Source organism: Streptomyces hokutonensis (genome assembly GCF_000376565.1).
Taxonomy (GTDB): domain Bacteria; phylum Actinomycetota; class Actinomycetes; order Streptomycetales; family Streptomycetaceae; genus Streptomyces; species Streptomyces hokutonensis.
In genome coordinates this window covers 57546-103062 of record NZ_BARG01000065.1, presented here as the reverse complement: position 1 = coordinate 103062, position 45517 = coordinate 57546, and the positions used below count along the sequence as shown (strand labels likewise).

Below are 45517 nucleotides of genomic sequence, written 5' to 3'. Positions count from 1 at the left end.
CTCCAGGCCCTCGACACGGTCGCTGACGTCGCCGGACGCCGTGAGCATCAGCACGCGGGTGGGCATGCCGAGCTCGACGATCTTGCGGCAGACGTCGTCGCCGTGCACGAGCGGGAGGTCGCGGTCGAGGACGACCACGTCGTAGTCGTTGACGCCGATGCGCTCCAAGGCGGCCGCACCGTCGTACACGACGTCGACGGCCATGGCCTCCCGGCGCAGTCCGGTGGCCACCGCATCGGCGAGCAGCTGCTCGTCCTCGACGACGAGTACGCGCACGTCGCTTGTCCTTCCTCTGTCCACCCGCGTAGCGCGTTTCGGCGCACGCGGGCAGGGTCTTCGTGGCTGTGTGACCTCCATCCTGCCCTTTTCGGCCATAAGTCGGCTGTAAGGCGGCGGGGCGCAAGATGAAGGTCGGGTATGAGGCCCGGGAATGCGGGATTTTCTCGATGGGTTGAGGTTTCCACCGGAGGGACTGCGGGGAGGACGGCTTTACACCCCGCGATCACGCTCTGCATGTGGCAAGCCACCTTGTGGTACGTCCAACGCTTCCGCAGAGCGGGCGTGGGTGTCCGGCACCGTCGCCGCCCAGCCAGGGCAGCGCTGGGCACCCGCATCCGCAGACGTGATCGCCCCTTCCGAACGGCACACCCCCGTGCCACCCGACCCACGACCCAGGACGAGGGGGCGCAGCATGGACGCATTCACCGCAGGACTTCTGCAGCGCATAAGGGCGACCGAGACCGACCTGACGCGGGCTCGCGACGAGGGCGACGACTTCCTCGTCGAGGTGGAACAGGCCGAGTTGGACGACCTGCGCCGCCTCGCCGCCGACCACGGTGTGGAGGTCAGCGCGACGAGCGTCTGATCAGCGCAAACAGCAGAAAAGCGGAACCCTGGCGAATCCAGCGCCGGGGTTCTGCTGCTTTTTGTCTTTCGGGTAGCCGGGCCGGTGTTGGGCAGGCGCCGTGCGCGCGCACCTCTTTTGGTTCGGTCGCCTTCGGGGCGCCTCAAGCCGGTGTCGAGAGCCCCACCGTGCTCGGCGCTGCGCGCCTCCGCGCGCTGGGCCTCTCGACACCGGCGCGCCCCTACGGCTCCCTCTCGGCCGACGCGTGGGGACAGTGGGAGTGGGTGGGCCCTCGCCGTTGGGTGAGGGCTCGCGCCGTTGGTCTTGTGAGCGTCAGTCGTGCCAGGCGCCGAAGTCCTCCAGGAGGCGCTGGAGGGGTTCGAAGACTCCCGGGCTTCCCGCCACCGCCAGATCACGCCCGGGCCGCTCTCCGGGCCGTCCACCGGTCAGGGCGCCCGCCTCACGGGCGATCAGGTCCCCCGCGCCGAGGTCCCACGGGTTCAGCCCCCGCTCGTAGAAACCGTCCAGCCGGCCCGCGGCCACATCGCACAGGTCGACGGCCGCCGAGCCGCCCCGCCGGATGTCCCGCAGCAACGGGATCAACTTCTGCGCCACATCGGCCTGATGGACCCGCACCTCGGTGACGTAGTTGAAGCCGGTCGACACCAAAGCCTGCTCCAGGGGCGGCGCGGGCCTGCACGCGAGCCTGCGTTCGCCCTCCCACGCGCCCGTGGCCCACGCCCCGCCGCCGAGCACCGCGTGGAACGTCTCGCCGCGCATCGGGACCGCGACGACCCCGGCGACGGTCTCGCCGTCCAGCTCGGCCGCGATGGAGACGGACCAAGTGGGCAGTCCGTAGAGGTAGTTGACCGTGCCGTCGAGCGGATCGATGACCCAGCGGACACCGCTGGTGCCGGTGACGGAGGCACCCTCCTCGCCCAGGAAACCGTCGTCGGGCCGCTGTTCGGAAATCAGGTCTGTGATCAACTTCTCGGCCGCGATGTCCATCTCGGTGACGACGTCGATCGGGCTGGACTTGGTGGCGGCGACCGCGAGGTCGGCCGGGCGGCCGTCCCGCAGCAGCGCGCCGGCCTTGTGGGCGGCCTCCTGGGCGAGTGCCAGCAGTTCCTGGTGGAGGGGGTCGGTCACGGCGCTCCTCATGCGTAGGGGCTGTCGGCGCCCGCGGCGGCGGGACGCGGGGCGCGGGCCGGGCAGCAGCCCACCGGGCAGAGGTTGTGGCTCGCGCCGAGGGCGCCCAGGGCGCAGGGCGTGACCTGCTGCCCGCGCTCCGCTGCGGAGCGCTCCAGGACGAGTTCACGGACGGCGGCGGCGAAGCGCGGGTCGGCTCCCACGGTGGCCGAACGGCGGACCGGCAGGCCCAGTTCCCCGGCCTTGGCCGTGGCCTCCGTGTCGAGGTCGTAGAGGACCTCCATGTGGTCGGAGACGAAGCCGATGGGCGCCATCACGACCGCGGGGACGCCGGCCTTGTGGCGCTCCTCCAGGTGGTCGCAGATGTCGGGCTCCAGCCACGGGATCTGCGGGGCGCCGGAGCGGGACTGGTAGACGAGCTGCCAGGGGTGGTCGATCCCGGTGCGTTCGCTGACCGCGTCGGCGATCAGCCGGGCCACGTCCAGGTGCTCCTCGACGTACGCCCCGCCGTCGCCGTGGCCCTCGACCGGCCCGGAGCTGTCGGCGGCGGCTGTCGGGATGGAGTGGGTCGAGAAGGCGAGATGGGCGCCGGAACGGACGTCCTCGGGGAGGTCGGCGAGGGATTCGAGCACCCCGTCGATCATCGGCTCCAGGAAGCCGGGGTGGTTGAAGTAGTGGCGCAGCTTGTCGACCTTCGGCACCTCGAGCCCCTCGGCCTCCAGGGTCGCCAGGGACTCGGCGAGGTTCTCGCGGTACTGGCGGCAGCCCGAGTACGAGGCGTAGGCGCTGGTGGCCAGGACGAGGATGCGGCGGCGGCCGTCGGCGACCATCTCGCGCAGGGTGTCCGTCAGGTACGGGGCCCAGTTTCGGTTGCCCCAGTAGACCGGCAGGTCCAGGCCGTGATCCGCGAAGTCCTTGCGGAGGGCGTCCAGGAGGGCGCGGTTCTGGTCGTTGATGGGGCTGACCCCGCCGAACAGGAAGTAGTGCTGCCCCACTTCCTTGAGGCGTTCCTTGGGGATGCCTCGCCCGCGCGTCACGTTCTCCAGGAACGGAACCACGTCGTCCGGGCCCTCGGGGCCGCCGAACGAGAGCAGGAGCAGGGCGTCGTAGGGAGTGGCATCGAGCACGTCTGGCATGTCTCCGATCCTGCCACCCGCCACTGACAGCCGGGAAACGCAGGGGTGCCGGGCCGCGAACCCGGGGCTTCCGGGGAGGTGCGCCGGGGGCAGCACGGGCGGGTGCATCGAGCGCGGTACGGGCGGGTGCATCGAGCGCGGTACGGGCGGGTGCAACGGGCCCCACCTGCTCGTAAGCTGTATCAGCCGCATTTGCACCTTACTGAGCCGTCATCACATCGCCGCCCCCGCACCACCGAGCCGCCACCGCGCCCTTTCGACCGGAGTCACCAGTGCCCAGCCCCTACCGCGCCCTGTTCGCCGCCCCCGGCTCCAAGGGCTTCTCCGCCGCGGGGTTCCTCGGCCGGATGCCCCTGTCGATGATGGGCATCGGCGTGGTCACGATGGTCTCCCAGATCAACGGGCGCTACGGCCTCGCGGGCGCGCTGTCGGCCACCATCGCACTGGCCGCCGCCGTGATCGGGCCGCGGATCTCACGGTGGGTGGACCAGTACGGGCAGCGGCGGGTGCTGCGCCCGGCGACGCTCGTCGCGCTGACGGCGGCGGCCGGACTGCTGCTGGCCGCCCGCTTCGGGTGGCCGGACTGGGTGCTGTTCGTGTGTGCCGCCGGGATCGGCTCGGTGCCGAGTCTGGGCGCGATGGTCCGCGCGCGCTGGGCGGCCGTCTACCGGGGCACCCCGCAGCTGCACACGGCGTACTCCTTCGAGTCCGTGGTGGACGAGGTGTGCTTCATCTTCGGGCCGATCATCTCGATCGGGCTGTCCACGGCGTGGTTCCCGGAGGCGGGGCCCCTGCTGGCCGCCTGCTTCCTGGCGGTGGGCGTCTTCTGGCTGACGGCTCAGCGCGCCACCGAGCCAGCCCCGCACCCGCGTGTGAAGGGCGCAGAGGGAGGCGGCTCGGCGCTGCGGGCGGCCGGTCTCCAGGTGCTGGTGGCCACCTTCGTGGCGACCGGGGCGATCTTCGGGGCGGTCGACGTGGTCACCGTCGCGTTCGCCGACGAGCGGGGTCACAAGGGCGGCGCCAGTGTGGTGCTCGCCCTGTACGCGGCGGGGTCCTGTGTGGCCGGGGTCGTGTTCGGGCTGCTGCGCTTCCGGGGAGCGCCCGAACGCCGGTGGCTGCTGGGCATATGCACGATGGCCGTGAGTATGATCCCCCTCCTACTGGTCGGAAACTTGCCGCTTCTGGCCGTGGCGCTGTTCCTTGCGGGACTGTCCATCGCACCCACGATGATCACGACTATGTCCCTCATAGAAGAGCACGTACCTCGCGCGAAGCTCACCGAAGGCATGACCTGGGTGAGCACCGGCCTGGCGGTCGGGGTCGCGCTCGGTTCCTCGGTCGCCGGCTGGGTGATCGACGCAGCCGGAGCGCGGGCCGGGTACGGGGTTCCGGTGGTCGCCGGAGCCGTCGCGGTCGCGGTCGGTTTCCTCGGGTTCCGCCGGCTCAGCAGACCGGCACCGGGTCGGGGAGGCACCGTTGTTGGGCACCACAGCGAGCGCGAAGAACGGCACGTGGCGTAACTGGGGCGGGACGGTCGCGTCCCGGCCCGCGCGGGAGGTCACGCCCGCCTCCGTCGAGGAACTGGCCGCGGCCGTCCGGAGGGCCGGCGAGGACGGTCTGACGGTGAAGGCCGTCGGCAGCGGGCACTCCTTCACATCGATCGCCGCCACGGACGGCGTGTTGATCCGTCCTCAACTGTTGACCGGCATCCGCAACATTGATCGCGATGCATTGACGGTCACGGTCGAGGCGGGCACCCCGCTCAAGAGACTCAACATGGCTCTCGCGCGCGAGGGTCTGTCTCTCACGAACATGGGCGACATCATGGAGCAGACGGTCTCCGGGGCGACCAGCACCGGCACCCACGGCACCGGACGCGAATCGGCCTCCATAGCCGCCCAGATCAGGGGACTCGAGCTGGTGACGGCCGACGGCTCGGTGCTCACCTGCTCCGAGAAGGAGAACCCGGACGTCTTCGCGGCGGCCCGGATCGGCCTCGGCGCCCTGGGCGTCGTCACCGCGATCACCTTCGCCGTGGAGCCCGTCTTCCTGCTCACGGCCCGCGAGGAGCCGATGACCTTCGACGAGGTCACCGGACGCTTCGACGAACTCTGGGCCGAGAACGAGCACTTCGAGTTCTACTGGTTCCCGCACACCGGCAGCACCAACACCAAGCGCAACAACCGCAGCGCGGGCCCGGAGCAGCCGGTGGGCAAGGTGGCCGGCTGGATCGAGGACGAGTTCGTCTCCAACGGCCTCTGGCAGGTGGCCAACTGGGTCGGCCGCGCGGCGCCCGCGAGCATCCCGACCATCGCGCAGATCTCCACCCGGGCCTGGTCCACGCGGACGTACACGGACATCCCCTACAAGGTCTTCACCTCGCCCCGCCGGGTCCGGTTCGTCGAGATGGAGTACGCCGTCCCGCGCGCGGCCCTGGTGGACACGCTGCGGGAACTCAAGGCGATGGTCGACCAGTCCGACTTCAGGGTGAGCTACCCGGTAGAGGTCCGCACCGCGCCCGCGGACGACATCGCCCTGTCCACCGCCTCCGGCCGGGACAGCGCCTACATCGCCGTACACATGTACAAAGGCACGCCGTATCAGGCGTACTTCACCGCCGCCGAGCGCATCCTCACCGCGCACGAGGGCCGGCCGCACTGGGGCAAGGTGCACACCCGGGACGCCGAGTACTTCGCCGGGGTCTATCCGCGCTTCGGCGAGTTCACGGCGCTGCGCGACCGGCTGGATCCTGAACGGCGGTTCCAGAACGACTACTTGCGAAGGGTGCTGGGTCAGTAGCCGTCGGGCGACTCGGGCGGGGAATCGGCCGGACCCGGTTCCCCGCGACGAGCGGGAGGCTCAGATGGTTCCGTTTCGGGCTATTGCGTGAAGTACGCCACTTCCAAGATCGCCCGAACCCCGCTCCGGACCGTCAAGTCCCGTCCCCCACAAGAAGTTGGGTGGCGTGCCAATCCACGCACGTGGTCCAAATGGAGTACTGTTGCGAGCCCTGGGTGCGGTCTCCTGCCAGGGCGTCCGCGGCCTTTTGGACCGCCCAGAGGGGGCCAGTTGCACAGGGTGACGTAGTTGGTCACTTAGCGTTGCGAATAGGTAACCGTGCCATAACGGCGAGTCCGGGCCCGTGCCCGACACGCCGGGCAACTCGGCAAGGTTGTGGCAGGCTGCACCCGGGCAGGCCACACTCGACTAGCGGAAGCAGCGACGCACGTGACGTCGGCAGGCACCACCCGGGAGGTCCCCATGCCCGAACTGCGTGTCGTGGCCGTCTCTAACGACGGCACACGGCTGGTGCTGAAGGCTGCGGACAGCACGGAGTACACGCTTCCGATTGATGAGCGTCTGCGCGCCGCCGTACGCGGCGACCGTCCCCGCCTCGGCCAGATCGAGATCGAGGTGGAGAGCCATCTCCGCCCCCGAGACATCCAGGCACGTATACGTGCCGGCGCCTCAGCGGAGGAAGTCGCGCAACTCGCCGGCATCCCCGTGGACCGGGTGCGCCGCTTCGAGGGTCCCGTGCTCGCCGAGCGTGCCTTCATGGCCGAGCGTGCCCGGAAGACCCCTGTCCGCCGCCCCGGTGAGAACGCCGGACCCCAGCTCGGCGAGGCCGTGCAGGAACGTCTGACGCTGCGCGGCGCCGAGAAGGACACCGTCCAGTGGGACTCCTGGCGCCGCGACGACGGCACCTGGGAGGTCCTGCTGGTCTACCGGGTCGCGGGCGAACCGCACTCGGCGAGCTGGACGTACGACCCGCCCCGGCGGCTCGTCCAGGCCGTCGACGACGAGGCGCGCTCGCTGATCGGCGAGTCCGACGACCTCTCCGCCACCCCCGAGCCCAGCTTCCCGTTCGTGCCGAGGATCGCCCGGCTGCCCCGCGACCGCCCGCTCGACCGTGCCCTGGAGCGCCCGGAGCGTCCCGCGCTGCCGTCGCCCGAGGTGGTCGAGGAGAGCGAGCGCGACTCGCTCACCAGCCTCCTGGAGGCGGTACCGAGCTTCCGCGGCGACATGGTGGTCCCCGAGCGCCCCTCGGAGACCCCGGAGGAGCCCGTCGAGGAACCGGAGGCGGAGGAGCCCCCGGCACCCGCCGCCTCGGCCGGTTCGGCCTATGCGGACGTCCTCATGCCCCGCTCCGTCGGCGCCCACCGCGACCGGCTCATCGGCTCCACCGACCGCCAGGCCGAGGCGGACGGCGTCCGCCCGGGCCGCAGAGCGGCGGTCCCGAGCTGGGACGAGATCGTCTTCGGGACGCGGAGGAAGAAGCAGGAATAGCAGGACAGTTGCTCGTAGGCGAGGGCCCGCTGCAGGTTCGGCAGCGGGCCCTCGCCGTCGTACGGGCGGTTACTGGGGATCAGGACCCACGGCGACCGGTCGCTCCGGGTCCGAGGACCACTCCGACCAGGAACCGACGTAGAGCGCGGCCGGAATGCCGGCGACCGCCAGCGCGAGTACCTCATGGGCGCCCGAGACACCCGAGCCGCAGTACACGCCGACGCCCGCGGCTTCCGTGGCGCCCAACGACTTGAAGCGGGCGGCCAGTTCCTCCGCCGGGAGGAAGCGGCCGTCGGTGCCGACGTTCTCGTTGGTCGGCGCGGACACGGCGCCCGGGATGTGGCCGCCGACCCGGTCGATCGGTTCCACCTCGCCCCGGTAACGCTCTCCCGCGCGGGCGTCGAACAGGACCCCGCTGCGGGCCAGTGCGGCGGCTCCGTCCGCGTCCAGGAGCTGCACGGCCCCCGGCTCCGGCGCGAAGTCGCCCTCGGCCGGCGTCGGCGTATCCGTCTCCAAAGGACCCTCCCAAGAGGGAAGGCCCCCGTCGAGGACCCGCACGTCCGGGTGACCCGCCCAGCGCAGCAGCCACCACGCGCGGGCCGCCGCCCAGCCCTGACCGCCGTCGTACACGACGACCGCGCGGTCGGCCGATACGCCCGCCCGGCGCATCGCGGCGCCGAAGCTCGCGGTGCCGGGGAGGGGGTGCCGGCCGCGGGCGCCGGGGGCCGAGGCCAGCTCCTGGTCGAGGTCTACGTAGACGGCGCCCGGGATGTGCCCGGCCGTGTACTCGGCGCGTCCGTCGAAGGGCGGTTCACCTGCGGCCTTCGCGACGCTGAGCTGCCAGCGGATGTCGAGGAGGACCGGCGGGGTCGTCCCTGCCAGAGCGCTCGCCAGTTCGGGTGCGGAGATGATGGCGTTCATGGCCACCATCCTCGCGCAAGGGGTGGCCGACACGGCCGGGTCCGACTACTCTGCCCGCCGGACAGTCTCGATCACGAGGCGTACGGGATCGAGCACATGGTGTACAACCGATGGACACCCCACGGCAATCAACCAGAAACGGACGAGGGGCCACAGACCGGGCATCCTCCGTACGTGGGCCGCCCGTCGACGGCGCGGCCGGGGCGCGCGGCGCCGCAGGGGGTGCGAGCATCGGCTCGGGGCGTGACGCGGTTGCGGCACGCGGATCCGCAGTGCGGAAGAAACGGCCACCGCGAGGGGCCGAGGAGAAGGTGACGATGACCGAGGCACGGGGGTCGGCCGGCCTGAACGGCGACACGCACACTCGGCGTACGCAGGGCACACCCTGCTGGGTGAGTCTGATGGTGCACGGCATGACGACGACTCAGGAGTTCTACGGGGAGCTGTTCGGTTGGGAATTCCAACCCGGTCCCCATCAGCTCGGCCCCTACGTGCGGGCCCTGCTCGACGGGCAGGAGGTGGCCGGCATCGGCCAGCTGCCGCCGGACCGGCATCTGCCCATCGCCTGGACGCCGTATCTCGCCTCGGACGACGTGGACCAGACGGCCGAGACGGTACGGATGTGCGGCGGCACGGTAGGGGTGGGCCCGCTGGACGCGGCCGAGGCCGGCCGCCTGGCCATCGGCTCCGACCCGTCGGGGGCGGTGTTCGGCATCTGGCAGGTCGCGGAACACCTCGGCACGTCCATCACGGGCGTCCCCGGCACCCCCGCCTGGAACGAGCTGCTGACCTTCGAGACCGCGAGCGTCGCCAAGTTCTACGAGGCGGTCTTCGGCTACGAGGAGGTCCCCGTCGAGTCCGCCGACCTCGACTACGTCACCCTGCACCTGGACGGCACCCCGGTGGCCGGCATCCACGGCGTCGGCACCGCCCTCCCCCGCGACCGGGGCCCGCACTGGATGACGTACTTCGAGGTCGCCGACACGGACGAGGCCCTTCGCCGCGTCACAGCCCTCGGCGGCCACACCCTCGAACCACCTCACAACAGCCCCCACGGCCGCGTGGCCACGGTCGCCGACCCCGAGGGCGCGATGTTCTCGGTGATCCAGGGGCCGCGGTAGCTCTTCGGGTCGCTTCCAGGGTGGTGCGGGCGGATCATGGGGCTCATCAGCCGCTCCGCACACCTGGAGGAGCGATGCTTCGTCGTACGGCACCGCTGTTGACTTGCCTACTGGCAGTTCCGGCGCTGGCTCTGGCGCCGGTGTCCGACACCAAGGTTGGAGACACGCTGAGTCTCACCGGCATCAACACCGGTGAGAAGCTCGACGTGACGGTCGTGAAGGTCGTCGATCCGGCCGGCGCCGGGCCGTACGACCATCCTGCCTCCGGGGACCGTTTCGTATCCGTGCAGGTCAAGCTCAAGAACACGGGCACCGCTGTCTACAAGGACTCGCCGTCCAACGGGGCGACCGTGATCGACAAGGACGGACAGCGGTTCACCGCATCGTTGAACAATTCAACGGCCGGTCCGCCGTTCCCGGGCGCTATCACGATCGGCACCGGGAAGACAGCCCTCGGCTTCATCACGTTCGAGGTGCCGAAAACCTCCCGTGTCGTCACCGTCCAGTTCGCCATGAACAGCGGTTTCTCCGACGACGTCGGCGAGTGGCAGGTGCACTAGGCCGACGTCATCGGCAGTACATCCGGTGACAGCGCCGCCGCCCGTGCCGTGGCCGACGTCATGCGGCGGCGGTGGTGGCGGCGGCACAGGACCTCGTAGCCGACGGCTTCGGACTGGTTGACGTCGCCGACGACGACCTGGGCGCCCTCGACGACCATCTCGCCGCCTATCGTGCGGGCGTTGTGGGTGGCGCGGGCGCCGCACCAGCAGAGGGCCTCCACCTGGAGGACCTCGACTCGGTCGGCGAGTTCGACGAGGCGTTGGGAGCCGGGGAAGAGCTTGGAGCGGAAGTCGGTGGTGATGCCGAAGGCGTAGACGTCCAGGCCCAGGTCGTCGACCACGCGGGCGAGTTGGTCGATCTGGACGGGTGCCAGGAACTGCGCCTCGTCGGCGATGACGTAGTCCGCGCGGCCCCCCTGGGAGAGGTGGTCGACGAGATACGCGTACAGGTCCTGCTCGTCCTCGACCTCCACCGCGTCGGTGACCAGGCCGAGGCGTGAGGAAAGCTTTCCCTCGCCCGCGCGGTCGTCCCGCGTGAAGATCACCCCTGCCAGGCCGCGCGCCGAGCGGTTGTGCTCGATCTGGAGCGCCAGGGTCGACTTCCCGCAGTCCATCGTTCCGGAGAAGAACACCAGCTCGGGCATGGGAAGTTGAGCACCTTTCGGCAAACAGGAGGACGGTGGGGCTTCAGGAGCGTACTTCGAGGAGGGGGACCAGCTGTTCGGCAGGGGTCATGGAACCGTGGTTGCCGACCATCGCCGACTCCTTCGGCTCCCGCTCGGATGCGATGACCAGGACGTCGTCCCGGGCCGCCACGATCACGTCGCCGAGGCGGTCGTGGACGCGCCGGTCGATCGTCGGGCCGAACCAGCCCGCCGTGATCGCCTCGTCCCTTGAGGCCACCCAGAACTGTTCGCCGAGGACCTCGCGCCAGCAGGTCAGTACGTCGTTCTCGGCGCCGCGGACCGCGTAGACATGGCGGGCGCGGCCCTCGCCGCCGAGGAGGGCGACCCCGGCGCGCAGCTCCCAGTCCGCGTCGAAGTCGATGCGGTGCTCCTCGTCGAAGGGTACGTCGATCATGCCGTGGTCGGCGGTGACGTAGAGGGCGCTGCGCGGCGGCAGTTGCTCGGCGAGGCGCTGGACGAGCCGGTCGACGTACATGAGTTGGCCGCGCCAGGTGTCGGAGGCGACGCCGTAGCGGTGGCCCGCGCCGTCGAGTTCGGCGTAGTACGTGTAGACCAGGGAGCGGTCCCCTGCGGCCAGTTGTTCGGCCGCGAGGTCCATGCGCTCCTCGCCGGTCAGCCGCCCGAGGAACGTTCCGCCGCTGAGCGCGACCTTCGTCAGCGGGGTGTTCTGGAAGGTGGGGGACGACACCTGGGCGGCGTGCACGCCCGCGTCCTGGGCGAGTTGGAAGACCGTGGGGTACGGCTGCCAGGACTTCGGCTCGGTCCACGGCTGCCAGCGCAGCTGGTTCATCAGCGCGCCGGTGTCCGGGTTGCGCACGGTGTAGCCGGGCAGACCGTGCGCGCCGGGCGGCAGGCCGGTGCCGACGGAGGCGAGGGAGGTCGCGGTGGTCGCCGGGTAGCCGGCGGTCAGCGGGCGTCCCGTGCCGCCGCGCGAGCTGCCCAGGAGCGCGTGCAGGTAGGGCGCCTCGTCGGCGTGGTCCTTGATCTGCTCCCAGCCGAGGCCGTCGACCAGGAAGACGCAGTTGCGGTCGGCCGCGGTCAGTTCCGGGATCGCCGCGGTCGTACCGGGTACGCCCATGCCGGCGGCCAGCGTGGGCAGCAGGTCGGCGAGGGAGCCGGAGCCGTACTCGGGGACGGGCGCGGAGGTGACGGCGAGGGGTTCGGGGTGGTCCCAGGTTGCGGGCTGCGCCATCAGCGGGGTACGTCCGCGGTCGCCTCGGAGAGCGACTGCGCGAAGGCGAGAGTCTGCTGCACCGTCTCCGGGCCGTCCCCGGCCTCGCTGACGCGCAGGCTCAGGTCGTCCGCCGTCGAGTTGCCCGTGTAGCCGTGGTCGGCCTCGCAGTTGGGGTCACCACAGGCCGCCGGCTCCAGGTCGATCCGGGAGACGGCGCCCCAGCCGATGGTCAGCACGACCTCGCGGGGCGGTGTGCCCGGCTTGTACGACTCCGGGTTGGCGACCACGCGGCTGAGCACCACCGACGAGATCCGGCCGATCTTCACGGACTCCGTGGACGTCGTGGCGTACGGCGTCGGGGACGTGCTGTCGGCGGCCTGCTCGTCGGTGTGGCTGACGATGAAGCGGTTGCCGGTGAGGACCAGCACGGTCACATGCCGGCGCACCTCGTTCTGGTCGAACGTGGTCTCCTGGTGGACCAGGAACGACCGGATCGGCTCGCCGCCGACGGCGGCCTCCACCGCCTCGGCCACGAGGGCCGGGTAGTAGCCGCTGCGCTCGATCGCCGCACGCAGCCCCTGGGTCGTCGTACTGGTCTTGGCCATGACGTCCATCCTACGGTGGCCCACTGACTGCGAGGCACCGCCGAGCACGGTCTTGTCACAGCCGTCTCAGTACACAGGACCAGCACCCGGAAGCGCCGATCCGCGCGCGGGAGGTCCGTCAGTACACGGGAAGCGTCCTCGGGCCGAGGTCGTCGCGGACCGGCGGCGGTGCCAGGCGGACGGAGGCGCCGAGCACGCTCAGACCGTGCGCGGCGACGACGACCGGCTCCAGGGTCACCGCGACCACCTCGGGGTGGTCGTCGACCAGCCGCGACACCCGCAGCAGCAGCTCCTCCAGGGCAGGCGTGTCGACGGGGGTCGAACCGCGCCAGCCGAAGAGGAGGGGTGCCGTCCGGATCGACCGGATCAGCGAGGCGGCCTCCCGGTCCGTGACCGGAACCAGCCGGTGCGCGGTGTCCCCGAGCAGCTGCGAGGCGGCTCCGGCGAGCCCGAACGACAGCACGGCCCCCGCCGCCGGGTCGATGACGGCCCGTACGACGGTGTCGACCCCGCGGGGCGCCATCCGCTGCACCACCGGCCGCAGCTCCTCCGGCCTGCCGAACAGCTCGCCCAACTCGGCGTACGCCCGCCGCAGTTGCTCCTCGTCCGCGAGATCCAGGCGTACGCCGCCCAGGTCGGCGCGGTGGCGCAGGTGCGGGGCGGTGGCCTTGAGGGCGACCGGGTAGCCGAGGGCGCGGGCTGCCTCGGCGGCGGCATCGGGGGTGGGCGCGGGCAGCGCGCGGTGCACGTCGACGCCGTACATGCCGAGCAGTTCGCAGGTCTCGTCGACGCCGAGCGTGAGGCCCTGCCCGCGCGCGAGGAGCCCGCCGATCAGTCCGGCGGCCCCCTTCTCGTCGATGTCCTCGTACTCGGGAACCCGGCCGGGGTCGACGGCCTCGCGCCGCCACTGGGCGTACTTCACGGCTTCGGCGAGGGCGCGGACCGCGCGTTCGGCGGCGGGGTAGGCGGGGATGAGGCCGACGCCTTCGGAGGCCTGCACCGCGCTGGGCGGTCGCTCCTCGGAGCGCTGGGAGTCCTCCCGCCTGGAAACGGCCCGCGGTGCCGTACTGGTCGCCGCCGACAGCGCCGCCGCGAGCCCCCCGAGCTCCACATGCACCACCAGTACGGGCTTCCCGGGGACGGTCTCCGCCGCCGACCGCAACGCCTCGGCCAGCGCCGCGTCCTCCGCCGGCCCCTCCCCCACGGCGGGTATCGCGGTCACCACGACCGCGTCGCACGCCTCGTCGGCCAGCGCCTCCGACAGCGCCCGGTGGAAGTCCCGCGCGGAAGCCGCCGTGGTGAGATCCAGCGGAGGGAGCGGGCGCAGCCCCTCGGAGAGGCACGCGTCGTACGTCAGCAGTCCCAGCGACTCGGAGTTCCCGAGGATCGCCACCCGTGCCCCGCCGGGCAGCGGCTGGCGCGCGAGCAGCAGCCCCGTGTCGACGAGTTCGGTGATCGTCTCGACGCGGATCACTCCGGCCTGTCGCAGCAGCGCGGACACCGTGGCGTGCGGCAGGCGTGTCGCGCGTACGGCGTGTCCCTGGGGAGCGGATCCGGCGCCCTGGACCACTACGAGGGGCTTCGCCGCGGCGGTGCGCCGGGCGAGGCGGGTGAACTTGCGGGGGTTGCCGATGGACTCCAGGTACATGAGGGCTACGTCGGTGTCGGGGTCGTCGTACCAGTACTGGAGGACGTCGTTGCCGGACACGTCCGCGCGGTTGCCGGACGACACGAACGTGGAGACACCCGTGACGCCGGTGACGCCGCCGCCCCGCCGGTGCAGCCGGGAGAGGAGGGCGATGCCGATGGCGCCGGACTGGGCGAACAGGCCGATGCGTCCGGGGCGCGGCATCTCGGGAGCCAGGGACGCGTTCAGCCGTACGTCTACGGCGGTGTTGATGACCCCGAAGGCGTTCGGCCCGATGATCCGCATGCCGTACGTGCGCGCGTGCCGGACGAGTTCGCGCTGGCGCTCGCGTCCCTCGGGGCCGCTCTCGGCGTAGCCGGCGGTGACCACGACGAGCCCCTGCACCCCGTGTTCGCCGCACTCGGTGACGACCTGGGGGACGTGTTCGACCGGGACGGCGACGACCGCGAGGTCGACGGGGCCTTCGATGTCGCGCACCGAGCGGTGGGCCGGCACCCCGTCGAGTTCCTTCTGCCCTTCGGGGAAGGCCTTGTTGACGGCGTACAGGTCGCCGGTGAAACCGGCGTCCCTGATGTTGTCGAGCACGCTGCGGCCGACCCCTCCGGGGCTGCGGCCGACGCCGACGACGGCGACCGAGCCGGGCACCAGCAGCCGTCGTACGGACCTTGCTTCGGCGCGCTGCTCCCGCGCGCGCTGCACGGCGAGGGAGCGGTCGGTGGGTTCGAGATCGAACTCCAGGCGTACGACGCCGTCCTCGAAGCTGCGCTTCTGGGTGTAGCCGGCGTCCGTGAACACCTTGATCATCTTGTTGTTGGCGGGCAGCACCTCGGCGGCGAAGCGGCGGATGCCGCGCTCGCGGGCGACGGCCGCGATGTGTTCGAGGAGGGCGGAGGCGACGCCCCTGCCCTGGTGGGCGTCCTGCACCAGGAAGGCGACCTCGGCCTCGTCGGCGGGGGCGGACGCGGGACGCCCGTCGGCACTAATGCGGTCATAGCGTACGGTGGCGATGAACTCGCCGCCGACGGTGGCCGCGAGTCCCACCCGGTCCACAAAGTCGTGGTGCGTGAAGCGGTGGACATCCTTGGCGGACAGGCGAGGGTACGGCGCGAAGAAGCGGTAGTACTTCGACTCGTCGGAGACCTGCTCGTAGAAGCTGACCAGGCGATCGGCGTCGTCGACGGTGATGGGCCTGACGCGCGCGGTACCTCCGTCGCGCAGCACGACGTCGGCTTCCCAGTGGGCGGGGTACTCGTGCCGGTCCGACGAGGTCTGCTGCATGGGCCCCAGCGTACGGCTCGCGTCCGACAACGGCGCGAGGCAGTCTGTGGGGAAAGCAGCGAGGGGAAGTGGGGCCGAGGCCGCGGTCCGACACCCCTTTCCGGACGGTCCGCGAGGCCGCTCCGGGCTCGCTTCACGTGTGGGAAACTGGTCTAGACAACCCTGAGACTCTGAAGGGCAGCATCACATGGCTGAGCGCCGCGTCAACGTCGGCTGGGCGGAGGGCCTTCACGCCCGTCCCGCCTCCATCTTCGTCCGGGCCACCACGGCCGCAGGTATCCCCGTGACGATCGCCAAGGCCGACGGCAACCCCGTCAACGCGGCCTCCATGCTCGCGGTCCTGGGCCTGGGCGCCCAGGGCGGCGAGGAGATCGTCCTCGCGTCGGACGCCGAGGGCGCGGACGCGGCCCTCGACCGGCTGGCGAAGCTGGTCGCTGAGGGTCTCGAGGAACTCCCCGAGACCGTCTGAACAACCCGCAATTGATGGTTGCGGTGATTTCGCCGCAAAACCGATGTGCCGCAACCTCGAAGGGCTCGCCCGAATTACCGGGCGAGCCCTTCGCAATTCCACTTGCGGGCAGCAGAAATAATCCCCCGCGAATTATCCCCTCTTTGTATACGGCGCCCTTGTTAATGCCGGAGGCCCGACATGTTTACGGGAGGTTGCGAAGTCCTCACACGGTCCGTGCCGTTCGCGCCGCCGGGAAAGCGCAGCCGGTGCGCGGTGCCCGCGCGCTCGGTGTGCAGGGCCGTGATCGCCCGCGCGCGCTCGGCGTCGCCGCGCGCCACGGCGTCCACGATGGCCCCGTGCTCCGCCCAGGACTCCACGGGGTTGGCCGGCGCCTCCACCGCGTACATCCACGCGATCTTGTGCCGCAGCTGGGTCAGCATCGAGGTCAGGGCGGGGCTTCCGGAGGCCTGGGCCAGCGTCTCGTGGAACCAGCTGCCCAGGGAGCGCAGATCCTCGCTGTTGCCCCTCCTGGCGCGCTCCTGGCCCAGCCTGACGAGGCCGCGCAGCACCTTGAGGTGGGCCTCGGTGCGCCGCTGGGCGGCCCGTGAGGCGCCGAGCGGCTCCAGCAGCATCCGCATCTCCAGCAGGTCGGCGGCCTCCTGCTCGGTCGGTTCCGCGACGCACGCGCCCGCGTGCCGCCGGGTCACCACGAACCCCTCCGCCTCCAGCGTGCGCAGGGCCTCCCGCACGGGGACGCGCGAGACGCCGTACCGGCGCGCGAGGAGTTCCTCCGTGAGCCGGCCGCCGCGCTCGTAGACACCGGCGACGATGTCGTCCCGGATCGCCGTGCATACCGAGTGCGCCGGAATACGCATGTCCGACCTCCGCCTTAATCCCCGTGAAACGTCGACGATTGACGTGTGTTCCGTGACTCTATTGCAATCAGCGGGAATTTCCGATGGCGGACCGGAATCCATGGATATTTTTTGGACAGGAGGGGTCCGGAAACGCCGAAAGCCCCGGCCGACGGGCCGGGGCTCCGGGAAGTGCGGTGGTGCGTCGTCAGACGTTGACGCCGTGCTTGCGGAGGTAGGCGACGGGGTCGACGTCGGAGCCGTACTCGGCGGTGGTGCGGGCCTCGAAGTGGAGGTGCGGTCCGGTGACGTTGCCGGTCGCCCCGGAGAGGCCGATCTGCTGGCCCGGGGTGACCTTCTGGCCGACGGAGACGCCGATGGACGACAGGTGGCCGTACATGGTGTACATGCCGTCGGCCATCCTGATCACGACCTCGTTGCCGTACGAGCCGCCCCAGCCTGCCTCGACGACGGTGCCGGAGCCCACCGCGTGGACGCTGGTGCCGGTCGAGGCGTGGAAGTCGATGCCCGTGTGGGCGCCGGAGGACCACAGGGAGCCGCCGGTCTTGTAGCCGGTGGACACATAGGAGTTGGCGACCGGCGCGACGAAGGTGTTGAGCCTCTTGCGCTCGGCCTCGCGGGCGGCGCGCGCCTGGGCCTCGCGGGCCGCCTCGGCCTGGGCGGCGGCCTTGGCGCGGGCGGTCTCCTCGGCCAGCGTCTCGGCGGCGGCCTGCTGCTGGGCGACGGCCTGGGCGTCGATCTTCTCGGCCACGGCATCGCCCATGGCGACGACAGGGGTGAGGCCGGTCTGTTCGGGGGTGGGCTCCGCGGCGAACGCCGGGGCGGCGGCCAGGGTGCCTACGACGCCGGAGGTGGCGAGAGCCGCGACACTCGCGGCGCGAACGGTGGTGCGGTGGGTCCGGCTCGGGCGACGGTGCTTCCCGGTGGCGCGGGTGAACGCCATGAAGTGGCTGGTCCTTTCCTTCCTTCTCGCCTACCGGGTTAGCTGACGGGTTCGGAGCAGGAAGGTCTCCTACGGACTCCCCCGCCACACGCGCGGGCGTCCGATTCACCCCAGGGACTCATGTGGGTCCCCGGCTCCCCTGGCTCGCGCCGTACGGGGACTCGGCGATGACTGTCCGGTGCCGCGAGTGCGGCGCGGTGCCTGACGGACAGCCGGACCGACGCTAAGGGGGGCCACTTTCAATCCCCAAACGGATCACGGTTTTTGTAGCGCATGCCACAGGGCAGACAGGCAACCTCTCCCCCAATTCGGACAATAGGGAGCCCTGACGACCGTTCAGTCATCAGGGCTCCCCACACGCGCGTGCCGCCGTTGCGTCTACTCCGCCGGAACGACGGTCACTTCGCCGATACCGAGGGCCTCGACGGGCTCCTTGATCTGCTCCGCGTCGCCGACGAGGATCGTCACCAGACGGTCCACCGGGAAGGCGTTGACGACCGCCGCGGTGGCCTCCACGGTGCCGGTCGCGGCGAGCTGCCGGTACAGCGTCGCCTGGTAGTCGTCGGGCAGGTGCTGCTCGACCTGGTCGGCCAGCGTGCTCGCGACGGCCGCGGCGGTCTCGTACTTGAGTGGCGCCACGCCGACGAGGTTCTGCACGGCGATGTCCCGCTCGGCGTCGGTGAGTCCGCCCTCGGCGAGCTTGCGGAGCACCGTCCACAGGTCGTCCAGGGCCGGACCCGTGTTCGGGGTGTCCACGGAGCCGCTGATCGCCAGCATCGAGACGCCGGTGCCGTCGGGTGCCGAACGCAGCACCTGGCCGAACGCCCGCACACCGTAGGTGTAGCCCTTCTCCTCGCGCAGGACGCGGTCCAGGCGGGAGGTGAGGGTGCCGCCGAGGCAGTACGTACCGAGCACCTGCGCGGGCCACACACGGTCGTGCCGGTCGGCTCCGACGCGGCCGATGAGCAGCTGCGTCTGGACGGCGCCGGGCCGGTGCACGATCACGACCCGCCCGGTGTCGTCGGCGGTCACCGGCGGCACGGGGCGCGGCTGGGCGGTGGAGCCGGTCCACGAGCCCAGGGTCTCGGCGAGCAGCGCGTCCAGGTCGATGCCGGTGAGGTCGCCGACGACCACGACGGTGGCGGTCGCGGGGCGGACGTGCCGGTCGTAGAAGGCGCGTACGGCCCCGGAGTCGATCTTCTGGACGGTCTCCTCGGTGCCCTGGCGCGGGCGCGACATGCGCGAGCTCGCCGGGAACAGCTCCTTGGAGAGCTCCTTGGCCGCGCGGCGGGAGGGGTTGGCCGTCTCGTGCGGGATCTCGTCGAGGCGGTTGCGGACCAGCCGCTCGACCTCGCTGTCGGCGAAGGCGGGTGCCCTGAGGGCGTCCGACAGCAGGCCGAGGCCCTTGGCCAGGCGCGAGGCCGGGACCTCCAGGCTCAGGCGCAGCCCGGGGTGGTCGGCGTGCGCGTCGAGGGTGGCGCCGGAGCGCTCCAGCTCGGCGGCGAACTCCTCGGCGGAGTGCTTGTCGGTGCCCTCGGAGAAGGCACGCGCGGTGATCGTGGCGACACCGTCCAGGCCGGCCGGTTCGGCCTCCAGGGGCGCGTCGAGGAGCACCTCGACGGCGACGACCTGCTGGCCCGGGCGGTGGCAGCGCAGAACCGTCAGGCCGTTGCCGAGCGTCCCGCGCTCGGGCGCCGGGAAGGCCCACGGCCGGGCTTCGCCCGCCTGGGGCTGCGGGTGGAATTCCATCGTGGCGAGCTCGGTCACTTGGCCGCCTCCTCGTTCTCGTCGCCGGCCTCGGCCGCTGCTTCGCCGGCGTCGTCGCCGGCATCCTCGTCCGCGATCGGCTCGTAGACGAGCACCGCGCGGTTGTCGGGCCGCAGGCGCGCCTTGGCGACCTCCTGGACCTCCTCCGCCGTCACGTCCAGGACGCGCTGTACGGCGGTCAGGGCGAGCTGCGGGTCGCCGAACAGGACGGCGAAGCGGCACAGTTCGTCCGCGCGGCCCGCGACCGTGCCCAGCCGGTCCAGCCACTCGCGCTCCAACTGGGCCTGGGCGCGCTCCATTTCCTCGGCCGTGGGGCCCTCCGCGGCGAACCGGGCGAGCTCCTCGTCGATGGCGGCCTCGATGACGGGCACCTCGACGTCACCGGACGTCTTGACGTCCAGCCACCCCAGGGAGGGCGCTCCGGCCAGCCGCAGCAGCCCGAAGCCTGCGGCGACGGCCGTACGGTCGCGTCGTACGAGGCGGTTGTAGAGGAGCGAGGACTCGCCGCCGCCCAGGATGGTGAGGGCGAGGTCGGCCGCGTCGGACGCGCGCGTGCCGTCCTCCGGGAGCCGGTAGGCGCACATCAGGGCGCGCGCCGGAACCTCCTCCTCGACGATCTCGCGCAGCTCGCCGCCCATCGTGTCGGGCAGTGCGCCGTCACGGGGCGCGGGCTTGCCGTCGTGCGAGGCGATGGACCCGAAGTACTTCTCGATCCAGGCGAGCGTCTGCTCGGGGTCGATGTCGCCGACCACGGAGAGGACCGCGTTGTTGGGCGCGTAGTAGGTGCGGAAGAACGCGCGCGCGTCCTCCAGGGTGGCCGCGTCCAGGTCGGCCATCGAGCCGATGGGCGTGTGGTGGTAGGGGTGGCCCTCCGGGTACGCGAGGGCGGTCAGCTTCTCGAACGCCGTCCCGTAGGGCACGTTGTCGTAGCGCTGGCGGCGCTCGTTCTTGACGACGTCCCGCTGGTTCTCCATCGACTCCTCGTCGAGGGCGGCGAGCAGGGAGCCCATGCGGTCGGCCTCCAGCCAGAGGGCGAGCTCCAACTGGTGGGTGGGCATGGTCTCGAAGTAGTTGGTGCGTTCGAAACTGGTGGTGCCGTTGAGCGAACCGCCCGCGCCCTGCACCAGTTCGAAGTGCCCGTTGCCCTTCACCTGTCCGGAGCCCTGGAACATCAGGTGCTCGAAGAGGTGAGCCAGGCCGGTACGCCCCTTGACCTCGTGGCGGGAACCGACGTCGTACCAGAGGCACACCGCCGCGACCGGGGTCAGGTGGTCCTCGGAGAGCACCACGCGCAGACCGTTGGCCAAACGGTGTTCGGTCGCTGTCAGACCGCCGGACCCTGCCTCGGCGGTGGCCGTGTGACCCATGGGCATGTACGTCCCTTCGATCGCGGATTCTCTGGCTGGAACCGCAGAAATCCTGCTCGTCCCGCCACTGTATGCAAGCGTGCGGACCGTCGGCGAAGTTCCCGGCGGACGTACGCCGAGAGCGAGATCGCGTAGCCTGCGGGCAGTCGCACACGTGGACCCACGCGGCAGCCGTCGGTGACGGAGCCGAGCGGCCAACGCCGGGTCCTGGTCCGCGTTGTCAGTGCCGCGGTCCACAATGGTTCACGTCAAGACCCCGTTCACGCTTCAGCAAGAGTGAGCCGAAGGGGAGCGACCCCCAGGCGAGCGACCAGAAAAGAGGAGCCGGCAGCGATGGCCCGCCGCAGCACGAAGACCCCGCCGCCCGACGACTCGTTCGAGGAGCGGATCCTCGACATCGACGTCGTCGACGAGATGCAGGGCTCCTACCTTGAGTACGCGTACTCGGTCATCTACTCCCGCGCCCTGCCGGACGCCCGGGACGGCCTGAAGCCGGTCCACCGCCGGATCGTCTACCAGATGGACGAGATGGGCCTGCGCCCCGACCGCGGCTATGTGAAGTGCGCGCGTGTCGTCGGCGACGTCATGGGCAAGCTGCACCCGCACGGCGACGCGTCGATCTACGACGCCCTGGTGCGCATGGCGCAGCCCTTCTCCATGCGCGTCCCCCTGGCCGACGGCCACGGCAACTTCGGCTCGCTGGGCAACGACGACCCGCCCGCCGCCATGCGGTACACCGAGTGCCGGCCGTCCGAGGCCGCCAACCTGATGACCGAGTCGATCGACGAGGACACGGTCGACTTCGCCCCGAACTACGACGGCCAGGAGCGGGAGCCGGTGGCCCTGCCCGCCGCCTTCCCGAACCTGCTGGTGAACGGCTCGTCGGGCATCGCCGTCGGCATGGCCACCAACATGCCGCCGCACAACCTGGGCGAAGTCATCGCGGCGGCCCGCCATCTGATCCGCTATCCGAACGCGGACCTCGACACCCTGATGCGCCACGTCCCCGGCCCCGACCTGCCGACGGGCGGCCGGATCGTCGGCCTGAGCGGCATCCGGGACGCCTACGAGACGGGCCGCGGCACCTTCAAGATCCGCGCCACCGTCGCCGTGGACAACGTGACGGCGCGCCGCAAGGGCCTGATCGTCACCGAACTGCCCTTCTCCGTGGGCCCGGAGAAGGTGATCGCCAAGATCAAGGACCTGGTCGGCGCGAAGAAGCTGCAGGGCATCGCCGACGTCAAGGACCTCACCGACCGCGCGCACGGCCTGCGCCTGGTCATCGAGATCAAGAACGGCTTCGTCCCCGAAGCGGTCCTGGAGCAGCTCTACAAACTGACGCCGATGGAGGAGTCCTTCGGCATCAACAACGTCGCCCTGGTGGACGGCCAGCCCCTCACCCTGGGCCTCAAGGAACTCCTGGAGGTCTACCTCGACCACCGCTTCGACGTCGTACGGCGGCGCAGCGAGTTCCGCCGCACCAAGCGGCGCGACCGCCTGCACCTCGTAGAGGGTCTGCTCACCGCGCTCGTCGACATCGACGAGGTCATCCGGATCATCCGCTCCAGCGACAACTCCGCGCAGGCGAAGCAGAGTCTGATGGAGCGCTTCTCGCTGTCGGACATCCAGACGCAGTACATCCTGGACACTCCGCTGCGCCGGCTCACCCGGTTCGACCGGATCGAGCTGGAGTCGGAGATGGAGCGCCTCACCGCGGAGATCGCCGAGCTGTCCCGCATCCTGGAGTCGGACACCGAGCTGCGCAAGCTGGTCTCGACCGAACTGGCCGCGGTGGCAAAGAAGTTCGGCACCGACCGGCGTACGGTCCTGCTGGAGTCGGCGGGCTCCCCCGACGCCACCGTGCCGCTCCAGGTCGCCGACGACCCGTGCCGGGTGCTGCTCTCCTCGACGGGCCTGCTGGCCCGCACGGCGAACGGCGAGCCCTTCCCGGAGGACGCCGACGCCCGGCGCGTCAAGCACGACGTGATCGTCTCGGCGGTCCCGGCGACGGCCCGCGGCGAGCTGGGCGCGGTCACCTCGACCGGCCGCCTGCTGCGCATCAACGTCGTCGACCTCCCGCAGCTCCCGGAGACGGCGTCCGCGCCCAACCTCTCCGGCGGCGCGCCGGTCTCGGAGTTCGTCTCCCTGGAGGACGGCGAGACGGTCGTCTGCCTGACGACCCTCGACGAGTCCTCCCCGGGCCTGGCCATCGGCACGGAGCAGGGCGTCGTCAAGCGCGTGGTCCCCGACTACCCCACGAACAAGGAGGAGTTGGAGGTCATCACGCTCAAGGACGGCGACCGGATCGTCGGCGCGATCGAACTGCGCACCGGCGAGGAGGACCTCGTCTTCATCACGGACGACGCCCAACTCCTGCGCTACCAGGCCTCCCAGGTGCGCCCCCAGGGCCGCCCGGCCGGCGGCATGGCGGGCATCAAGCTCACCGACGGCGCGAAGGTCATCTCCTTCACGGCCGTCGACCCGGCCGTGGACGCGGTCGTCTTCACGGTGGCGGGCTCGCGCGGCACGCTGGACGACTCCGTCCAGACGACGGCCAAGCTGACCCCGTTCGACCAGTACCCCCGCAAGGGCCGCGCCACCGGCGGTGTCCGCTGCCAGCGCTTCCTGAAGGGCGAGGACTGCCTGTCCCTGGCCTGGGCGGGCGCCGTACCGGCCAGGGCCGCGCAACGGGACGGCACCCCGGCCGAACTCCCCGAGATGGACCCGCGCCGCGACGGCTCGGGCGTGTCCCTGCCGAAGACGGTGTCGGTGGTGGCGGGCCCGGTGTAGCCCGCGCCCTCGACCCCTACGGTTCCGAGTACGGGTCGGGTTCCGGCTCGGATTCCGGTTCCTGACTCTCCGGTTCCTGTACGTAACGCAGGACGCCCCACATGCCGTGCTCGTCGGCCTGTGGGGCGTCGCCGTCCCGGCACGCCTCCAACTCCTTGCCGAGCGCGGCCAGTTCAAGACCCGTACCGATCAGCACGAGCTGAGTGAGCCGGGCGTCCCCGCTCGCCCAGGGCTCGGGATAGAACCGCAGGAAGCGTCCTACGGCGTGCACGGCGTACCGGTTGCGGGGATCGTGGGCGCCGAAGTCGACGTACCCCTTGATCCGGTAGAGCCCCTCGGGCCTGCTGTCCAGGAACGCCATCAGCCCGCGCGGGTCCATGGGCACGTCGGAGGCGAAGGAGAGGCTGTCGTAGGCGGTGTGCAGATGGCCGGTGTGCTCGTGCTCGTCGCCGGTGTGCTCGTGCAGGTCGTCGAAGGTGAGCTGCCCGACGCGCTCCTCACTGGGCCTGCAGTCGAAGAGGAACTCCGGGTCGATGCGGCCGTAGGTGGCGGGCACCACGGCGGCCCGGTCGGTGAGGGAGTTGACGAGTCCGAGGACGCGCGGGGCATCGGCTGCCGCCCGGTCGAGCTTGTTGACGACGACGAGGTCGGCGAGGGAGAGATGCCGGTCGATCTCGGGGTGCTTCGCGCGGGTGTCGTCGAACTCGGCGGCGTCGACGACCTCGACGAGTCCGCCGTAGACGATCCCCGGGTGTTCGCTGGCGAGCAGCATGCGCACCAGTTCCTCCGGTTCGGCGAGTCCGCTGGCCTCGATGACGATGACGTCGATGCCGGTGGAGGGGTGGGCGAGCCGCTCCAGGTAGACGTCGAGTTCACTGGCGTCGACGGCACAGCACAGGCACCCGTTGCCGAGGGAGACGGTCGAGTCGCCGAGGGCGCCGGCCACGGCGAGCGCGTCGATCTCGATCGCCCCGAAGTCGTTGACGACGGCGCCGATACGGCTGCCTCCGCTGCGGTGCAGGAGGTGGTTGAGCAGAGTCGTCTTGCCGGAGCCGAGGAATCCGGCGAGGACGACGACGGGGATCTGCGGGGGACTTGGAACCGGCGCCCCGCTCTCGCTCGGGCTCGGGTGTGCGCTCGGGTTCTGCGGGCTCAACGTGCGACCTCTTTCACGCCGACGCGTGCACCGGATCGCGGCCGGGTGCACGTACGGAGGTTGAATGCCGCCCCAGGATACGAGCCGGAAGAATCGCCGCGAAGTGAACGATTGTTAGCACTCCTTGCGGGGCACACGTTGGGGAAGGCGCCGGTTCGTGCGACCCTCGCTTCCCTCCGTGCGCCTCCTCTCCGCCTCCCTGCCGATCAGAGCCGCTCGGCACTCTGGGAGACGGCAAGCGCCGCCCATCGCTCGCCGGTCCCCATCAGTCGACCCGCACCCCGACGACCGGCGGACGGCCGCCTGATTCGGGGGTTGACATGGCCACACAGAACCGCGGGACGCGAGGGCCCAGTGCCACCGCCGCCGTAGGACTCGCCTTCGCCGCGGGGGTGCTCGCGGCGCTCGCCGCGCAGCGACACAAGTTCGAGGAGCTTCGACTGCGCGTCGCCGAAGTGGAGCAGAGCGACAGGCAGGCGATGCTGACGGAGCAGCAGCGGCTGCAGTTCTACCTCCTGACCAAAGCCATGGAGGATCCGGACCTGGCCGCCGTCTACAGCAACGTCCAAGTGGACTCGCCAGTCAAGCAGCGCCAGTACCTGTTCGCGAACGCCCTGTACAACAACGCCCTGCTTGCCTACCGCGTGGGCATCGTCAACTGGGAGGAACTACACGGTCACCTTCGGACCATCTGCCAGAACACCAACTTTCGCGACTACTGGCATGCCCATCAGCCCCATCGAGCCAGCCTCAAGGCAGAGTCGACCGAAGCCAAGGTGGGCCGAATGGTGGACCGCCTGATCCGCGATTTGGACGAAGCAGACACAGAAGAGTGGTGGGTGGTCGGCGAACCACCAGAAGAATAAACGGAGTTGACACACCGTCAACAAGACATGCCATTCCGGAACCCCCTGTCAGGACCCGACAACATCGACAGCTACCCTGTCCCCGCCCAGGTGGGCTACCATCCGCCCCTTTGAAGGACAGGGATCTCTTTGAACATCGTGCGCCGCATTGGTGCGTCCCCACGCGAACGAGGCAGTTTGTCCGGCGACACATGCCCGGACATCTTCGAACTGAGTGACGGACGCTTCGCCGTCATCGGGACGGAGGCCACGGCGGCGCTCGATCAGGAACTTCCCCCTGACGCCGCGCGCGCGGACTACGAACGCATCGTGATCATCAGCCGCGACACACTTCTGCGCGCCAAGGCCGATATCCCCGACGAATAAAACAGCAGGGCCGCACCATGGACTAAGCCGTCAACTGTTGAGGTCCACTCGGCCGCCCCTATGGAGGGGCACCCTCCGGAAGACGAGTCCCCCGCAGGCCCGCTCTCCACTCGCTTCACTTCACCTTGCGCACGACCCCCTGACGCATCGGGAACACTTCGAGACGACCGGCACCCACCCCGCCGCGCAGTGCTCGACCATGACTTGGTGGGGTCCGGCACCAGACCGGTGCCTGGCCCCACGCATTTCTCAGGCGATCTCAGGCACCGCGACCGGCGCCTCCACCCCCACATACCGCGCGACCGGCCGGATGATCTTCGAGTCCTCCGCCTGTTCCACCACGTTCGCGCTCCACCCCACCACCCGCGCGGCGGCGAACGTGGGCGTGAACATCTCCCGTGGCAGCCCGCAGAGTTCCATCACCAGCCCCGCGTAGAACTCGACGTTCGTGTGCAGCTCACGCCCCGGCTTGAGTTCGGCGAGGATCGCCTCCACCTGGCGTTCGACCTCGACCGCGAACTCGACCCTGGAGCCGCCGAACTGCTGGGCGACCTCGCGAAGCATCCGGGAGCGCGGGTCCTCCGTGCGGTAGATCGCGTGGCCGAAGCCCATGATGCGGTCGCCGGCGAGGACGCGTTCACGGATCCAGGGGTCGATACGGTCCGGGGTGCCGATCGCGTCCAGGGTGTCCAGGGCGCGGCTGGGAGCGCCGCCGTGCAGTGGGCCGGAGAGCGCCCCCACGGCCCCGACCAGGCAGGCCGCCACGTCCGCCCCCGTCGACGCGATGACCCGCGCGGTGAAGGTTGACGCGTTGAATCCGTGGTCAATGGTTGAGATCAAGTATTGCTCGATCGCCCTGGCCTGCTGCTTGTCCGGCTCCGAACCCGTCAACATGTAGAGGTAGTTGGCCGCGTAGGAGAAGTCCTCGCGCGGCTCCACCGGGTCGAGCCCCTGCCCCAACCGGTACAGCGCCGTCAGCAGCGTCGGTACGGCGGCCGAGGCCACGAGGGTGTCCGCGCGCCGAGCGTCCGCGTCGATGTCGTACACCGGGCGGAAACCCTTCGCGGCGCCGAGCAGCGACAGCGCCGTACGCATGCCGGACAGCGGTCCGGACGTCCCGCTCGCCGCCGCCACGGCGGGCAGCGCGGCCCGCACCTCGTCGGGCAGCCGGCGCAGCGCCGCGGTCTCGGCGGCGAAGGCGGCGCTCCGTTCGGCGTCCGGCAGTTCGCCGTGGGCCAGGAGATGCCAGACGTCCTCGAAGCCGCGGGTCCGCGCAAGCTCGACGGCGGAGTACTGGCGGTAGTGGTAGAAGCCCTCGGTCCCCCGGACGTCACCGATTCGGGTGTCGGTGACGACGACGCCCGCGAGTCCCCGCGGAACCTCGATACGAGTGGCTGCGGCCCTGTTGATGGACATGTTTCCTCCCTGGACTTGATTCAAATGTCCATGGTTGACTCAATCTCTGTCAATATTGATTGAATCAATGCATCCCGGGGATGGATACCGTGACCTCCATGCGCGATCAAGAAACCGCTCCCGGTCACCCCGAGCGACGGCTCAGCACCAAGGAGACCGCCGAGCTGCTCGGCGTGAAGCCCGAGACCGTGTACGCCTACGTGAGTCGCGGGCAGCTGGGCAGCAGACGCGAGCCCGGCGGCCGGGGCAGCACCTTCGACGCCAAGGAGGTGGAGGCGCTCGCCCGGCGCAACAGGCGGGAGAGCAGCGGGAGTTCGGGGTCGGGAGGCGAGCTCTCCGTACGGACCCGGATCACGCTCATCGAGAAGGACCACTACTTCTTCAGGGGCGTCGACGCGACCGAGCTGGCCGCGCGCCACTCCTACGAAGAGATCGCCGAGTGGCTGTGGACCGGGGAGTTGCGTCCCGGGATCACGTTCACCGCGCCCAGGGCGAGCGTCGCCGTCGCCCGCCGCACGGTGGACGCACTGCCCGAACACACCGGCCCCACCGACCGGTTGCGGGTCGCGGCCATCGCGGCGGCGACCGCGGACCCGCTGCGCTTCGACCTCTCCGAGGACGCCGTGCTCGGCACGGCGCGCACCCTCATCCCCACCCTCGTCGCCGCCCTGCCACCGGTGCGGCGCGCGCATCGCGACGAGGGTCCGCTCGCGCACCGACTGTGGGCACGGCTGAGCGGGCAGACAGCTGACGAGGCGTCACTGCGCGCCCTGGACACGGCACTTGGCCTGCTCGTCGACCACGACCTGGCCGCGTCCACCCTCGCGGTGCGGGTCGCCGCCTCGGCCCGCGCGCACGCCTACGCGGCCGTCTCCTCCGGCCTGGGCGTCCTCGAAGGCCCCCTGCACGGCGCGGCCAGCGGTCTGGCGCACCGGATGCTGCTCGACGTGCTCGACCAGGGCAGCGCCGCCCCGGTGGTCGCCGACGAACTGCGGGCCGGCCGCCGCATCCCCGGACTCGGCCACCGGCTCTACCCGGGCGAAGACCCACGCGCGCGTGCCCTGTTCGCCCTCCTGAAGGACGTTCCCGGCGCGGGGCCCGCACTCGCCGCGGCCCGGGACATCGTCGCCACCACGGCCCGCCACACCCCGCTGCACGCCAACGTCGACCTGGCACTCGCCGTGCTCACCGTCTCCTCCGGGATGCCCTCCACGGCGGGCGAGACGATCTTCGCGGTCGCCCGTACGGCGGGCTGGATCGCGCACGCCCTGGAGGAGTACGGCGAGCGCCCGCTCCGCATGCGGCCCAGCGGTCACTACGTCGGCCCGAAACCGCCTCAACCACTACCGGAGTAGGACACGAGCCCGGCCGGAAGTCACCCCGGACCAAGTCAGGTTAGGCTCACCTCTGTGAGTACGTGCGCGACCGTCTCTCGGGACCTCGACGAACCCATTTCCGGAACCGCGGCCACGGCGACGACGTGGCTGCTGCTGGAACAGCCCGGTCCTTGGGGTGCCAAAGCGCTCACTTCGAGCCACCTGGACCCCGTGCTGGGCCGCGCCCTGGAGACCGCGGCCGTGAACACGGGTGTACGGATCGCGCTCATCCGGCGTCCCGGGCGGCACGCCGACCCCGCGCCGTCACGGGTACGGCAGGTGTACGCGGCCCACACCGTTCCCGGGAACGCGTGGCTGCACAGCGCCACGACGACCGACCCGCGGCAGCTGCTCGGCCTCGACTTCGCGGCTCTCGGCGCGGGCGACCCGCACTCGTTCGGCTCGGCGCTCGGCGGGCGGGCGCACACCGGCGATCCGCTCGCGCTCGTCTGCACCAACGGCAAGCGCGACCGCTGCTGCGCGCTCCTGGGCCGTCCGCTCGCCGTCGAACTGGCCGCTTCCGGGGTCGCGGGCGCCTGGGAGGTCACCCACTTGGGGGGCCATCGTTTCTCGCCCACGGTGCTCGTCCTGCCGTACGGCTACGCGTACGGGCGCGTCGGCGCCCACACCGTCAAGGAGATCCTCCAGGGCGTCCAGGAGGGCCGTGTGGTCGTCGAGGGCTGCCGGGGCGGTTCGGCCTGGGAGCGGCCCGGACAGGCAGCGGAGCTGGCCGTGCGGACGGCGGCGCGCGAGTACGCGGCGGACGCGGTGAGTGTCGTACGGACGGACGGCGGCGCGCCCCGCTGGGAGGTGACGGTCGCGCACACCGACGGCCGCCACTGGCGCGTGATCGTCGCCCAGGGCGCTTCCCTGCCACCCCGGCCGGAGAGCTGTGGGGCGTCGGTGCTCGGGGCGCCGGCGCGGATGGACGTGGTGGCGGTGCGCGAGCTGACGACGGCCCTGGCGGGCTGACCCGCCCGGCACCGGGCCACCCGCCCGGCTTCCACGGGAAATCGCGCACTACTGGAGGCCACTTTCCCCAAGAATTGGTCAAGAGATCCACGCCACACCCCTAGGGCGGGTCCCGTCCCGGCACGTACCTTCGTGGGTATGAGCCCCACCCCTCTCGCACGCCGCCGTCGCCTCGGGCTGCCGCGGCGGGTGTTCTCGCAGGTGCTGCTGATGCAGCTGGCGATCGCCGCGGGAGTCGCGGTCCTGGCGACCGGGCTGTTCCTCGCGCCGCTGAGCAAGCAGCTGGACCAGGAGGCGATGAACCGCGCCCTGGCCATCGCCCAGACCACCGCGCAGCAGCCGCAGATCATCAAGGACCTCCAGAACACCCCTCCGCGCGCGGACGGGCCCGTGCAGAAGGAGGCGGAGCGGATCCGGAAGGCCACCAGGGCCGAGTACGTGGTGGTGATGGACTGGCGGGGCGTGCGCTGGTCGCACACGACTCCGAGCGAGATCGGCCGGTTCGTCTCGACCTCTCCGGGCCAGCCTCTGGCCGGACAGGAGGTCAAGGAGATCGACAAGGGCACCCTGGGCCGCTCGGCCCGCGGCAAGGTGCCCATGCGCGGCACCGACGGCACGATCATCGGGGCCGTCTCCGTGGGCATCAAGTACGACAGCGTGCGCGCACAGCTGATCAGCGCGATCCCCGGGCTGCTGGCGTACGCCGGGGGCGCACTCGCCGTCGGCGCGCTGGCCGCCTGGCTTGTCTCCAGGAGGGTCCAGCGGCAGACCCGGGACCTCGCCTTCTCGGACATCTCGGCGCTGCTCTCGGAGCGCGAGGCGATGCTGCACGGCATCCGGGAGGGCGTCGTCGCCCTGGACCGCGCGGGCCGCATACGGCTCCTGAACGACGAGGCGCGGCGCCTGCTGGGCATCGGTGACGAGGCGGTCGGCCGCTCCCTGGACGAGGCGCTCGGCGAGGGCCGTACGACCGATGTCCTGGCCGGCCGGGTGACCGGAACCGACCTGCTCGCCGTCCGGGGCCAGCGGGTCCTGGTCACCAACCGGATGCCCACCGACGACGGGGGCGCCGTCGCCACCCTGCGCGACCGCACCGAACTGGAGCAGCTGGGCCGGGAGTTGGACTCGACGCACGGTCTGATCGACGCCCTGCGCGCCCAGGACCACGAGCACGCCAACCGGATGCACACCCTCCTGGGGCTGCTCGAACTGGAGATGTACGACGACGCCGTGGACTTCGTCGGAGAGGTGGTCGGCGATCACCGGGCCACCGCCGAACAGGTCACCGAGAAGATCCAGGACCCCCTGCTCGCCGCCCTGTTGGTGGGCAAGGCGACCGTCGCGGCCGAGCGGGGCGTCGCCCTGTGGATCGCCGACCGGACCTGGCTGCCGGACCGCCTGATCGACCCGCGGGGGTTGGTCACCGTGGTCGGCAACCTGGTGGACAACGCGCTCGACGCCGTCGGAGGCACACCGCACGCGCGCGTGGAGGTCGAATTGCGGACGGAAGGGCGGACGGCGGTGCTCCGGGTGCGGGACACGGGGCCCGGAATCCCGGAGGAACAACGGGAGTTGATCTTCACGGAGGGGTGGTCCACGAAGAAGCCCCCGGCCCACGGCAAACGCGGAATCGGCCTCTCCCTGGTGCGTCGGCTCGCCGAACGGCAGGGCGGCAGCGCAATGGTGACGGAGGCGTTCGGCGGGGGCGCGGAGTTCGTGGTCGTCCTGCCCGAGGCACTGACCGAACCGGACCTGGAACCCGCTCTCACCGTGCCCGGGGAGACCGTCACCGAGGAGGACTCCCGATGATCGAGGTCCTGGTCGTCGACGACGACACCCGGGTCGCACGGGTCAACGCCGCCTACGTCGAGAAGGTGCCCGGCTTCCACGTGGCCGGCGAGGCCCACAACGCGGCCGACGCGCTGCGCCAGTTGGAGACGCTGCCCCGCCTCGACCTGGTCCTCCTGGACCACTACCTGCCCGACGAGACGGGCCTGGCGGTCGTCCAGGAGATGCGCCGGCGCGGCCACCAGACAGACGTGATCATGGTGACGGCGGCCCGGGACGTGACGACCGTACAAGCGGCGATGCGGCAGGGCGCGTTGCAGTACCTGGTGAAGCCGTTCGCCTTCGCGGGGCTGCGGGCCAAGCTGGAGGCGTACGCCGAACTGCGCCGCACCCTCGACGGCGGCGGCGAGGCCGAACAGGCCGAGGTGGACCGCATCTTCGGCGCCCTGTCCACGCCGTCGGAGCCCGGGCTGCCCAAAGGGCACTCCCCCACCACCGCGGAACTCGTGCGCCAGTCCCTGATGAACGCCGAAGGCCCCCTGTCCGCCCAGGAGATCGCCGACCGCACCGGGGTGAGCAGGCAGACCGCCCAGCGCTACCTGAAGCTCCTGGAGCGCACCGGACGGGCCAGACTGACGCTCAAATACGGCGACGCGGGCCGCCCGGAACACCGTTACGTGTGGGCGACCCGCGCCTGAGAGGCACGGCCGGTCAGCCTGTCGCGTTCTTCACGAACTCGGTCGTGTACGTCTTGTCGAGGTCCACGTCGGCGTTCTTGATGGTGGGGTTGAACGCCTTGAGCACCTTCTCGACGGTCTCCGGGCCGTTGGCCGGCATCACGCCGTCCTTGGTGAACATCGGCAGCGTGCTCTTGATCGCGTCGGCGTAGAGGGTCTTGTTGCCCTGGGAGTAGTCGGCGGGCATCTTGTCGGCGATCTCGGTGGCGCTGTGCGTGGACATCCACTTGAGCGTCTTGACGAATGCATTGACCATCTTCTGCACAGTGGACTTGTGGCTGTTCACCCAGTCCGTCTGCATGTACAGACTTGACGAGGGGTACGGCCCGCCGAGCGCCGCCTGCGATCCCTCGGGCGTCCGCATGTCGACGAGGATCGTGCCGGCCTTCTTGTCGAGGATCGTCGCGACGGTCGGGTCGGTCGTCATGCCGGCGTCGATGGAGCCCTGCTGGAGCGCGGCGACGAAGGTCGGTCCCGCGCCCACGGCGACCGGGGTGAACTCGCTGACGTTGACGCCGTTCTTGACGGCGAGGTACTTGGTGAGGAAGTCGGTGGAGGAGCCGAGGCCGGTCACGCCGAGCTTCTTGCCCTTGAAGTCCTTGGCCGACTTGACCTTCCCGGCCGCCTTGGTGGACACGACCTCCACCTCGCCGGGCGCCTGCGAGAACTGCACCACGGACTCGACCGACTTGCCCTTGACCTGCAGGTCGAGCGTGTGGTCGTAGAAGCCGACGGCTCCCTGGACCTGCCCGGAGACGAGCGCGGTCTCGGCCTGGACGCCGGCCGGTTCGCTCAGCAGCTCCACGTCGAGGCCCTCGGCGTCGAAGTAGCCGAGCCGCTGGGTGAGCATCGCGGGCAGGTAGATGACCTTGTCCAGGCCACCGACCATGATCTTGACCTTCTCGCCCTTGCCGTCGCCCTTGGCGCCGGAGCCGGTGGAGGCGGTACTGGCCGCGTCGTTGGCGCAGGCGGTGAGCGAGGAGAGGGCGAGCAGGCCCGAGGCGGCCAGGGCTGCGTATCTGGCGGTCTTGCGCATGGCGGTTCACGTCCTTGTGAGGGTGCGGGGAGGAGAGGAAGGGAGCTCTTCGACAGGGGCCCCAGGAGGGGCCGTTCAGCTGTCGGAGCCCGACGGCTTCCAGCGGAAGATGCGGTTCTCGGCGAAGGTGAGCAGCCCTTCGGCCACGAGGGCGACGACCGCGAGGATCACCATCGCGGCGTACACACCGGCCGCGTTGAAAGTGCCCTGGGACTGCGCGACGAGCAGGCCGATGCCCTTGGTCGCGCCGATGTACTCGCCGACGATCGCGCCGATGAGGGCGAAGCCGAAGCTGACGTGGAGGCTGGTGAAGATCCAGGAGGTGGCGGACGGGATGACCACCTGAAGGGTCACCCTGCGGTCGCTCGCGCCGAGGATGCGGGCGTTGGCGACCAGGTTGCGGTCGACCTCGCGGGCGCCCTGGAAGGCGTTGAAGAACACCGGGAAGAAGACGAGCACGACGGCCGACGCGACCTTGGAGGCCGGTCCGAGCCCGAACCAGATCACGAAGATCGGAGCGAGGACGATCCTCGGTATGGAGTTGAGCACCTTGATGTATGGACCAAGGATGTCGGCGAGCAAGGTGATCCGCCCCAGAGCGATACCGAACACGACGCCGGCGATGACACCGATGATCCAGCCCAGCAGCGCCTCCTGGAGCGTGAACCAGATCTGCTCCCCCAGGGAGCCGAGCGCGGTCCCGTGCATCACCCAGGTGTAGATCTGGTCCCAGATCTTCGACGGCATCGAGAAGTTGAACGGATCGATGACCTTGGCCCGGGAGAGCGCCTCCCACAGACCGAGCACGGCAACCAGGAGCAGCACTCTCGCCGCCCCGACACCGAGCTTGCGTTTACGGGCGGCACGCGCGCGTGAATAGGCGCGGTCCGTCTTGCCGCCGGGCTCGGCCGCGGTCGGCACGACCCGGTCCTCGGGTATGACGTCAGGCGACATTGGCCGCACCCCTCTCGCGCGTGATGCGGACCTCTTCGCCGAGGGACTCCCAGATCTCGCGGTAGATCTCGATGAACCGCGGCTCCAGGCGCACGGATTCGACCTTGCGGGGCCGCGGCAGGTCGATGTCGAAGACCTGCTTCACGGTGGCGGGCCCGGCGGTCATCACGACGACCTTGTCGGCCAGCGCGATGGACTCCTCCAGGTCGTGGGTGACGAAGACGACCGAGGCGCCGGTGCCCTCCCACAGCTCCAGGAGCTCGTCCGACATCAGCGCCCTGGTCTGCACGTCGAGCGCCGAGAACGGCTCGTCCATCAGCAGGATCTCGGGGTCGTTGACGAAGGTCGCGGCGAGCGCGACGCGCTTGCGCATACCGCCGGACAGCTGGTGCGGATAGCGGTCCTCGAAGGCGGAGAGCCCGACCCGGGCCAGCCACTCACGCGCCTTCGCCTTGGCCTCGGCCTTCGGTACGCCGCGGAAGCGCGGGCCCGCCATGACGTTGGAGAGGACCGTGCGCCAGGGGAAGGTGGCGTCCTGCTGGAAGACGAAACCGACCTTGTCGCCGACGCCGGAGACCGGCTCCCCGGCCACCAGCACATCGCCCTCGGAGGGCTCTTCCAGCCCGCTGACGAGGGTCAGCGTGGTCGACTTGCCGCAGCCCGTGGGGCCGACGACCGCCACGAACTCGCCACGCCCTACGGTGAGATCAAGCCCCCGTACGGCCGTGTGCAGACCCCCCGACGGGGTCCTGAAGGTCTTGCTCGCGCCCCGCAGCTCGATGGCGGGGCTGGTGTCTGCGCTCATGGCCGGGACCGTAGATGTGGCCCGGACCACAACAGGAGTCTTCTGGGCGCAAGCCGTTCTTTTGCTCGCAAGAGCCTGTTGTGCTCGTTTTGCTCGCGCTACAACTGCGGAGCCGAAACACGGGCTTAACGCTCGCCTGGCCTTGAGGAAAGAGGCCCAATGATTGACGTCATGGTCGTGGACGACGACTTCCGCGTCGCCGAGATCAACGCGAAGTACGTGGGAAAGGTTCCCGGTTTCCGGGTCGCCGCCCGCGCACACAGCGCTGCGCAGGCGCTGGCCACCGTGGAACGCGGAGCCATCGACCTCGTACTGCTCGACCACTACCTGCCCGACCAGACGGGTCTCGAACTCGTCCACCGCATGCGGCAGCAGGGCCACACGACCGACGTCATCATGATCACGGCGGCCAGCGATGTGACGACGGTGCAGCGGGCGATGCGCCTGGGCGCCCTGCACTACCTGGTCAAGCCGTTCACCTTCGCCGCGCTGCGCACCCGCCTGGACTCGTACGCCGCCCTGCGCCGGACCGTCGACCGCGTCGGCGGGCGCGGCATCGCCGGCCAGGAGCAGGTCGACCGCATCTTCGGCGCCCTGCGCACGACCACCGCGCCGGCCTCCCCCGGCCTGCCGAGCGGCCACTCGGAACCGACCACCGACCTGATCTGCGGCGTCCTGCACCGTGCCGGCCACCCGCTCTCGGCCCATGAGGTCGCCGCCGAGACCGGCCTGAGCCGCTCCACGGCACAGCGCTACCTCCGCCACCTGGAACAGGCGGGCCGCCTCCGCCTCTCCCTCAAGTACGGCGACACGGGCCGCCCCGAACACCGCTACGCCTGGGTGGCGCCGTAGCCGCGTGGAGTCGGCAGCGGCTTCCCGTACGACGGTGGTGGGCGCCCCGGCTACACGGCCCCCGCCCCCGTCAGTGCCCGTACCTCGGTCTCCGCGTGTTTGGCCTCGTCCGGGATCTCCGGCGAGGTGACTGTGCCGAGCCAACCGGCCAGGAAGCCCAGCGGGATCGAGACGAGGCCGGGGTTCTGAAGCGGGAAGAACTGGAAGTCGACGCCCGGGAACAGTGAATCGGGGCTGCCCGACACGACCGGTGACAACAGCACGAGGGCCAGCGCGGGAATCAGTCCGCCGTATACGGCCCAGACGGCGCCGCGGGTGGTGAAACCGCGCCAGAACAGGGAGTAGAGCAGCACCGGGAGGTTCGCGGAGGCGGCGACCGCGAAGGCGAGGCCCACCAGGAAAGCGACGTTGAGGTCCCTGGCGAGCAGACCCAGCGCGATCGCGATCACCCCGATGCCGACCGCCGCCGTCCGCGCCACCGCGACCTCGCTGTACGGCTTGGCACGCCGGCGTCGCAGCGAGGCGTAGAGGTCGTGGGCCACGGAGGCCGAGGAGGCCAGGGTGATCCCGGCGACCACCGCGAGGATCGTGGCGAAGGCCACGGCGGCGACGATCGCGAACAGGACCGTGCCGCCCGTGGAGTCGGCGCCGCCGCCCAGGTCGAGTGCCAGCAGCGGGACCGCGGTGTTCCCCGCCGCGTTCGACTTCTTGAGGGCATCCGGTCCGACGACGGCGACCGCGGCGAAGCCGAGCACGATCATCATCAGGTAGAAGCCGCCGACCAGCCCGATCGACCAGACCACCGAACGGCGCGCGGCCCGCGCGGTCGGCACGGTGTAGAAGCGGGACAGGATGTGCGGCAGTCCGGCCGTCCCCAGCACGAGTGCCAGGCCCAGGCTGATGAAGTCGAACCGCGCGGTCCAGTCGCCGCCGTACTTGAGCCCCGGCGCCAGGAACAACAGGCCGTGACCGCTGCGGTCGGCCGCGGTGAGCAGCAGTTGGTCGATGTTGCCGTGGAAGCGCAGCAGCACCAGCACCGTCAGTGCGACGGTGGTGCTCAGCAGCAGGATCGCCTTGACGATCTGGATCCAGGTGGTGGCCCGCATCCCTCCCAACGACACATAGATCACCATGAGCGCGCCGACGCCGATGACGGTCCACGCCCGCGCGGCCGGGCTCGTCCCGCCCAGCAGCAGTGACACCAGACTGCCCGCGCCCACCATCTGTGCCACCAAGTACAGAACGGACACGGTGACCGAGGAAGTTCCCGCCGCGATCCGCACGGGCCGCTCGCTCATCCGCGCGGCGACCACGTCGGCGAGCGTGAACCGCCCGCAGTTGCGCACCAGTTCGGCGACCAGGAACAGCACCACCAGCCAGGCGACGAGGAAGCCCACCACGTACAGCATGCCGTCGTAGCCGTACAGCGCGATGAGTCCGGTGACGCCGAGGAAGGAGGCGGCCGACATGTAGTCGCCCGCGATGGCAAAACCATTCTCCATGGGGGAGAAGAGGCGCCCGCCCGCGTAGAACTCCTCCGCGGAGCCGTGGCGGTTGCGGCTCACCCAGGTCGTGATCCCCAGGGTGACGGCGACGAACCCGCTGAACAGCAGCAACGCCAGCGTCTGATGATTACCGGTCACAGAACACCGCCTCGGGCACCACGCGTCAGTTCCTGGGTGTCCCACCGCAGTTCGAGCGCGGCCCGGTCCCTGCGCAGCCGCGCATGGCGGGCGTACGCCCAGGTCAGCAGGAACGTGGTGAGGAACTGCCCGAGCCCCGCGACCATCCCCACGTTCACGGCGCCCGCCACGGGCCGGGCCATCAGTCCGGGCGCGGTCGTCGCGGCCACCACGTACGCCACGTACCAGGCGAGGAAGACGATCACGCCCGGCACCACGAACCTCAGATACCGGCTGCGCACCTCCTGGAAGGCCGCACTGCGCTGCACGTCGAGATACACGTCCCCGGCCCGCAGCACCGGTCCCCCGTCCTCCCTGCGCGCGGCCGGCACCTCGGGAGCGGGCACCCCCGTGCCGTCCAACTCGCCCCAGCCGGACGCGAGTGCGTCGTACCACGGGTCGTGGTACCTCACCTTTCCGGATGCCTCGGCGGGGGTCGGGTCATGACCTTCGTGGTTGTCGGCCGGACCCTCGTGACCACTCGCGCCACCGCGGGGACGACCGTTGCTTGACTGCATGCCCAAGGATGGACAGAACGGGAAGATCCCCGACTCTTCTTCTCCTGGGTCTTCACCCCATCAGGTGACTCAACCCGCTGGTGGCCGCACCAGTCCCTTCCCGTAGGCGTAACGCACCGCCTGCGCACGGTCCTTGAGCCCCGTCTTGGCGAACAGGTTGTTGATGTGGGTCTTCACGGTCGCCGTGGAGACATGCAGTTCGCGGGCGATCTCCTGGTTGGTCAGGCCCTCGGCGATCAGCACCAGCACCTCGGTCTCCCGCGCGGTGAGCCCGTCCGGCAGCTCGGCGGGACCCGACGGGGGCTGCGGCCCGGGGTCCGACAGGCGTTCCAGCAGCCGCCGTTGGATGCTCGGCGACAGGCCGGCGTCCCCGGAGAGCACGCTCTCCACGGCCCGTACGATCTCGTCGCCGCCCGCGTCCTTGGTGAGGTAGCCGCGTGCCCCCGCGCGCAGCGCCGGGAAGAGTGACGCGTCGTCCGCGAAGGTCGTGAGCACGACGACCTGCGTTCCGGGATGCTCCGCGCGGATCCGCCGGGTCGCCTCGACACCGTCGCAGCGGGGCATGCGCAGGTCCATCAGGACCACGTCCGGGGCGAGTTCGGCGACGAGCCGCACCGCCTCGTCCCCGTCGCCCGCGGCACCGACGACCTCGATCCCGGGCAGCAGCCCCAGCAGCATGACGATGCCTTCCCGTACGACGGTCTGGTCGTCCGCGACCACGACCCGCGCGGGCCTCTTCACGGCCTCCTCCGTCATGCGGGCACCTTCAGCGTCACCACGAATCCCTCCTCCTCCGGCCCGGCCCGCAGTGAACCGCCCAGCAACTCGGCGCGTTCCCGCATGCCCAGCAGACCGTACCCACCTCCCGCACCGGTCAGTTCGCCGGGCGAACCGCCCGAGTCCCGTACGTCCAGCCTCACTTCGTGCTCGCCGTACTCCAGCCGAAGCAGCACCTTGGCGCCCGGGGCATGCTTGCGGACGTTCGTCAGGGCCTCCTGGGCGACCCTGCGCACGGCCTGCGAGGCCTCGGCCGGGAGCTGCCGCCGGTCACCCGTAACGGTGACCTGCGCACCGGCCGTCGTAGCGACGATCTCCGTCAGGAAGTCCTCCAGCGGGGTCATCTCGCCCCGCAGCGCGGACAGTGCCTGCCGGGTCTCGGCGAGGCCGTCCCGGGCCATCCCCCTTGCCGCCACGACCCGTTCGAGGATCGTCTCCCGGTCGGCGCCCCGCTCGATCAGCAGCCGGGCCGCCTCCAGGTGCACGAGCTGGGCCGAGAGGCTGTGCGCCAGCACGTCGTGGATCTCCCGGGCTATCCGGGCCCGCTCAGCCAGCGCGGCGGACTCCGCCTCGGCCGCGCGGGCCATGCGTTCCTGAGTGAGCAGCCGCTGCGCGTTGCCCCGGGCCTCGGCGTCGAGGCGGAGCGTGTAGCCGGCGAGGGCCAGCCCCGCCGTCGTGACCGCGGTGGTCAGCCATACGTCGTTGTTGACCGCGGCGAAGGTCGCGAGGGAGACCGATGTCACGGGCAGGGCGACCGCGATGGGCAGCCGCTCCAGCGAGGTGACCGCGCATCCGCACCAGACGACGAGGGCCGGGACCGTGAAGCCGGCCGCCTGTCCCGCGATCGCGATTCCGAGGAGCGCGGCGATGAGGGCCAGCGACGGCCAGAGTCTGTGGGCGAGAGTGGTGCGCCAGAAGCCCCAGGCGAGGGCCGCGGTCACGAGGATTCCGGCAATGCCGCCGACGAGGGCCCAGCCGTGGAGGTGGTGGCCGGTGTAGGCGCCCCACAGGAGCACGCCGAGCACCAGTAGCCGGACGGCCCAGGCGAGCAGGCGCCGGGGCCGTGAGACCCCCGCTCGGCTCAGTGCCTCCCGCGAGGGCCAGCGCGTCCACGCGTTCTCCGTCACGCGCGCTCCTTCCGGGCGGGCGGCGCCATGCCGAAACCGTACGCCGGGGCGGATCCGGACGTCCCGGTGAGGGACTGGGCCCGCCAGACCAGGACGCCGGAGCGGACCAGCAGCGTGGCCGCTAGACCGAGCATCAGGGCGGAGCTGTTCTGGTGCACACCGATCAGCGCGCCCAGGGCGAAGAGACCGACGCGCAGGGCTATGCCGACGATCCAGACGCCCCCGCTCGCCTTGGTGCTCTTGCTCCACACGGAACCGTCCGTCTCCACCCACAGGCGTGTGGTCCAGGCCCAGCCGGCTCCGGTGGCCAGCCCGATGAGCAGTTCGACGCCGAGCAGGAGGGCCGACCCGGTGTGGTGGTGAGCGTCGAGCAGGCCGGGCTCGCGGAGGGCGACGACGGCGAGGACGGCGGGGAGGAGCCACCAGCGCCGGTCGGTCCCGATCTGACGGGCGCCGAACTGTCGCACGATCACCAGGGCGGCGACGGCCACGATCACCAACGCGTTGACGAGCCCGGACATCAGAGCCTCCGTGAGCGGAAGGGGATGTCGGCGGCGAGCGCTGCCGACGCCTTCGAAGCTACGGAAATTCGCAGGTCGGCAGATCGGCGCCAGGGTGGATCGTGGGTGGATCCGCCGACCCCACCGACCTCCACCCACGGGTGGAGCAGACCGACGGCGCCGGGCTTCGGCCGGTGCCTGGACTACGGCCCCGGTGCGGTTCCGGGCCGGGGCCGACCGGGGATCGGAGTCATGGCCCGAGCCGACCCGGCCGAGACCAGAACCGGACCTCGAATCGGGACCCGAGCCGAGGTCCGGCGCCACCGGGCAGACGTTGAGCACCAGGCAGTGACCGTCAGACGTCGAACGCCGGGCACCGGCCGGGCCTCGGTTCCGGGCCCGGATCGGGCTCGGAACGGGACCGGAGCCGATGCCCGGCGCCGTCGGTCACACGTCGGCGGTCACGCGTCGATGCGCGACCGGTCCAGTGTCGCGGCCGAGCTGGAGATGAACTCCTTGCGCGGGGCCACGTCGTTGCCCATCAGCAGATCGAAGACCTGCTCGGCCGCGTCCAGGTCGGAGAGGTTGATCCGGCGCAGGGTGCGGTGACGGGGGTCCATCGTGGTCTCGGCCAGCTGGTCGGCGTCCATCTCGCCGAGACCCTTGTAGCGCTGGATGGAGTCCTTGTACCGGACGCCCTTGCTCTGGAACTCCAGGAGCTTCTCGCGCAGCTCGCGGTCCGAGTACGTGTAGACGTACTTGTCCTGGCCCTTCTTGGGCTGGACAAGCTCGACGCGGTGCAGCGGCGGCACCGCGGCGAACACCCGGCCGGCCTCGACCATGGGCCGCATGTAGCGCTGGAAGAGGGTCAGGAGCAGACAGCGGATGTGGGAGCCGTCCACATCGGCGTCGGTCATCATGATGATCTTGCCGTAGCGGGCCGCGTCGATGTCGAAGGTGCGGCCCGATCCCGCCCCTATGACCTGGATGATGGCGCCGCACTCGACGTTCTTCAGCATGTCGGTGACGGACGACTTCTGGACGTTGAGGATCTTGCCGCGGATCGGCAGCAGCGCCTGGAACTCGGAGTTCCGGGCGAGCTTGGCGGTACCGAGCGCGGAGTCTCCCTCGACGATGAACAGTTCGCTGCGCTCGACGTCGTCGCTGCGGCAGTCGGCGAGCTTGGCGGGCAGCGAGGAGGACTCCAGGGCCGTCTTGCGGCGCTGCGCGTCCTTGTGCTGCCGCGCCGCGATGCGCGTACGGGCCGCGGCGACGGCCTTCTCCATGACCACCCGGGCCTGTGCGGCCGCGTCGCGCTTCGTCGAGGTCAGGAAGTCCTTGAACTCCTTGGTGACCACGTTGGTGACGATGCGGCGGGCCGCCGACGTACCGAGCACCTCCTTGGTCTGGCCCTCGAACTGGGGTTCGGCGAGCCGGACGGTGACGACCGCGGTGAGGCCCTCAAGGGCATCGTCCTTGACGACGTCGTCCTCGGCGACGCGCAGCAGTTTCTTGGCGCGCGCCACCTCGTTCATCGTCTTGACGATGGCCTGCTCGAAGCCGGCCACGTGGGTGCCGCCCTTGGGGGTGGCGATGATGTTGACGAACGACTTGAGGTTCGTGTCGTAACCGGTCCCCCAGCGCAGCGCGATGTCGACGCCGAGTTCACGCGTGACCTCGGTGGGCGTCATCTGGCCGTGGTCATCCAGGACGGGCACCGTCTCCTTGAAGGTGCCCTGGCCCGACAGGCGGAGGACGTCGCAGACCGGCTTGTCGCTCGCCAGGTACTCGCAGAACTCGCTGATGCCGCCGTCGAAGCGGAAGGACTCCTCGCCCTTGCTGCCGCCCTCGCCGAGGCCGTACTCGTCGCGGACGACGATGGTCAGCCCGGGCACCAGGAACGCGGTCTGGCGGGCCCGCTGGTGCAGGTTCTCCAGGGAGAGCTTGGCGTCCTTGAGGAAGATCTGGCGGTCGGCCCAGTACCGCACACGCGTGCCGGTGCGGGTCTTGGGGATCCGCTTGGTCTTGCGCAGGCCACCGGGCTCGAACGCCGCGTCGGGGCCGGCCGCCGTGAAGGAGCCGGGCACACCGCGCCGGAAGCTGATGGCGTGGACGCTGCCGTTGCGGTCGACCTCGACGTCGAGCCGCGCGGACAGGGCGTTCACCACGGAGGCACCCACGCCGTGCAGACCGCCGGAGGCGGCGTACGAGCCGCCGCCGAACTTGCCGCCGGCGTGCAGCTTGGTCATGACGACCTCGACACCGGAGAGGCCGGTCTTGGGCTCGACGTCGACCGGGATGCCCCGGCCGTTGTCCCGCACCTCCACGGAGGCGTCGTCGTGCAGGATCACCTCGATGTGGTCGCAGTAGCCCCCGAGGGCCTCGTCCACGGAGTTGTCGATGATCTCCCACAGACAGTGCATCAGGCCACGGCTGTCGGTCGACCCGATGTACATGCCCGGGCGCTTGCGTACGGCCTCTAGCCCCTCAAGGACGAGCAGGTGCCGCGCGGTGTAGTTGGAACCGTCCCGGTCTGCTCCTGCCAGCAGCGCTGTCGACGGCACGGACGTTTCGGCGGTCACGCGGTTCGCTCCTCGCTGAATTTCAGATGAGGCCCTTTTGGGTAAGGGCCCGGCTTCGGTTGCCGCTCAGAGGGTACCGAGGCCTGGTAGAGCCGTTGTAACGCCACCCTCGTCTCCTCCTCACAGTAGTCCAGGGTCGTATACCTGTTCGATCCCTCGATGGAGTGAAGTACATATCACGTTCCCTTCGGGGCATGAACCATTTAGGCTCCGGGCACGTCCTCATGAACAACCGGCAACCCAGCCGGGAGGACCGACCCCGACCCACAGCGCGAACCCGTACAGACACATAGACACGCAATACGGCACATTCGCCGCCAACCGGCAGCAGACAGCCGCCCCGGAAGAATTTTTCGAGGAAAAGCCCAGAGCGGGAACGTTTTCGGGCTGGTTGGATGTTGACCCTGGTACGACAGCTCGTCGAGCTAGAGAAGAGGCGACGTGACTACTGTTCTGACCCCCGCGAGCCCGCTGACGGCCGCCGATCGCTGCGACCGCTGCGGCGCCCAGGCATACCTGCGCGTCGTCCTGCTCAGCGGCGGAGAACTGCTCTTCTGCGCCCACCACGGCCGCAAGTTCGAGCCGGAACTCAAGAAGATCGCCGCTGAGATACAGGACGAGTCGGAGCGACTGACCGCCGCTCCCGCAGCAAGCACTCCTGAAGAAGAGCGCTGACACTTCGCGTCCACGACGAGCCAGCACCGGCACAGGCCGGCGACGGGCGGCCCCGCTCCTGAACCACAGGAGCGGGGCCGCCCGTCCTCGTATCCACCGATGCCCCTCAGAGGCCGTCAGGTGCCCTTGTGCGGGCCCGGAGCGCCGCGGTGGCGGCCCAGCGTCCGGACGACGTCGGACACCCGCGTGTAGACGCCGGGGCTCCCCGCCCGCCCGCACCCACTGCCCCACGACACCAGTCCGATCAGCCGGCCCTGGGCGACCAGCGGCCCCCCGCTGTCCCCCTGACAGGCGTCACGGCCCCCCTGGGGCTCTCCGGCGCACAGCATGGCCTCGGGGAGGTAGGTGCCGTCCGTACTGCCCGGATACGCCTCCTCGCAGCGGGCGTCGGGCAGCACATGGACGCGCGCGGCGTGCAGGCTGCCCGCGTAGTCGCCGCCGCCGCTGAGATCGCCCCAGCCGTAGACCGTGGCGGCCGTGCCCGGCCGGTAGGCCGTGTCCCCCGTGGCCGCCATCCCGATGACCGAGCTCTGGGGCAGCGGCGAGGCGAGGGTGAGCACGGCGAAGTCGCCGGCGTTGCTGACGGTGTCGTAGTCCGGGTTGACCCACACGTCCCGTACGGCGATCGCCTGGCCGCCGGCCGAGAGCAGGTCCGTACGGCCCGCGAGGACCTTGAGGTCGCCCGCGCGGTGCGGTGGCGCACCCAGGACGTCGTCGCCCATGCAGTGGGCCGCGGTCAGCACGGTGGTCCGGGTCACGGCGACACCGCCGCAGAACTGTCCCGCCCGGGTACCCCCGAACCGGTCACGGCTGGACAGCGCCACCGTCCAGGGGCTCTCGGAGACATCGACCGGGAACCCGCCGACGACGATGCTGTCGGCGGCCACGGGAGCCGCGGAGACCAGCGGTATGGCGGACGCGGCGGCCGCCAGGACCAGCGGCCGGGTCAGCGCCCGGGCAAAGGGACGACGCATGCACGTTCCTCACTCTGGGATGGTGATCGGAGACCCAGAGTGATCCAGCGTGCCGCACCGCGCACCCGCGGACGGCACGAAGGCCCGGCTCCTCGAAGGGAGACCGGGCCTTCCGTGACGTACGACTACGACCTAGTCGAGGTAGTCGCGCAGCACCTGCGAACGCGACGGGTGGCGCAGCTTCGACATGGTCTTGGACTCGATCTGGCGGATGCGCTCACGGGTGACCCCGTACACCTTGCCGATCTCGTCGAGGGTCTTCGGCTGACCGTCGGTGAGACCGAAGCGCATCGAGACCACGCCGGCCTCGCGCTCGGACAGGGTGTCCAGGACGGAGTGCAGCTGCTCCTGGAGGAGCGTGAAGCTGACCGCGTCGGCCGGGACGACGGCCTCGGAGTCCTCGATGAGGTCACCGAACTCGCTGTCGCCGTCCTCACCCAGGGGGGTGTGCAGGGAGATCGGCTCGCGGCCGTACTTCTGGACCTCGATGACCTTCTCCGGGGTCATGTCGAGTTCCTTGGCCAGCTCCTCCGGGGTGGGCTCGCGGCCCAGGTCCTGGAGCATCTGGCGCTGCACGCGCGCGAGCTTGTTGATGACCTCGACCATGTGCACCGGGATACGGATGGTGCGGGCCTGGTCGGCCATCGCGCGGGTGATCGCCTGACGGATCCACCAGGTGGCGTACGTGGAGAACTTGTAGCCCTTGGTGTAGTCGAACTTCTCGACCGCGCGGATGAGGCCGAGGTTGCCCTCCTG

Annotated in this window: 41 protein-coding genes and 1 riboswitch (1 of these 42 running past the window's edge); of the genes, 16 read left to right on the top strand and 25 right to left on the bottom strand. The window is 70.6% G+C overall.

What is annotated here, in order from left to right; translation table 11 throughout:
* The coding region (locus SSP08S_RS38365) for a response regulator (RefSeq protein WP_019072957.1) at window positions 1–276 on the bottom strand (276 nt) is incomplete at its 3' end.
* Between the two features lie 415 nt (window positions 277–691).
* On the opposite strand from SSP08S_RS38365, the gene SSP08S_RS62670 reads away from it, so the two are divergent.
* Window positions 692–865, top strand: coding sequence for a hypothetical protein (locus tag SSP08S_RS62670; protein ID WP_019072956.1), 174 nt, complete (start codon window positions 692–694; stop codon window positions 863–865).
* A 312-nt stretch (window positions 866–1177) separates the two neighbouring features.
* Here the strand turns inward: SSP08S_RS62670 and SSP08S_RS38355 are convergent, their stop codons facing one another.
* Both SSP08S_RS38355 and SSP08S_RS38350 read right to left on the bottom strand, forming a co-directional pair.
* Window positions 1178–1993, bottom strand: a complete 816-nt coding sequence (locus SSP08S_RS38355; RefSeq protein WP_019072955.1) for an inositol monophosphatase family protein — start codon at window positions 1991–1993, stop codon at window positions 1178–1180.
* 8 nt (window positions 1994–2001) lie between these two features.
* The gene (locus SSP08S_RS38350) at window positions 2002–3129 is read right to left on the bottom strand and encodes a ferrochelatase (protein ID WP_019072954.1); all 1128 of its coding nucleotides are present in this window, start codon (window positions 3127–3129) and stop codon (window positions 2002–2004) included.
* A 272-nt stretch (window positions 3130–3401) separates the two neighbouring features.
* Between SSP08S_RS38350 and SSP08S_RS38345 the strand changes: the two genes are divergently transcribed.
* The 3 genes from SSP08S_RS38345 to sepH all read left to right on the top strand — a co-directional run bounded on the left by SSP08S_RS38345 (window position 3402) and on the right by sepH (window position 7416).
* Window positions 3402–4649, top strand: a complete 1248-nt coding sequence (locus tag SSP08S_RS38345; RefSeq protein ID WP_019072953.1) for an MFS transporter — start codon at window positions 3402–3404, stop codon at window positions 4647–4649.
* Window positions 4609–5928 (top strand): D-arabinono-1,4-lactone oxidase, encoded by a 1320-nt coding sequence (locus SSP08S_RS38340; protein WP_019072952.1) that lies wholly within the window; start codon window positions 4609–4611, stop codon window positions 5926–5928. The genes SSP08S_RS38345 and SSP08S_RS38340 overlap by 41 nt, the downstream gene beginning before the upstream one ends.
* Before the next feature lie 462 nt (window positions 5929–6390).
* Window positions 6391–7416 carry a septation protein SepH gene (gene sepH / locus SSP08S_RS38335; protein WP_019072951.1) on the top strand — a complete coding sequence of 342 codons (1026 nt, stop codon included), beginning with the start codon at window positions 6391–6393 and terminating at the stop codon, window positions 7414–7416.
* Window positions 7417–7485: 69 nt separating this feature from the next.
* On the opposite strand, the gene SSP08S_RS38330 is transcribed toward sepH, so the two are convergent.
* Complete coding sequence (locus SSP08S_RS38330) at window positions 7486–8337, bottom strand: sulfurtransferase (protein ID WP_019072950.1); 852 nt, start codon at window positions 8335–8337, stop codon at window positions 7486–7488.
* 317 nt (window positions 8338–8654) lie between these two features.
* Between SSP08S_RS38330 and SSP08S_RS38325 the strand changes: the two genes are divergently transcribed.
* Complete coding sequence (locus SSP08S_RS38325) at window positions 8655–9458, top strand: VOC family protein (RefSeq protein ID WP_019072949.1); 804 nt, start codon at window positions 8655–8657, stop codon at window positions 9456–9458.
* 140 nt (window positions 9459–9598) lie between these two features.
* Window positions 9599–10018 (top strand): DUF4352 domain-containing protein, encoded by a 420-nt coding sequence (locus SSP08S_RS38320; protein ID WP_245608035.1) that lies wholly within the window; start codon window positions 9599–9601, stop codon window positions 10016–10018.
* Here the strand turns inward: SSP08S_RS38320 and SSP08S_RS38315 are convergent.
* The 4 genes from SSP08S_RS38315 to SSP08S_RS38300 form a co-directional block, all read right to left on the bottom strand.
* Window positions 10015–10662 carry a thymidine kinase gene (locus tag SSP08S_RS38315; RefSeq protein ID WP_019072947.1) on the bottom strand — a complete coding sequence of 216 codons (648 nt, stop codon included), beginning with the start codon at window positions 10660–10662 and terminating at the stop codon, window positions 10015–10017. The genes SSP08S_RS38320 and SSP08S_RS38315 overlap by 4 nt on opposite strands.
* A gap of 43 nt (window positions 10663–10705) precedes the next feature.
* Complete coding sequence (locus tag SSP08S_RS38310) at window positions 10706–11896, bottom strand: alkaline phosphatase family protein (protein ID WP_019072946.1); 1191 nt, start codon at window positions 11894–11896, stop codon at window positions 10706–10708.
* Window positions 11896–12483, bottom strand: coding sequence for a DUF5998 family protein (locus SSP08S_RS38305; protein WP_019072945.1), 588 nt, complete (start codon window positions 12481–12483; stop codon window positions 11896–11898). Before SSP08S_RS38305 ends, SSP08S_RS38310 begins: the two co-directional genes overlap by 1 nt.
* Before the next feature lie 118 nt (window positions 12484–12601).
* Window positions 12602–15409, bottom strand: a complete 2808-nt coding sequence (locus SSP08S_RS38300; protein WP_019072944.1) for a bifunctional acetate--CoA ligase family protein/GNAT family N-acetyltransferase — start codon at window positions 15407–15409, stop codon at window positions 12602–12604.
* A gap of 187 nt (window positions 15410–15596) precedes the next feature.
* Here SSP08S_RS38300 and SSP08S_RS38295 point away from each other — a divergent pair, with 187 nt between their 5' ends.
* Window positions 15597–15878 carry an HPr family phosphocarrier protein gene (locus SSP08S_RS38295; protein ID WP_019072943.1) on the top strand — a complete coding sequence of 94 codons (282 nt, stop codon included), beginning with the start codon at window positions 15597–15599 and terminating at the stop codon, window positions 15876–15878.
* A gap of 161 nt (window positions 15879–16039) precedes the next feature.
* Here the strand turns inward: SSP08S_RS38295 and SSP08S_RS38290 are convergent, their stop codons facing one another.
* The 4 genes from SSP08S_RS38290 to SSP08S_RS38275 form a co-directional block, all read right to left on the bottom strand.
* Window positions 16040–16735 carry a GntR family transcriptional regulator gene (locus SSP08S_RS38290; RefSeq protein ID WP_019072942.1) on the bottom strand — a complete coding sequence of 232 codons (696 nt, stop codon included), beginning with the start codon at window positions 16733–16735 and terminating at the stop codon, window positions 16040–16042.
* Window positions 16736–16922: 187 nt separating this feature from the next.
* A complete protein-coding gene (locus SSP08S_RS38285; protein WP_019072941.1) occupies window positions 16923–17678 on the bottom strand; it encodes a M23 family metallopeptidase in 756 nt (251 codons plus the stop codon).
* 13 nt (window positions 17679–17691) lie between these two features.
* A riboswitch (cyclic di-AMP (ydaO/yuaA leader) is annotated at window positions 17692–17855 on the bottom strand.
* A 201-nt stretch (window positions 17856–18056) separates the two neighbouring features.
* Window positions 18057–19445 (bottom strand): M16 family metallopeptidase, encoded by a 1389-nt coding sequence (locus tag SSP08S_RS38280; protein WP_019072940.1) that lies wholly within the window; start codon window positions 19443–19445, stop codon window positions 18057–18059.
* A complete protein-coding gene (locus SSP08S_RS38275; RefSeq protein WP_019072939.1) occupies window positions 19442–20812 on the bottom strand; it encodes a M16 family metallopeptidase in 1371 nt (456 codons plus the stop codon). The genes SSP08S_RS38280 and SSP08S_RS38275 overlap by 4 nt, the downstream gene beginning before the upstream one ends.
* A gap of 333 nt (window positions 20813–21145) precedes the next feature.
* Here SSP08S_RS38275 and SSP08S_RS38270 point away from each other — a divergent pair, with 333 nt between their 5' ends.
* A complete protein-coding gene (locus tag SSP08S_RS38270; protein ID WP_019072938.1) occupies window positions 21146–23602 on the top strand; it encodes a DNA gyrase/topoisomerase IV subunit A in 2457 nt (818 codons plus the stop codon).
* 16 nt (window positions 23603–23618) lie between these two features.
* Here SSP08S_RS38270 and SSP08S_RS38265 read toward each other — a convergent pair whose 3' ends face one another.
* A complete protein-coding gene (locus SSP08S_RS38265) occupies window positions 23619–24758 on the bottom strand; it encodes a CobW family GTP-binding protein (protein WP_019072937.1) in 1140 nt (379 codons plus the stop codon).
* 320 nt (window positions 24759–25078) lie between these two features.
* Between SSP08S_RS38265 and SSP08S_RS38260 the strand changes: the two genes are divergently transcribed.
* Complete coding sequence (locus SSP08S_RS38260; RefSeq protein ID WP_019072936.1) at window positions 25079–25624, top strand: DUF6082 family protein; 546 nt, start codon at window positions 25079–25081, stop codon at window positions 25622–25624.
* Window positions 25625–25753: 129 nt separating this feature from the next.
* On the top strand, window positions 25754–25990 hold the full coding sequence (locus SSP08S_RS38255) for a hypothetical protein (RefSeq protein WP_026179195.1): 237 nt from the start codon (window positions 25754–25756) through the stop codon (window positions 25988–25990).
* 249 nt (window positions 25991–26239) lie between these two features.
* Here the strand turns inward: SSP08S_RS38255 and SSP08S_RS38250 are convergent, their stop codons facing one another.
* Complete coding sequence (locus tag SSP08S_RS38250) at window positions 26240–27406, bottom strand: citrate synthase/methylcitrate synthase (RefSeq protein WP_019072934.1); 1167 nt, start codon at window positions 27404–27406, stop codon at window positions 26240–26242.
* Between the two features lie 98 nt (window positions 27407–27504).
* Here SSP08S_RS38250 and SSP08S_RS38245 point away from each other — a divergent pair, with 98 nt between their 5' ends.
* From SSP08S_RS38245 to SSP08S_RS38230, 4 genes are all read left to right on the top strand, one after another.
* The gene (locus SSP08S_RS38245; RefSeq protein ID WP_019072933.1) at window positions 27505–28761 is read left to right on the top strand and encodes a citrate synthase; all 1257 of its coding nucleotides are present in this window, start codon (window positions 27505–27507) and stop codon (window positions 28759–28761) included.
* 54 nt (window positions 28762–28815) lie between these two features.
* Window positions 28816–29754, top strand: a complete 939-nt coding sequence (locus SSP08S_RS38240; RefSeq protein ID WP_019072932.1) for a ferredoxin family protein — start codon at window positions 28816–28818, stop codon at window positions 29752–29754.
* Window positions 29755–29892: 138 nt separating this feature from the next.
* Window positions 29893–31563 (top strand): sensor histidine kinase, encoded by a 1671-nt coding sequence (locus SSP08S_RS38235; RefSeq protein WP_078532649.1) that lies wholly within the window; start codon window positions 29893–29895, stop codon window positions 31561–31563.
* The gene (locus tag SSP08S_RS38230) at window positions 31560–32240 is read left to right on the top strand and encodes a response regulator (protein WP_019072930.1); all 681 of its coding nucleotides are present in this window, start codon (window positions 31560–31562) and stop codon (window positions 32238–32240) included. The genes SSP08S_RS38235 and SSP08S_RS38230 overlap by 4 nt, the downstream gene beginning before the upstream one ends.
* A 13-nt stretch (window positions 32241–32253) precedes the next feature.
* Here the strand turns inward: SSP08S_RS38230 and SSP08S_RS38225 are convergent, their stop codons facing one another.
* From SSP08S_RS38225 to SSP08S_RS38215, 3 genes are all read right to left on the bottom strand, one after another.
* The gene (locus SSP08S_RS38225; RefSeq protein WP_019072929.1) at window positions 32254–33315 is read right to left on the bottom strand and encodes an ABC transporter substrate-binding protein; all 1062 of its coding nucleotides are present in this window, start codon (window positions 33313–33315) and stop codon (window positions 32254–32256) included.
* A 75-nt stretch (window positions 33316–33390) separates the two neighbouring features.
* Complete coding sequence (locus SSP08S_RS38220; protein ID WP_019072928.1) at window positions 33391–34269, bottom strand: ABC transporter permease; 879 nt, start codon at window positions 34267–34269, stop codon at window positions 33391–33393.
* A complete protein-coding gene (locus SSP08S_RS38215; protein WP_019072927.1) occupies window positions 34259–35074 on the bottom strand; it encodes an ABC transporter ATP-binding protein in 816 nt (271 codons plus the stop codon). Before SSP08S_RS38215 ends, SSP08S_RS38220 begins: the two co-directional genes overlap by 11 nt.
* Window positions 35075–35233: 159 nt before the next feature.
* Between SSP08S_RS38215 and SSP08S_RS38210 the strand changes: the two genes are divergently transcribed.
* Complete coding sequence (locus SSP08S_RS38210) at window positions 35234–35926, top strand: response regulator (RefSeq protein WP_019072926.1); 693 nt, start codon at window positions 35234–35236, stop codon at window positions 35924–35926.
* Window positions 35927–35976: 50 nt separating this feature from the next.
* Here SSP08S_RS38210 and SSP08S_RS38205 read toward each other — a convergent pair whose 3' ends face one another.
* The 6 genes from SSP08S_RS38205 to SSP08S_RS38180 form a co-directional block, all read right to left on the bottom strand.
* On the bottom strand, window positions 35977–37569 hold the full coding sequence (locus tag SSP08S_RS38205; protein WP_019072925.1) for a monocarboxylic acid transporter: 1593 nt from the start codon (window positions 37567–37569) through the stop codon (window positions 35977–35979).
* A complete protein-coding gene (locus tag SSP08S_RS38200; RefSeq protein WP_078532648.1) occupies window positions 37566–38126 on the bottom strand; it encodes a DUF485 domain-containing protein in 561 nt (186 codons plus the stop codon). Before SSP08S_RS38200 ends, SSP08S_RS38205 begins: the two co-directional genes overlap by 4 nt.
* 69 nt (window positions 38127–38195) lie before the next feature.
* Window positions 38196–38882: a response regulator transcription factor gene (locus SSP08S_RS38195; RefSeq protein ID WP_019072923.1), complete on the bottom strand. Its 687-nt coding sequence runs from the start codon at window positions 38880–38882 to the stop codon at window positions 38196–38198.
* Entirely contained in the window at window positions 38879–40030 is a 1152-nt protein-coding gene (locus SSP08S_RS38190; RefSeq protein ID WP_019072922.1) for a histidine kinase, read from the bottom strand. The genes SSP08S_RS38195 and SSP08S_RS38190 overlap by 4 nt, the downstream gene beginning before the upstream one ends.
* A complete protein-coding gene (locus tag SSP08S_RS38185) occupies window positions 40027–40551 on the bottom strand; it encodes a DUF1453 family protein (RefSeq protein ID WP_019072921.1) in 525 nt (174 codons plus the stop codon). Before SSP08S_RS38185 ends, SSP08S_RS38190 begins: the two co-directional genes overlap by 4 nt.
* Before the next feature lie 440 nt (window positions 40552–40991).
* The gene (locus tag SSP08S_RS38180) at window positions 40992–43112 is read right to left on the bottom strand and encodes a DNA gyrase/topoisomerase IV subunit B (RefSeq protein ID WP_019072920.1); all 2121 of its coding nucleotides are present in this window, start codon (window positions 43110–43112) and stop codon (window positions 40992–40994) included.
* Between the two features lie 441 nt (window positions 43113–43553).
* Between SSP08S_RS38180 and SSP08S_RS38175 the strand changes: the two genes are divergently transcribed.
* The gene (locus tag SSP08S_RS38175; protein ID WP_019072919.1) at window positions 43554–43787 is read left to right on the top strand and encodes a DUF7455 domain-containing protein; all 234 of its coding nucleotides are present in this window, start codon (window positions 43554–43556) and stop codon (window positions 43785–43787) included.
* A gap of 116 nt (window positions 43788–43903) precedes the next feature.
* Here the strand turns inward: SSP08S_RS38175 and SSP08S_RS38170 are convergent, their stop codons facing one another.
* Both SSP08S_RS38170 and SSP08S_RS38165 read right to left on the bottom strand, forming a co-directional pair.
* Window positions 43904–44761, bottom strand: coding sequence for a S1 family peptidase (locus tag SSP08S_RS38170; RefSeq protein WP_019072918.1), 858 nt, complete (start codon window positions 44759–44761; stop codon window positions 43904–43906).
* 132 nt (window positions 44762–44893) lie between these two features.
* On the bottom strand, window positions 44894–45517 hold the 3' portion of the coding sequence (locus SSP08S_RS38165; protein ID WP_043260012.1) for an RNA polymerase sigma factor. Its footprint extends 918 nt past the window's final position; the window shows 624 of its 1542 coding nt (coding positions 919–1542); the start codon falls outside the window, past its right edge; it ends in the stop codon at window positions 44894–44896.

Coding starts and splice junctions, on each gene's coding strand:
- SSP08S_RS62670 (WP_019072956.1), top strand. CDS start 692: ATGGACGCATTCACCGCAGGACTTCTGCAGCGCATAAGGGCGACCGAG.
- SSP08S_RS38350 (WP_019072954.1), bottom strand. CDS start 3,129: ATGCCAGACGTGCTCGATGCCACTCCCTACGACGCCCTGCTCCTGCTC.
- sepH (WP_019072951.1), top strand. CDS start 6,391: ATGCCCGAACTGCGTGTCGTGGCCGTCTCTAACGACGGCACACGGCTG.
- SSP08S_RS38330 (WP_019072950.1), bottom strand. CDS start 8,337: ATGAACGCCATCATCTCCGCACCCGAACTGGCGAGCGCTCTGGCAGGG.
- SSP08S_RS38325 (WP_019072949.1), top strand. CDS start 8,655: ATGACCGAGGCACGGGGGTCGGCCGGCCTGAACGGCGACACGCACACT.
- SSP08S_RS38315 (WP_019072947.1), bottom strand. CDS start 10,662: ATGCCCGAGCTGGTGTTCTTCTCCGGAACGATGGACTGCGGGAAGTCG.
- SSP08S_RS38310 (WP_019072946.1), bottom strand. CDS start 11,896: ATGGCGCAGCCCGCAACCTGGGACCACCCCGAACCCCTCGCCGTCACC.
- SSP08S_RS38305 (WP_019072945.1), bottom strand. CDS start 12,483: ATGGCCAAGACCAGTACGACGACCCAGGGGCTGCGTGCGGCGATCGAG.
- SSP08S_RS38300 (WP_019072944.1), bottom strand. CDS start 15,409: ATGCAGCAGACCTCGTCGGACCGGCACGAGTACCCCGCCCACTGGGAA.
- SSP08S_RS38295 (WP_019072943.1), top strand. CDS start 15,597: ATGGCTGAGCGCCGCGTCAACGTCGGCTGGGCGGAGGGCCTTCACGCC.
- SSP08S_RS38290 (WP_019072942.1), bottom strand. CDS start 16,735: ATGCGTATTCCGGCGCACTCGGTATGCACGGCGATCCGGGACGACATC.
- SSP08S_RS38285 (WP_019072941.1), bottom strand. CDS start 17,678: ATGGCGTTCACCCGCGCCACCGGGAAGCACCGTCGCCCGAGCCGGACC.
- SSP08S_RS38275 (WP_019072939.1), bottom strand. CDS start 20,812: ATGGGTCACACGGCCACCGCCGAGGCAGGGTCCGGCGGTCTGACAGCG.
- SSP08S_RS38270 (WP_019072938.1), top strand. CDS start 21,146: ATGGCCCGCCGCAGCACGAAGACCCCGCCGCCCGACGACTCGTTCGAG.
- SSP08S_RS38260 (WP_019072936.1), top strand. CDS start 25,079: ATGGCCACACAGAACCGCGGGACGCGAGGGCCCAGTGCCACCGCCGCC.
- SSP08S_RS38250 (WP_019072934.1), bottom strand. CDS start 27,406: ATGTCCATCAACAGGGCCGCAGCCACTCGTATCGAGGTTCCGCGGGGA.
- SSP08S_RS38245 (WP_019072933.1), top strand. CDS start 27,505: ATGCGCGATCAAGAAACCGCTCCCGGTCACCCCGAGCGACGGCTCAGC.
- SSP08S_RS38235 (WP_078532649.1), top strand. CDS start 29,893: ATGAGCCCCACCCCTCTCGCACGCCGCCGTCGCCTCGGGCTGCCGCGG.
- SSP08S_RS38230 (WP_019072930.1), top strand. CDS start 31,560: ATGATCGAGGTCCTGGTCGTCGACGACGACACCCGGGTCGCACGGGTC.
- SSP08S_RS38225 (WP_019072929.1), bottom strand. CDS start 33,315: ATGCGCAAGACCGCCAGATACGCAGCCCTGGCCGCCTCGGGCCTGCTC.
- SSP08S_RS38220 (WP_019072928.1), bottom strand. CDS start 34,269: ATGTCGCCTGACGTCATACCCGAGGACCGGGTCGTGCCGACCGCGGCC.
- SSP08S_RS38215 (WP_019072927.1), bottom strand. CDS start 35,074: ATGAGCGCAGACACCAGCCCCGCCATCGAGCTGCGGGGCGCGAGCAAG.
- SSP08S_RS38210 (WP_019072926.1), top strand. CDS start 35,234: ATGATTGACGTCATGGTCGTGGACGACGACTTCCGCGTCGCCGAGATC.
- SSP08S_RS38200 (WP_078532648.1), bottom strand. CDS start 38,126: ATGCAGTCAAGCAACGGTCGTCCCCGCGGTGGCGCGAGTGGTCACGAG.
- SSP08S_RS38195 (WP_019072923.1), bottom strand. CDS start 38,882: ATGACGGAGGAGGCCGTGAAGAGGCCCGCGCGGGTCGTGGTCGCGGAC.
- SSP08S_RS38185 (WP_019072921.1), bottom strand. CDS start 40,551: ATGTCCGGGCTCGTCAACGCGTTGGTGATCGTGGCCGTCGCCGCCCTG.
- SSP08S_RS38170 (WP_019072918.1), bottom strand. CDS start 44,761: ATGCGTCGTCCCTTTGCCCGGGCGCTGACCCGGCCGCTGGTCCTGGCG.